Origin of the sequence: Streptomyces sp. ISL-43 (genome assembly GCF_018614195.1) — a bacterium.
GTDB lineage: Bacteria > Actinomycetota > Actinomycetes > Streptomycetales > Streptomycetaceae > Streptomyces.
On record NZ_JAGGOT010000023.1, the window covers coordinates 114,265 to 171,325 of the forward strand.

Annotated in this window: 49 protein-coding genes, 2 tRNA genes and 1 pseudogene (2 of these 52 running past the window's edge); 32 read left to right on the forward strand and 20 right to left on the reverse strand. The window is 72.7% G+C overall.

The features are described from left to right. The 3 genes from hemG to J7F03_RS13645 form a co-directional block, all read right to left on the reverse strand. Nucleotides 1-765, reverse strand: the 5' portion of a protein-coding gene (gene hemG, locus J7F03_RS13635) for a protoporphyrinogen oxidase (RefSeq protein ID WP_308379468.1). It extends 531 nt beyond the left edge of the window; 765 of the gene's 1,296 nt are visible here — the first part of the coding sequence; its start codon is at nt 763-765; its stop codon lies off the left edge, out of view. A gap of 346 nt (nt 766-1,111) precedes the next feature. Further along, nucleotides 1,112-1,963 (reverse strand): GNAT family N-acetyltransferase, encoded by an 852-nt coding sequence (locus J7F03_RS13640; RefSeq protein ID WP_214949232.1) that lies wholly within the window; start codon nt 1,961-1,963, stop codon nt 1,112-1,114. Between the two features lie 79 nt (nt 1,964-2,042). Further along, entirely contained in the window at nt 2,043-4,859 is a 2,817-nt protein-coding gene (locus J7F03_RS13645; protein WP_214949233.1) for a lysylphosphatidylglycerol synthase transmembrane domain-containing protein, read from the reverse strand. Nucleotides 4,860-4,969: 110 nt separating this feature from the next. Here J7F03_RS13645 and J7F03_RS13650 point away from each other — a divergent pair, with 110 nt between their 5' ends. The 5 genes from J7F03_RS13650 (at nt 4,970) to nudC (ending at nt 15,038) form a co-directional block, all read left to right on the forward strand. Beyond that, nucleotides 4,970-5,317, forward strand: a complete 348-nt coding sequence (locus J7F03_RS13650) for an MGMT family protein (protein WP_285440447.1) — start codon at nt 4,970-4,972, stop codon at nt 5,315-5,317. Between the two features lie 177 nt (nt 5,318-5,494). Further along, a complete protein-coding gene (locus J7F03_RS13655; protein ID WP_374104326.1) occupies nt 5,495-8,959 on the forward strand; it encodes an ATP-dependent helicase in 3,465 nt (1,154 codons plus the stop codon). 44 nt (nt 8,960-9,003) lie between these two features. Beyond that, the gene (locus tag J7F03_RS13660; RefSeq protein ID WP_308379469.1) at nt 9,004-12,564 is read left to right on the forward strand and encodes an ATP-dependent DNA helicase; all 3,561 of its coding nucleotides are present in this window, start codon (nt 9,004-9,006) and stop codon (nt 12,562-12,564) included. Nucleotides 12,565-12,574: 10 nt separating this feature from the next. Then, a complete protein-coding gene (locus tag J7F03_RS13665) occupies nt 12,575-14,002 on the forward strand; it encodes a dipeptidase (RefSeq protein ID WP_214949235.1) in 1,428 nt (475 codons plus the stop codon). Between the two features lie 100 nt (nt 14,003-14,102). Next, a complete protein-coding gene (gene nudC / locus J7F03_RS13670) occupies nt 14,103-15,038 on the forward strand; it encodes an NAD(+) diphosphatase (RefSeq protein WP_214949237.1) in 936 nt (311 codons plus the stop codon). 150 nt (nt 15,039-15,188) lie between these two features. On the opposite strand, the gene J7F03_RS13675 is transcribed toward nudC, so the two are convergent. Continuing rightward, nucleotides 15,189-15,449 (reverse strand): mycoredoxin, encoded by a 261-nt coding sequence (locus J7F03_RS13675; protein WP_214949239.1) that lies wholly within the window; start codon nt 15,447-15,449, stop codon nt 15,189-15,191. Between the two features lie 212 nt (nt 15,450-15,661). On the opposite strand from J7F03_RS13675, the gene J7F03_RS13680 reads away from it, so the two are divergent. The 5 genes from J7F03_RS13680 to J7F03_RS13700 all read left to right on the forward strand — a co-directional run bounded on the left by J7F03_RS13680 (nt 15,662) and on the right by J7F03_RS13700 (nt 19,573). Beyond that, on the forward strand, nt 15,662-17,830 hold the full coding sequence (locus J7F03_RS13680) for an ATP-dependent DNA helicase UvrD2 (RefSeq protein WP_214949241.1): 2,169 nt from the start codon (nt 15,662-15,664) through the stop codon (nt 17,828-17,830). A 168-nt stretch (nt 17,831-17,998) separates the two neighbouring features. Next, a complete protein-coding gene (locus J7F03_RS13685; RefSeq protein ID WP_374104327.1) occupies nt 17,999-18,343 on the forward strand; it encodes a hypothetical protein in 345 nt (114 codons plus the stop codon). Between the two features lie 197 nt (nt 18,344-18,540). Then, on the forward strand, nt 18,541-18,912 hold the full coding sequence (locus J7F03_RS13690; RefSeq protein ID WP_214949242.1) for a WhiB family transcriptional regulator: 372 nt from the start codon (nt 18,541-18,543) through the stop codon (nt 18,910-18,912). Further along, nucleotides 18,909-19,241, forward strand: coding sequence for a hypothetical protein (locus tag J7F03_RS13695; protein WP_214949244.1), 333 nt, complete (start codon nt 18,909-18,911; stop codon nt 19,239-19,241). The genes J7F03_RS13690 and J7F03_RS13695 overlap by 4 nt, the downstream gene beginning before the upstream one ends. Before the next feature lie 125 nt (nt 19,242-19,366). After that, on the forward strand, nt 19,367-19,573 hold the full coding sequence (locus tag J7F03_RS13700) for a hypothetical protein (protein ID WP_214949246.1): 207 nt from the start codon (nt 19,367-19,369) through the stop codon (nt 19,571-19,573). A gap of 38 nt (nt 19,574-19,611) precedes the next feature. Here J7F03_RS13700 and J7F03_RS13705 read toward each other — a convergent pair whose 3' ends face one another. Both J7F03_RS13705 and J7F03_RS13710 read right to left on the reverse strand, forming a co-directional pair. Further along, entirely contained in the window at nt 19,612-20,943 is a 1,332-nt protein-coding gene (locus tag J7F03_RS13705; protein WP_214949248.1) for an AarF/ABC1/UbiB kinase family protein, read from the reverse strand. A gap of 94 nt (nt 20,944-21,037) precedes the next feature. Beyond that, complete coding sequence (locus J7F03_RS13710; protein WP_214949250.1) at nt 21,038-22,204, reverse strand: ThiF family adenylyltransferase; 1,167 nt, start codon at nt 22,202-22,204, stop codon at nt 21,038-21,040. A gap of 190 nt (nt 22,205-22,394) precedes the next feature. Between J7F03_RS13710 and J7F03_RS13715 the strand changes: the two genes are divergently transcribed. From J7F03_RS13715 to J7F03_RS13730, 4 genes are all read left to right on the forward strand, one after another. Then, complete coding sequence (locus J7F03_RS13715) at nt 22,395-22,958, forward strand: M48 family metallopeptidase (RefSeq protein WP_214949253.1); 564 nt, start codon at nt 22,395-22,397, stop codon at nt 22,956-22,958. Between the two features lie 128 nt (nt 22,959-23,086). Beyond that, nucleotides 23,087-24,736, forward strand: coding sequence for a TerD family protein (locus J7F03_RS13720; protein ID WP_214949261.1), 1,650 nt, complete (start codon nt 23,087-23,089; stop codon nt 24,734-24,736). Between the two features lie 29 nt (nt 24,737-24,765). After that, a complete protein-coding gene (locus tag J7F03_RS13725; RefSeq protein WP_214949458.1) occupies nt 24,766-25,446 on the forward strand; it encodes an AIM24 family protein in 681 nt (226 codons plus the stop codon). A gap of 17 nt (nt 25,447-25,463) precedes the next feature. After that, nucleotides 25,464-26,219, forward strand: coding sequence for an AIM24 family protein (locus J7F03_RS13730; RefSeq protein WP_214949262.1), 756 nt, complete (start codon nt 25,464-25,466; stop codon nt 26,217-26,219). 82 nt (nt 26,220-26,301) lie between these two features. Here the strand turns inward: J7F03_RS13730 and J7F03_RS13735 are convergent, their stop codons facing one another. Both J7F03_RS13735 and J7F03_RS13740 read right to left on the reverse strand, forming a co-directional pair. After that, nucleotides 26,302-26,826, reverse strand: coding sequence for an NUDIX hydrolase (locus tag J7F03_RS13735; RefSeq protein ID WP_214949264.1), 525 nt, complete (start codon nt 26,824-26,826; stop codon nt 26,302-26,304). After that, nucleotides 26,823-28,226 carry a zinc-dependent metalloprotease gene (locus J7F03_RS13740; protein ID WP_214949265.1) on the reverse strand — a complete coding sequence of 468 codons (1,404 nt, stop codon included), beginning with the start codon at nt 28,224-28,226 and terminating at the stop codon, nt 26,823-26,825. Before J7F03_RS13740 ends, J7F03_RS13735 begins: the two co-directional genes overlap by 4 nt. Before the next feature lie 330 nt (nt 28,227-28,556). Between J7F03_RS13740 and J7F03_RS13745 the strand changes: the two genes are divergently transcribed. The 4 genes from J7F03_RS13745 (at nt 28,557) to J7F03_RS13760 (ending at nt 31,694) form a co-directional block, all read left to right on the forward strand. Next, complete coding sequence (locus J7F03_RS13745) at nt 28,557-29,612, forward strand: SDR family oxidoreductase (RefSeq protein ID WP_308379473.1); 1,056 nt, start codon at nt 28,557-28,559, stop codon at nt 29,610-29,612. A 137-nt stretch (nt 29,613-29,749) separates the two neighbouring features. Continuing rightward, a complete protein-coding gene (locus J7F03_RS13750; protein WP_214949267.1) occupies nt 29,750-30,211 on the forward strand; it encodes a molybdenum cofactor biosynthesis protein MoaE in 462 nt (153 codons plus the stop codon). 124 nt (nt 30,212-30,335) lie between these two features. Then, complete coding sequence (locus J7F03_RS13755; protein WP_214949269.1) at nt 30,336-30,539, forward strand: hypothetical protein; 204 nt, start codon at nt 30,336-30,338, stop codon at nt 30,537-30,539. A gap of 66 nt (nt 30,540-30,605) precedes the next feature. Beyond that, nucleotides 30,606-31,694 (forward strand): PDZ domain-containing protein, encoded by a 1,089-nt coding sequence (locus J7F03_RS13760; RefSeq protein WP_214949271.1) that lies wholly within the window; start codon nt 30,606-30,608, stop codon nt 31,692-31,694. Between the two features lie 31 nt (nt 31,695-31,725). On the opposite strand, the gene J7F03_RS13765 is transcribed toward J7F03_RS13760, so the two are convergent. Next, entirely contained in the window at nt 31,726-32,298 is a 573-nt protein-coding gene (locus tag J7F03_RS13765) for a PPA1309 family protein (RefSeq protein WP_251071859.1), read from the reverse strand. A gap of 148 nt (nt 32,299-32,446) precedes the next feature. Here J7F03_RS13765 and J7F03_RS13770 point away from each other — a divergent pair, with 148 nt between their 5' ends. The 4 genes from J7F03_RS13770 (at nt 32,447) to J7F03_RS13785 (ending at nt 37,977) form a co-directional block, all read left to right on the forward strand. After that, nucleotides 32,447-35,329 (forward strand): UPF0182 family protein, encoded by a 2,883-nt coding sequence (locus J7F03_RS13770; RefSeq protein ID WP_251071899.1) that lies wholly within the window; start codon nt 32,447-32,449, stop codon nt 35,327-35,329. Nucleotides 35,330-35,373: 44 nt separating this feature from the next. After that, a tRNA-Met gene (locus J7F03_RS13775) sits at nt 35,374-35,447 on the forward strand. 216 nt (nt 35,448-35,663) lie between these two features. Beyond that, on the forward strand, nt 35,664-37,610 hold the full coding sequence (locus J7F03_RS13780; RefSeq protein WP_214949274.1) for a tetratricopeptide repeat protein: 1,947 nt from the start codon (nt 35,664-35,666) through the stop codon (nt 37,608-37,610). Nucleotides 37,611-37,903: 293 nt separating this feature from the next. Continuing rightward, nucleotides 37,904-37,977 (forward strand) — tRNA-Met (locus J7F03_RS13785). A gap of 150 nt (nt 37,978-38,127) precedes the next feature. Here the strand turns inward: J7F03_RS13785 and J7F03_RS13790 are convergent. Next, on the reverse strand, nt 38,128-38,544 hold the full coding sequence (locus J7F03_RS13790) for a Fur family transcriptional regulator (RefSeq protein ID WP_214949275.1): 417 nt from the start codon (nt 38,542-38,544) through the stop codon (nt 38,128-38,130). A 130-nt stretch (nt 38,545-38,674) separates the two neighbouring features. Between J7F03_RS13790 and J7F03_RS13795 the strand changes: the two genes are divergently transcribed. Then, nucleotides 38,675-40,147, forward strand: a complete 1,473-nt coding sequence (locus J7F03_RS13795) for a catalase (RefSeq protein WP_214949277.1) — start codon at nt 38,675-38,677, stop codon at nt 40,145-40,147. Nucleotides 40,148-40,223: 76 nt separating this feature from the next. On the opposite strand, the gene J7F03_RS13800 is transcribed toward J7F03_RS13795, so the two are convergent. Together J7F03_RS13800 and hisN are read right to left on the reverse strand one after the other, a co-directional pair. Then, nucleotides 40,224-40,619, reverse strand: coding sequence for a cyclic nucleotide-binding/CBS domain-containing protein (locus tag J7F03_RS13800; RefSeq protein WP_214949285.1), 396 nt, complete (start codon nt 40,617-40,619; stop codon nt 40,224-40,226). A 197-nt stretch (nt 40,620-40,816) separates the two neighbouring features. After that, complete coding sequence (gene hisN / locus J7F03_RS13805; RefSeq protein ID WP_214949287.1) at nt 40,817-41,629, reverse strand: histidinol-phosphatase; 813 nt, start codon at nt 41,627-41,629, stop codon at nt 40,817-40,819. A 119-nt stretch (nt 41,630-41,748) separates the two neighbouring features. On the opposite strand from hisN, the gene J7F03_RS13810 reads away from it, so the two are divergent. Beyond that, on the forward strand, nt 41,749-42,333 hold the full coding sequence (locus J7F03_RS13810) for a TetR/AcrR family transcriptional regulator (protein ID WP_214949289.1): 585 nt from the start codon (nt 41,749-41,751) through the stop codon (nt 42,331-42,333). Here the strand turns inward: J7F03_RS13810 and J7F03_RS13815 are convergent. The 4 genes from J7F03_RS13815 to J7F03_RS13830 form a co-directional block, all read right to left on the reverse strand. Then, entirely contained in the window at nt 42,299-42,622 is a 324-nt protein-coding gene (locus J7F03_RS13815) for a multidrug efflux SMR transporter (protein ID WP_214949460.1), read from the reverse strand. The genes J7F03_RS13810 and J7F03_RS13815 overlap by 35 nt on opposite strands. A gap of 118 nt (nt 42,623-42,740) precedes the next feature. Next, nucleotides 42,741-43,751 (reverse strand): ribosome small subunit-dependent GTPase A, encoded by a 1,011-nt coding sequence (gene rsgA, locus J7F03_RS13820; protein WP_214949291.1) that lies wholly within the window; start codon nt 43,749-43,751, stop codon nt 42,741-42,743. An 8-nt stretch (nt 43,752-43,759) separates the two neighbouring features. Beyond that, on the reverse strand, nt 43,760-45,115 hold the full coding sequence (gene aroA, locus J7F03_RS13825) for a 3-phosphoshikimate 1-carboxyvinyltransferase (RefSeq protein ID WP_214949293.1): 1,356 nt from the start codon (nt 45,113-45,115) through the stop codon (nt 43,760-43,762). Nucleotides 45,116-45,271: 156 nt separating this feature from the next. Next, nucleotides 45,272-45,985 carry a M50 family metallopeptidase gene (locus J7F03_RS13830; RefSeq protein ID WP_214949295.1) on the reverse strand — a complete coding sequence of 238 codons (714 nt, stop codon included), beginning with the start codon at nt 45,983-45,985 and terminating at the stop codon, nt 45,272-45,274. 53 nt (nt 45,986-46,038) lie between these two features. Here J7F03_RS13830 and J7F03_RS13835 point away from each other — a divergent pair, with 53 nt between their 5' ends. The 8 genes from J7F03_RS13835 (at nt 46,039) to def (ending at nt 53,840) form a co-directional block, all read left to right on the forward strand. Further along, nucleotides 46,039-46,854 (forward strand): SOS response-associated peptidase, encoded by an 816-nt coding sequence (locus tag J7F03_RS13835; RefSeq protein WP_214949297.1) that lies wholly within the window; start codon nt 46,039-46,041, stop codon nt 46,852-46,854. Between the two features lie 27 nt (nt 46,855-46,881). Continuing rightward, complete coding sequence (locus J7F03_RS13840; protein WP_214949300.1) at nt 46,882-47,541, forward strand: alpha/beta family hydrolase; 660 nt, start codon at nt 46,882-46,884, stop codon at nt 47,539-47,541. Between the two features lie 269 nt (nt 47,542-47,810). After that, nucleotides 47,811-48,455: a sigma-70 family RNA polymerase sigma factor gene (locus tag J7F03_RS13845; RefSeq protein WP_008741505.1), complete on the forward strand. Its 645-nt coding sequence runs from the start codon at nt 47,811-47,813 to the stop codon at nt 48,453-48,455. After that, the gene (rsrA, locus tag J7F03_RS13850) at nt 48,452-48,781 is read left to right on the forward strand and encodes a mycothiol system anti-sigma-R factor (RefSeq protein ID WP_214949302.1); all 330 of its coding nucleotides are present in this window, start codon (nt 48,452-48,454) and stop codon (nt 48,779-48,781) included. Before J7F03_RS13845 ends, rsrA begins: the two co-directional genes overlap by 4 nt. A gap of 220 nt (nt 48,782-49,001) precedes the next feature. Beyond that, nucleotides 49,002-50,615: an HD-GYP domain-containing protein gene (locus J7F03_RS13855; protein WP_214949303.1), complete on the forward strand. Its 1,614-nt coding sequence runs from the start codon at nt 49,002-49,004 to the stop codon at nt 50,613-50,615. After that, a complete protein-coding gene (locus J7F03_RS13860) occupies nt 50,612-51,871 on the forward strand; it encodes an HD domain-containing protein (RefSeq protein WP_308379478.1) in 1,260 nt (419 codons plus the stop codon). The genes J7F03_RS13855 and J7F03_RS13860 overlap by 4 nt, the downstream gene beginning before the upstream one ends. Nucleotides 51,872-52,011: 140 nt before the next feature. Beyond that, entirely contained in the window at nt 52,012-53,007 is a 996-nt protein-coding gene (locus tag J7F03_RS13865; RefSeq protein ID WP_214949305.1) for a hypothetical protein, read from the forward strand. 197 nt (nt 53,008-53,204) lie between these two features. Continuing rightward, nucleotides 53,205-53,840, forward strand: a complete 636-nt coding sequence (gene def / locus J7F03_RS13870; RefSeq protein WP_214949306.1) for a peptide deformylase — start codon at nt 53,205-53,207, stop codon at nt 53,838-53,840. A 44-nt stretch (nt 53,841-53,884) separates the two neighbouring features. Here the strand turns inward: def and J7F03_RS13875 are convergent, their stop codons facing one another. From J7F03_RS13875 to J7F03_RS13890, 4 genes and pseudogenes are all read right to left on the reverse strand, one after another. Continuing rightward, on the reverse strand, nt 53,885-54,865 hold the full coding sequence (locus J7F03_RS13875; RefSeq protein WP_214949307.1) for a helix-turn-helix domain-containing protein: 981 nt from the start codon (nt 54,863-54,865) through the stop codon (nt 53,885-53,887). Between the two features lie 129 nt (nt 54,866-54,994). Further along, complete coding sequence (locus tag J7F03_RS13880; protein ID WP_214949308.1) at nt 54,995-55,369, reverse strand: DUF3703 domain-containing protein; 375 nt, start codon at nt 55,367-55,369, stop codon at nt 54,995-54,997. 13 nt (nt 55,370-55,382) lie between these two features. After that, a pseudogene (locus tag J7F03_RS42635) lies at nt 55,383-56,030 on the reverse strand (helix-turn-helix domain-containing protein); the annotation flags it as partial. A gap of 6 nt (nt 56,031-56,036) precedes the next feature. Continuing rightward, nucleotides 56,037-57,061, reverse strand: partial view of a ribonucleotide-diphosphate reductase subunit beta gene (locus tag J7F03_RS13890; protein ID WP_214949309.1) — the 3' portion only. Its footprint extends 10 nt past the window's final position; only the last 1,025 of its 1,035 coding nucleotides appear in the window; the start codon falls outside the window, past its right edge; its stop codon occupies nt 56,037-56,039.

Here is a 57,061-nt window from a genome sequence, read left to right on the forward strand (position 1 = left end):
GCGTAGCAGCTCCGCCGCCGCGAAGGCGGGCAGGGCGAGGACGACCGCGTCCGCCTCCATCGTCAGCGCGCCGTCGCCGGTCATCGCCTGGACGCGCCAGCGGTCGCCGGCGACCCGCTGCAGCGAGCGGGCCGTCGTACCGGTGAGGATGCGGGCTCCGCAGGCTTCCGCGACCGCGGCCGGGAAACGGCCGGTGCCGCCGACGACGCCCTGGACGGCCACGGCCGCCGAGCGCGGGGCGCCCGCCGCGCGCATCCGGCGCAGGGCCGGCAGGAGCGGGGTGCCCTGTTCGGCGAGGGCCGCGATCCGGGGCATGGCCGCGCGCAGCGAGAGCCGGTCGGCGAGGCCGGCGTAGACGCCGCCCAGCACGGGTTCGACGAGGCGGTCGACGGCCTCCTGGCCGAAGCGGGCCGACAGGTACGCGGCGACCGAGCAGTCCTCGGTCAGCGGGGTGGCCGGGAGGGTCTCCTCCGCGGCGACGCGCCTGACGCCCTCGGGGGAGAGCAGGCCGGTGCCGATCAGCGCGGAGGGGTCGGTGGGGACGCCCATCACGTGGCCCGCGGGCAGCGCGCGCAGGCCGCGGCTGGTCCAGATGGCGGTGGGGGCCTTCGCCGGGTCGCACAGGGCCTCGCCCAGTCCGACGGCGGCGGCCAGTTCCACGGCCTCCGGGCGCAGGGCCATGAGGGATTCCGCGCCCTCGTCGACGGTGATCCCGGCGATGGTGCCGGTACGGCCCGAGGAGACGTCCATCGGTGCGCGCCGCACCGCCCGCCGCTCCCCGTCGAAGAGCCCGAGCTCGCGGGCACGGGCCGACAGGCGCTCGTGCCGTGGCCGCCCGCCGCCGCCTGCCTGCTGTACTTCGCCGGCACGGTCCCGTACGTGAAGACGATGATCCGGGAGCGCGACTCCCGTACGTACTACCGCGGTTCGGTGGCCCACCACGCGGTGGCCGCCGCCCTGGCGGCCCTCCTCTCCCCGTGGCCGGCGATCCCCTTCGCCGCCTACCTGGCCAGGGCGATCGCCCTCCCGGGGCGCGGGGTGGGGGTCCCGCTGGTCGGAGCAGGGGCCGAGGGGCCGAAGGGCCGCGCGGCGCGGGCGGCCCGGACCGCTCTCAGAGCTCGATCGAGCGGAACTCGTTCAGCACGGCGAAACCGGTGCTGTCGTACAGGCTCATCGCGACGTCGTTGCCGCCGAAGACGTTGAACATCATCGCCTCGTCCCCGCCCTGCCGGGTGGCCCACTCGCCCAGGGCCATCGCGGCCCGGCCGTAGCCCTTGCCGCGGTGCTCCTCGTACACCTCCAGCGAGAAGCCGAAGGTCACGCCCGGCAGGAACCCGTGGTTGACCCAGCCGGTGCCGACCACCTGCCCGCCGGCCTCCATCGCGTAGAAGGCGTGCCCCGGGGTCAGGTAGCCCTGCGGCAGGTAGCAGGCGAAGTCCTCGTCGGACTTCGCCTTGGCCTGCTCCGCGGTCAGGACTCCCGCCCGGACGATGTCCGCTATGTAGCCGGCCTCCTCACCGGCGTACCAGCCGGGGTACTCCGCCTCGGTCAGCCGCCGGACGGTCAAGCCCGCCGGCAGCTCGGGCCGCTCGGCCGCCGCACGCATCCGGATCTGTCCCCGCACGGGGTAGTCGGCGAACTCCCCCGCTCCGCCGGTGACCCGGACCTCCACCCGCTGCGCGCCCTGCTCGGCGCACCACCGCTCGGCCCACACGCGTCCCGCCGCCGCCGTCAGGTCGTGGATCTTGCCCACGGTCGCCCCGTTGTCCCGCGTCACCCCGACCGCGATCCACCCGGTGCCGTCCGTGGCCACCGTCCAGTCGTCGATTCCCTCGACCGCCTGTTCCAGCAGGGCCCGGGCCAGCGGCTCCGAGCACCCGGCGGCCCGGTACCCGGCCAGTACCCGTTCCTCGAATCCGCCCCGCCACTCGCCCTGGTCGCCCACGATCTCCATACCGTTCATCCGCCCACCCTAGGCAGGGGCACCGGCGGAGTCGTCGGCTTTTTTCGGAGCTCTCGGAGCCGCTCGCGCGGCGCGTCCCTCAGATCGCCTCTTTGCGCGTCAGGAAGTTGAACGAGATCCACCCCGGCAGCACCGGCAGCCAGAACGTCATCAGCCGGAACAGCAGCACCGCCGAGATCGCCACCTGGTTCTCCAGCCCCGCCGCGATCAGCCCCAGCGTCAGCGTGGTCTCCACCGCGCCGATGCCGCCCGGCGTCGGCGCCGCCGAGCCCAGGGCGTTGCCCGCCAGGAAGACGACCGCGATGCTCGCGTAGCTGATGGCCTCGCCGCCGCCGAACGCGCGGATCGAGGCGTCCAGGCACATCACGAAGCAGCCGGTGAGCAGCAGCATCCCGCCGATGCCCGTCAGCAGTTTCTGCGGCCGCTGGAGCACGTCCAGCATGCGCGGCACCACACCCGCGAACAGCGCCCGCACCCGGGTCGCCACGAACTTGCGCATGAACGGCACCGCCGTCACGACCAGCACCAGTACCGCCACCGTGAGCAGACCCGCGATGACCGTCCTGGACGGGGTCATCTCGGGGGTCTTCTCGGTCCCCGTCAGGTAGCCGAAGGACAGCAGCAGCAGGATGTGGCTGGCCAGCCCGAAGAGCTGCGAGGCACCGACACTGGCCACCGCCAGCCCCGGCCGGATGCCCGCCCGCTGCAGGAAGCGGGTGTTCAGCGCGACACCGCCGACCGCCGCCGGCGCCACGAGCTTCACGAAGGATCCGGCGACCTGCGCCAGTACCGTCCGCAGGAAGGGGACCCGCTCGGGTACGAAGCCCAGCAGGCTCATCGCCGCCGCGAAGTAGGTGAGCGCGGAGAAGGCCAGCGCCGCCCCGACCCAGCCCCAGCGTGCCTCGGCGACGATCGTCGCGAAGTTCACGTGCGCGAGCTGCGTCAGCAGGAAGTACGCGCCGAAGGCACCCGCGATGAACGACACCAGCGTGCGCGGCCGGATCCGCTCCAGCCGGGCCGGCTCCACCGGCGCCTGCGGGCGGATCAGCAGCACCTGCTGGCGGATCTGGCTGAGCAGATCCTCCTCGCGGGCCCCGTCGAGCGCGTCGTCCAGCGCCTTCTTCTCGGCCTTGCGGTCGGCGGCCGAACGCGGCGTGGGCGAGGCGGAGTCGGCCTCGCGGGCCGCCTTCGCCGCCCGCGAGGACTCCAGTACCGCTTCCCGCTCCCGGTCCGCCCGCTCGCGGGCGAGCCTGCGCAGCGTCGCCCGCGTGGAGCGGCTCAGCGCGATCGGCTGGAGCAGCGGCAGGCAGTCCGCCACCGCGTCCGGGCCGAGCACCGACACAGCCGAGGCGACCGAGCGCTCGGCGCCGACCCGCAGGCCGAGGGTGGTGAGCAGCTGGGCGATGTCCATGCGGAGCACGAGGTCGCCGGCCGCGATCTCACCGCCGCGCAGGTCGGTCAGGGTGATGCTGCCGGAACGATCCACCACGAGGGCGTCCCCGGTCAGCCGCCGGTGCGCGATCCGCCGCGACTGCAGGGCGCGTACCTGCTGCCACGCGTTGCGGCTCAGGCCGTCGGTGATCTCCTCGTCGGCCAGCTGGTCCAGGCTCCGGCCGCCCAGGTGCTCGTAGACGAGCATCACGGCGTCCGGGCCCAGTTCGGAGGTGGCGATGAGCTTGGGCGCGTTGGCTCCGGCGGCGATGGCCGCGTACGCGAGCAGCGCCTCCTGCTCCAGGGCCTGGCGCAGCGACTGCAGGCTGCGCCGGGTGGTGATGCCGCGCAGCGTGAGGCGGCGCCAGACCCGGTAGTAGAAGCCCTGGGCCTGCTGCTCCCGGTCCACGACGGTGACATCGAGCGGCGGGCCGTCCTCCAGGGTGACGTGGTAGCGCCGGCCGCGGTCGCTGACCTCCGTGCTGTCCGGCCCGTCCGGGGACTCGGCGCGCATCGCGCTGACCGGCTGGAAGCCGACCCGGCGCAGTCCGGCGAGGAGGTTCTGCCCGGTGGGCCGGACGTTCGGCGAGCCGACCGCGTACAGCGTTCCGTACGCGACGCTCCAGCCGATCAGCACGGTCAGGATGATCGAGAAGGGAGTGGTGTAGCCGCTGACCAGCATCGCGAAGGCGTCCAGCAGCAGGACCACCCACAGTGCGACGCGCCAGCGCGGCCGGCGCGTCATCCCGACGGCCGTCATGTACGCGATCACGGGCGCGAGGTAGCCGTGCACCGGGTCGGTGAGGGCCCCGCTGACCCCGGTGGGGCGGGTCAGGGCGTCCTGGATGGTCTCGGAGGCCGCTTGGGAGACCCACAGGTCCGTGGCGAGGGTGACGCCGTGCGCGAGGACGGCGGCGAGCACGCCGTCGGCGATGCGCAGCCCGTCGCGTTTGATCAGTCGCTCGATGGCGAAGGCCACGGGCACGAGGAGCACGGCGATGCTGGACACCAGTCCGGCGACCTTGATCAGCACGTCCGGCGCCTGGCCGGTGCCGTTGCTGATGTCCTGCTCCAGGCCCGCCGTGGTCCGCTGGGCGAAGGCGGCGATGCCGAGGACCAGGGCGATGCCGAGGATGCCGACGAGGAGCCGTACGAGGTCGGACGGGCGGTGCACGCGGGCGGCCAGCAGAGGTTCGTCGACCTCGACCTGGTCGACGGCCGCCGGGGTGTGGGCGTGCGGGACCTCGGCCTCCGCGGAGCCGGTGGAGACCTCGGCCGCGGAGTCCTCGGCCGGGGAGTCCTTGCCCGCGGAGTCCTTGCCCGTGGAGACCTCGGCCGTGGAGTCCTTCGCGTCCTTGGCGTCTTGGGCGCCCCCGGAGTCCCCGGCGTCTCTGGAGTCTCCGTCCGGAGGACTCACACCCTGCTCCCTTCCCGTCACTACCGTCTCTTCTTGATCACGTATCACGCGTCACCGCCCGGAAGATGGTGGCACGGACTGGCGGCAGAGCGGGGCAGCAGGGTGCGAGCCGGTGCGGAACCCGAGCTTCCACGTCGTCGTCGTTCCAGTGCGGCACCATGGGCCGAATGAGCGAAGAGCTGCCGGCGTACGCGGAACGGGTGCTGGAGGCGGCCGAGCGGATTCCGCCCGGCCGGGTGATGACGTACGGCGACGTCGCGGAGTGGCTCGGCGAGGGGGGACCCCGTCAGGTCGGCCGTGTCATGGCGCTGTACGGGGGAGCCGTGCCCTGGTGGCGCGTGGTGCGGGCGGACGGCCGCCCGCTGCCCGGCAGCGAGCCGCGCGCGCTGGAGCGCTACCGCGCCGAGTCCACCCCGCTGCGCCTGACCGGCGACGGCGAACCGCGGCTGGACATGCGGCGGGCGCGCTGGGACGGGGACGCCGGGCGGGACGAAGGTCACATGTGACAGCTTCGGCCATGTGCGGCCCGAACGGGCGGTCGAAGGGACGTACGAAGCCCCGTACGAGGGATGCGGGGGACCGGATGGCACTGCGCGGGGCGCGCGGGTTGCCGTAGCGTTGCCTCTTCGGCTCCGGCCGGCACCACCGCGACGCCCGCAGACCCACCAGGACCGGCACCCCACGTGAACACCTCTTCCTCCGACGGCCACCGCTCCGAGCGGCGGCGTATGCGGACCCCCGACGCGTACCGCCTGGTGCGCACCGGGCCGCAGCGGGTGGATCCCCCTGTGCTGGACGCAGCGCAGCGTGCGGTGGTTGACCACACCGGCGGACCCTTGCTGGTCCTTGCCGGACCGGGCTCCGGCAAGACGACCACGCTGGTCGAGGCCGTCGCCGCCCGCGTCGAGGCCGGCGCCGACCCCGCCCGTGTCCTGATCCTCACCTTCAGCCGCAAAGCCGCGGTGGAACTGCGCGACCGTACCGCCCTGCGGCTCGGCGGCGCCCGCGCCCCGCAGGCCACCACCTTCCACTCCTTCTGCTACGGACTGGTCCGCGCCCACCAGGACACCGACCTGTTCGCGGACCCGCTGCGGCTGCTGTCCGGCCCGGAGCAGGACGTCATGGTCCGCACCCTGCTGGAGGGCCAGCGCCGGCTCCGCTCCATCCGCTGGCCGGACGACCTGCGGGCCGCGCTGACCACGCGCGGCTTCGCCGATGAGGTCCGCGCCGTACTGGCCCGCGCGCGCGAGCTGGGGCTGGGGCCCTCGGCCCTCTCCGACTTCGCCTCCCGCCTCGGCCGGCCCGACTGGAAGGCGGCCGCGGCCTTCCTCTCCGAGTACCTGGACGTCCTGGACCTCCAGGGGACCCTGGACTACGCCGAACTCCTCCACCGCGCGGTGCTGCTGGCCGAGCGCACGCCCGCGGTGTCGTCCCTGTACGACGCGATCTACGTCGACGAGTACCAGGACACGGACGCCTCGCAGCTGCGCCTGCTGCGCGCGCTGGCCGGCCCGGCGGGCAGGCTGACCGCCTTCGGCGACCCCGACCAGTCGATCTACGCTTTCCGCGGCGCGGACATCAACAACATCCTCGACTTCGAGACCTCCTTCCCGGGCGCGGCCGTCCGGGCCCTGACCGTCTCGCGCCGCTCCTCGTCCGTGCTCCTGGCCGCCACCCGGCAGCTGACCGCGCGCATGCCGATGCCGCGCCTGCCCACGGCGGCCGTACGGGCCCACCGCGCGCTCGCCGCGACCCGCGAGGGCGGCCGGGTCGAGGTGTTCACGTACCCGACGGCCGGCGCGGAACTCGACAACATCGCGGACGTCCTGCGCCGGGCGCACCTGGAGGAGGGCGTGCCCTGGCAGGACATGGCCGTCCTGGTCCGCGCGGGCGGCCGCACGCTGCCGCAGATGCGCCGCGCCCTGATCGCGGCGGGAGTCCCGGCCGAAACGGACGGCACGGACACCCCGCTGCGCCACGAACCCGCGATATCCCCCCTCCTGACGGCCCTGCGCACCCTCGCCCTGACGGGCCTCGACGCGGCCCCGGGCACGGACGCGGCCCCGGGCACGGACGCGGCCCCGGGCGCGGCCCCGGCTCCCGCCGCCGAGGCGCCCCCGGCCGCCGACGGCGACACCCCGCCTCCCCGGCCCGGCTCCGCCGAGGCCGCCGGTGGCCTGCCCGGCTTCGCCGAGCCCGCCGAGCCCGCCGAGCCCGCCGGGTCCGCCGAGCCCGCCGGGTCCGCCGACGGCCAGGGCACCGGGTGGATCGGGGTCGAGGCCGCGCTCGTGCTGCTCGCCTCGCCGCTCGGCGGGATGGACTCCGCCGATCTGCGCCGCCTCGGCCGCGCACTGCGCGACGAGGAGCGGGCCGCCGGGATCAAGACCCCCGCGCCGTCCGACGTCCTGCTCGCCCGCGCCCTCGCCGAGCCCGAGCGGCTCGTCGCCCACGACCCCGCCTACGCCCGCGGCGCGCAACGCCTCGGCCTGCTGCTGCGCAAGGCCCGCGAACTCCTCGCAGGCGGCGGCACCGCCGAAGAGGTCCTGTGGACCCTCTGGGACGGCACCCCGTGGCCCCAGCGCCTGGAGCGCGGCGCCCGCCGGGGCGGCCCCGCCGGCCGCAACGCCGACCGCGACCTCGACGCCGTCTGCGCGCTCTTCGACACCGCCGCCCGCGCCGAGGAGCGCACCGGCGGGGCGGGCGTGCTCAACTTCCTCGAACAGCTCGAAGCCGAGGACATCGCCGGCGACACCCTCACCCCCCGCGCCACCCGCCGCGAAGCCGTCCGCCTGATGACCGCGCACCGCTCCAAGGGCCTGGAGTGGTCCCTCGTCGTCGTCGCCGGCGTGCAGGAAGGGCTCTGGCCGGACCTGCGCCGCCGCGGCTCTCTCCTCGAAGCCGACCGCATCGGACGCGACGGCCTCGCCGAGCCCCTCACCCCCGGCGCGCTCCTCGCCGAGGAGCGCCGCCTCTTCTACGTCGCCGCCACCCGCGCCCGCGACCGCCTCGTCGTCACCGCCGTCAAGGCCCCCGCCGACGACGGCGACCAGCCCTCCCGCTTCCTCACCGAGCTCGGCGTACCGGTCAAGGACGTCACCGGACGCCCCCGCCGCCCCCTCGCCGTCCCCGCGCTCGTCGCCGAACTCCGCGCCACCACCGTCGACCCCGCCGCCTCGCCCGCCCTCCGCGAAGCCGCCGCCCGGCGCCTGGCCCGCCTCGCCGTGCTCACCGACGACGAGGACCGCCCGCTCGTCCCCGCGGCGCACCCGCAGCGCTGGTGGGGGCTGTACGAGCCCACCCGCAGCAGCGTTCCGCTCCGCGACCGGGACCGCCCCGTCGCCCTGTCCGGCTCCGCCCTGGACCAGCTCGCCAACACCTGTTCCCTCCAGTGGTTCCTGGGCCGCGAGGTCAAGGCCGACGCCCCCTCCACCGCCGCCCAGGGCTTCGGCAACGTCGTCCACGTCCTCGCCGACGAGGTCGCCTCCGGCCGCACCCCCGCCGACCTCGCCGTCCTGATGGAACGCCTCGACACCGTCTGGGACTCGCTCGCCTTCGACGCCCCCTGGAAGTCCCGCCAGGAGAAGGACAACGCCCGCGCCGCCCTGGAGCGCTTCCTGCGCTGGCACACCACCGACCGCGGCGGCAGGGCGGCCGTGGCCACGGAGCACGACTTCGACGTCACGCTCGAAGCCGGCGAGTACGCCGTCCGGGTCCGGGGCTCCATGGACCGGGTCGAGGCGGACCCGCAGGGGCGCGCGTACGTGGTCGACTTCAAGACCGGCAAGTCCGCGCCGACGAAGGACGAGGTGGCCCGCCACCCGCAGCTCGCCGTCTACCAGCTCGCCGTGCGCGAGGGCGCCGTCGACGAGGTCTTCGAGGGCCTGCGCCCCGAACCGGGCGGCGCCGAGCTCGTGCAGCTGCGCCAGGGCGCCGCCCAGCGCGAGGGCGGCGACACGGTCCCCAGGATCCAGGCGCAGCAGGCCCTGGAAGGCGGCGCCTCCGGCGAATGGGTCGGCGACCTCCTCGCCACCGCCGCCGGCCGGGTCCTCGACGAGCGCTTCGCGCCCGCCACCGGCAAGCACTGCGACCACTGCTCCTTCCGGAACTCGTGCAGCGCCCGCCCGGAAGGCCGCCAGACGGTGGAGTAGCGCGGGCGGCGAGGACTGTCAGCGGGGGCGGCTAGCCTTTTTACGTGTCCGCGCGTCCGTCCGCCTCCCCGGTACTCACCGATCCCGAGCAGCTCAAGGAGCTCCTGGGGATCCCCTTCACGCCCGAACAGATGGCCTGCGTCACCGCCCCGGCCGCCCCGCAGGTCATCGTGGCCGGCGCCGGCTCCGGCAAGACCACCGTCATGGCCGCCCGCGTGGTGTGGCTGGTCGGCACCGGCGCGGTCGCGCCCGAGCAGGTCCTCGGCCTGACCTTCACCAACAAGGCCGCCGGCGAGCTCGCCGAGCGTGTACGGGGGGCCCTCGCGCGGGCCGGCATCAGCGATCCGGACCCCTCCCCGGCCGAGGCCGACGCGGTGGGCGGCGAGCCGCGCATCTCGACGTACCACGCCTTCGCCGGACAGCTCCTCAAGGACCACGGCCTGCGCATCGGGCTGGAGCCCAGCGCCCGGCTGCTCGCCGACGCCACCCGCTTCCAGCTCGCCGCCCGCGTGCTCCGCGAGGCCCCGGGGCCCTATCCGGCGCTCACCAAATCCCTTCCCGACCTGGTCAGCGACCTGCTCGCGCTCGACGGGGAGCTCTCCGAGCACCTCGTACCGCCGGAGCGGCTGCGCGCGTACGACACGGAGCTGCTGTCCGTCCTCGCCGGCACCAAGCTGAGCAACGACGACCTGCGCAAGGTTCCCGAGGCCGTGCGCGGCCGCCTCGAACTGCTGGAGCTGACCGAGCGCTACCGCGCCGCCAAACGCTCCCGCGACCTCCTCGACTTCAGCGACCAGATAGCCCTCTCCGCGCAGCTCGCCACCACCCGGCCCGAGGTCGGGGCGCTGCTGCGCGAGGAGTTCCGCGTGGTGCTGCTCGACGAGTACCAGGACACCTCCGTCGCCCAGCGGCTGCTGCTGTCCGGGCTGTTCGGCGGGGGCACCGGGCACGCGGTGACCGCCGTGGGCGACCCCTGCCAGGCCATCTACGGCTGGCGCGGCGCCTCCGTGGCCAACCTCGACGACTTCCCGGAGCACTTCCCCCACGCCGACGGGAACCCCGCCACGCGCTTCTCCCTCAGCGAGAACCGGCGCAGCGGCGGCCGCCTCCTCGAACTGGCCAACGAGCTCGCCGCCCCGCTCCGCGCGATGCACGAGGGCGTCGAGGCCCTGCGCCCCGCGCCGGGCGCCGAGTACGACGGCACGGTGCGCTGCGCGCTGCTGGAGACCCACGCGCAGGAGCTCGACTGGCTCGGGGACTCCGTCGCCCACCTGGTTCGCACGGGTACGGAGCCGCGCGAGATCGCCGTACTGTGCCGCTCGGCCGGGGACTTCGCGCGCATCCAGGCGGTGCTCGTCGAGCGCGACGTCCCCGTCGAAGTGGTCGGGCTCGCCGGTCTCCTGCACCTTCCGGAGGTCGCGGACCTCATCGCCGTCTGCGAGGTCCTCCAGGACCCGGGCGCCAACGCTTCCCTGGTCCGGCTGCTCATCGGGCCGCGGTGGCGGATCGGCGCGCGGGACCTGGCGCTGCTGGGCCGCCGGGCGCGCACGCTGATCGCTCGCGCTCCGGGCGGCGGCGACGGCGACGACGACCGCCTGGCGGCGGCGGTGGAGGGCGTCGACCCGGCGGAGATCGTCTCGCTGGCGGACGCGCTCGAAACGTTCCTCGACGGCTCGGGCGCGGGCGGCCGCGGCTCGGGCTCCGGCCATGGCTCCGCCCCCGACGGGCTGCCGTTCTCCGCCGCCGCCCGGGTCCGGTTCGCGCACCTGGCGCAGGAGCTGCGCGACCTGCGGCGTTCGCTCGCCGACCCGCTGATGGACGTACTGCACCGGGTGCTGTCGACGACCGGCCTCGATGTGGAACTGGCAGCGTCCCCGCACGCGCTGGCCGCCCGCCGCCGGGAGACCCTGTCGAGCTTCATGGACGTGGCGGCCGGCTTCGCCTCCCTCGACGGCGAGGCGTCCCTCCTGGCCTTCCTGGCCTTCCTGCGCACGGCCGCCCAGTACGAGAAGGGCCTGGACCACGCGCTGCCGGGCGGGGAGAACACGGTCAAGGTGCTCACGGCCCACAAGTCCAAGGGCCTGGAGTGGGACGTGGTGGTGGTCCCCGACCTGTGCGCGGGCTCGTTCCCGAAGGAGAAGGCCCCGGAGGCCTGGACCTCGTACGCGAAGGTCCTGCCGTACGCGCTGCGCGGCGACGCGCCGACCCTCCCGGCCGCCCCGGAGTGGACCTCGCAGGGCCTTCGCGCGTTCAAGTCCGCCCTCAAGTCCCACAAGGCCGTCGAGGAGCTCCGCCTCGGCTACGTCACCTTCACCCGGCCCCGCTCGCTCCTCCTGGCGTCCGGCCACTGGTGGGGCCCGACGCAGAAGAAGCCGCGCGGCCCGTCCGCCTTCCTCTCCGCGCTGTACGACCACTGCGTGTCGGGCCACGGCGAGATCGAAGCCTGGGCCGACACCCCCGAGCCGGACGCCGCGAACCCGGCCCTGGCCACGGAGTCCACCCCGGACCACTCCTGGCCCCTCCCGCTGGACCCCGAGTCCCTCGCCCTGCGCCGGGCGGCGGCGGCCCTGGTCGAATCCCACCTGACCCCCGCCTCCTCCCCGCCCCCACCCCCGGAGGACACCTACCTCTGGCCCCCCGACTGCGAGGACCCCTCGTACGAGGAAGAGCCCGCCCCGGACGACCTCTGGCCGCAGGACGGCGCCGAGGACTGGGCCGCGGACGGGCCGCGCCCCGCCGAGGAGGACCTGTGGCACGGGGACGGGACCAGGGCCGTGGCCGGGCCGCGCCCCGCCGTGCCCGGGGACGACGACCTGTGGCCCGAGGACGGGGACCGGGCCCGAACCGAGGCCGGGCCGCGCATCGCGGCCGACGGGCTCACCCCCGAGGACGCCCGCGCCATCGCCTCCTGGGACCGTGACCTCGACGCCCTGGAGGGCGAGCTCCGCCGGGCCAGGGCGGCCGTCCGCGACGTCGAGCTCCCCGCCGCGCTCTCCGCCAGCCAGCTGCTGCGCCTCGCCGCCGACGAGCAGGGCTTCGTACGCGACCTGGCCCGCCCCATGCCCAAGCCCCCGCAGCCCGCCGCGCGCCAGGGCACCCGCTTCCACGCCTGGGTGGAGTCCCGCTTCGACGGGCTCCCCCTCCCGCTCCTCGACGTGCTCGACCCCGGGACCGAGCTGCCGGGCGCCGGCTCCGGCCAGGACATCGCCGACGAGGCTGATCTGGACTCCCTCAAGGCGGCCTTCGAGCGGAGCGAGTACGCCGACCGCACCCCGTACCGCATGGAGGTCCCGGTCCAGCTGACCCTTGCCGGCCGGGTGATCCGCGGCCGGATCGACGCCGTGTACCAGGGCCCGGACGGCACGTACGAGATCGTCGACTGGAAGACCGGCCGGACCGCCGAGGCGGACCCCCTCCAGCTCGCGGTCTACCGCCTGGCCTGGGCGGAGGCCGCGAACACCCCCCTCGCCGAGGTCACCGCGGCCTTCCTGCACGTCCGCAGCGGACGCGTCGTCCGCCCCCGCAACCTTCCCGGCCGCGCCCGCCTTGAGCAGATCCTCCAAGGCAAATCGGACACGGAAAGCACCCATCGAACAGAAGGTTAGGCTCGTGTCCATGAGCGACACCCCGGCGGACAGCGTCGTCCGCGCGTACATCGACAGGCACCGCGCCGCCTTCCTCGACGACCTCGCCGACTGGCTGCGCATCCCCTCCGTCTCGGCCCAGCCCGAGCACGCGGACGACGTACGGCGCAGCGCCGACTGGCTGGCGGCGAAGCTGGCGGAGACCGGTTTCCCGGTCACCGAGGTCTGGCCGACGGGGACCGCAGAGGCCCCCGGCGCGCCCGCCGTCTTCGCGCACTGGCCGAGCGAGGACCCCGCCGCCCCCACCGTCCTCGTCTACGGGCACCACGACGTGCAGCCCGCCGCCCTCGCCGACGGCTGGCACACCGACCCGTTCGAGCCGGTCGTCAAGGACGGCCGGATGTACGGGCGGGGCGCCGCCGACGACAAGGGCCAGGTGTTCTTCCACACCCTCGGCGTCCGGGCGCACCTCGCCGCGACCGGCGCGTCCGCCCCCGCCGTCAACCTCAAGCTGATCGTCGAGGGCGAGGAGGAGTCGGGCTCCCCGCACTTCCGTGACCTGGTCGAGCGCGAGGCGCGGCGCCTCGCCGCCGACATCGTGATCGTCTCCGACACCGGAATGTGGTCCGAGACCACCCCCACCGTCTGCACCGGCATGCGCGGCGTGGCCGACTGCGAGATCGACCTGCACGGCCCCGACCAGGACATCCACTCGGGTGCCTTCGGCGGCGCCGTGCCCAATCCCGCCACCGTCGCGGCCCGCCTCGTCGCGGCCCTGCACGACGCGGACGAACGGGTCACGATCCCCGGCTTCTACGACAACATCGCCGAGCTCACGGACGCCGAGCGCGAGCTGATCGCCGAGCTCCCCTTCGACGAGAGCGAGTGGCTCCGTACGGCCAAGTCGTACGCGGCCGCGGGCGAGGCGGGCTACTCCACGCTGGAGCGCGTCTGGGCCCGCCCGACCGCCGAGGTCAACGGCATCGGCGGCGGCTACCAGGGCCCCGGCGGCAAGACCATCGTGCCCGCCTCCGCGCACCTGAAGCTGTCGTTCCGCCTGGTCTCCGGGCAGGACCCGTACGAGGTCGAGGCCGCCGTCAAGGACTGGGTCGCGGAGCGCGTCCCGGCCGGGATCCGACACTCCATCACCTTCGGCGCCCCCACCCGGCCGTGCCTGACCCCGCTGGACCACCCGGCGCTGCAGTCGGTCGTCCGGGCCATGGGCCGGGCCTTCGGCCAGAAGATCCGGTTCACCCGCGAGGGCGGTTCGGGGCCGGCGGCGGACCTCCAGGACGTGCTGGACGCCCCTGTCCTCTTCCTCGGGATCTCCGTACCCTCCGACGGCTGGCACTCGCCGAACGAGAAGGTGGAGCTCGACCTGCTCGCCAAGGGAGTCGAGACGACGGCGTACCTCTGGGGCGACCTGGCCGCCCACTGGAAGCCGGCCGGACCCGCCTGAGCCGCCGGCCCGCCTGAGCCACCCGCCGCCGTCACCGCCCGCCGCACACCGTCCTGCTGAGCCTGCCTGTGTCCCACCACCGGGGGAGTTGGAAGTACCTGTGAGCACCCATACCGAGTCAAAGCGCCCGATCTCGCTCGCCGCGCCCAGCAGAATAGACCGCGCCGCGCACCACCGCCTCGACGAGGCGTGGCTCGCCGCCGCCTGGAGCCACCCGAGCACCCGCGTCTTCGTCGTCTCGGGCGGCCAGGTCCTGATCGACGACACCCCCGACGGCGGCACCGGCATCGTGACGACCCCGGCCTTCGAGGCCCCGGTCACCGAGACCCACCGGTACTTCCTGGGCACCGACGAGGACGGAGTACGGTACTTCGCGCTCCAGAAGGACTCGCTGCCCGGCCGGATGGACCAGTCGGCCCGCCCGGCGGGTCTGCGCGAGGCCGGGATGCTGCTCTCCCCGCGGGACGCCGGGCTGGTGGTGCACGCGGTGGCGCTGGAGAACTGGCAGCGCATGCACCGCTTCTGCTCCCGCTGCGGCGAGCGCACCGTGGTCGCGGCGGCCGGGCACATCCGCCGCTGCCCGGGCTGCGGCGCCGAGCACTACCCGCGCACCGACCCGGCCGTGATCATGCTGGTCACGGACGAGCAGGACCGGGCGCTGCTGGGCCGCCAGGTGCACTGGCCGGAGGGGCGCTTCTCGACGCTGGCCGGGTTCGTGGAGCCGGGCGAGTCGATCGAGCAGTCCGTGATCCGCGAGGTGTGGGAGGAGGCGGGCGTCCGGGTCGGCGAGGTCGACTACGTCGCCAGCCAGCCCTGGCCGTTCCCGTACAGCCTGATGCTGGGCTTCACGGCCCGCGCCACCACCTCCGAGATCACGGTCGACGGCGAGGAGATCCAGGAGGCCCGCTGGTTCTCCCGCGCGGACCTGCGCGCGGCGATCGAGTCCGGCGAGGTGCTCCCGCCGGCGGGCATCTCCATCGCGGCCCGACTGGTCGAGCTCTGGTACGGCGAGCCGCTGCCGAAGCCGAAGGCATAGCCGGGATCAGCAGAAGGCCCCCGCCGGGGCGGGGGCCTTTCTGGCGGGGGCCTTCTGGCGGGGGCCCTTCTCTAGTTACGCGCGTGACGTGTGTGACGAGCGTGACATCCAGGACGTGTGTGACGTGCGCGATGCCGGGTCGGGCGCGGGTCAGACGGCGAGGGCCTGCTTGACCTGGGCCAGCGACGGGTTGGTCATGACCGACTCGCTGCCGACAGAGGACTTCACGAGCACGGTGGGAACCGTCTGGTTGCCGCCGTTCGCCTTCTCCACGAACGCCGCGGACTCCGGGTCGAGCTCGATGTTGATCTCGGTGTAGGCGATGCCCTCGCGGTCGAGCTGGCTCTTCAGCCGGCGGCAGTAGCCGCACCAGGTCGTGCTGTACATCGTGACCGTGCCCGTGTCCTGCATGCTGCGCTCTCCATTCGTGGGGTGCTCGTTGGTCCGAGTAGTCGAACGTACGGGACCGCGCGGCCATTCCCGCCCGCAGGATCCGGCTCCGGCGCGGGCTCCGGCACGCACGACGGACCCTTCTCCGGTACGACGATGTTCCGGTAGGACGAAAGCGCGCGGCCTGTGGACGGATTTCCCGCCCTCCTCACGAGACCTGGCAGCATGGCGGGGTGACACCAGCAACGCACTCCTCATCCTCCACGGCCGGCGCCGACTCGGCCGACGCGGTGCTCCTGGGCCTGGACCCGGAGCAGCGCGAGGTCGCGACGACCCTGCGCGGGCCGGTGTGCGTGCTGGCGGGCGCGGGCACCGGCAAGACCCGGGCGATCACCCACCGCATCGCCTACGGGGTCCGCTCCGGGCAGCTGATGCCGGCGAGCGTGCTGGCCGTCACCTTCACCAACCGGGCCGCCGGCGAGATGCGCGGCCGTCTGCGCGAGCTCGGCGCCGGCGGGGTGCAGGCGCGCACGTTCCACTCCGCCGCGCTGCGCCAGCTCCAGTACTTCTGGCCCAAGGCGGTCGGCGGCGACGTGCCGCGGCTGCTGGAGCGCAAGATCCAGTTCGTCGCGGAAGCGGGCGCGCGCTGCCGGATCCGCCTCGACCGGGGCGAGCTGCGCGATGTCACGGGCGAGATCGAGTGGGCGAAGGTCACCCAGACCGTGCCCGCCGACTATCCCGCGGCCGCTCTCAAGTCCGGCCGGGAGGCCCCCCGGGACCTGGCCGAGATCGCCCAGATCTACGGGACGTACGAGCAGCTCAAGCGCGACCGAGGCATGATCGACTTCGAGGACGTGCTGCTCCTCACCGTCGGCATCCTGCAGGACCGCCACGACATCGCCGAGCAGATCCGCACCCAGTACCAGCACTTCGTGGTCGACGAGTACCAGGACGTCAGCCCGCTCCAGCAGCGGCTGCTGGACCTCTGGCTCGGCGAGCGCGACAGCCTCTGCGTCGTCGGCGACGCCAGCCAGACGATCTACTCGTTCACCGGCGCCACCCCCGACCACCTGCTGAACTTCCGCACCAAGTACCCGCAGGCCACCGTGGTCAAGCTGGTCCGCGACTACCGCTCCACCCCCCAGGTGGTCCACCTCGCCAACGGCCTGCTCAACCAGGCCAAGGGCCGGGCCGCCGAGCACCGCCTGGAGCTGATCTCCCAGCGCGAGCCCGGCCCCGATCCGGTCTACGCCGAGTACCCCGACGAGCCCGCCGAGGCCGAGGGCGTCGCCCGCAGGATCCGGGACCTCATCGCCGCCGGCGTCCCGGCGGGTGAGATCGCCGTGCTCTACCGCATCAACGCCCAGTCCGAGGTCTACGAGCAGGCCCTCGCCGACGCCTCGGTGCCGTACCAGCTGCGCGGAGCCGAGCGCTTCTTCGAGCGGGGCGAAGTGCAGAAGGCGATCCTCGCGCTGCGCGGAGCGGCCCGCTCCGGCGGCAACGACCCGCTGCTCGACGACGTCGTGGAGCTCGGCTCCCAGGTCCGGGCCGTGCTCAGCTCCACCGGCTGGACCAGCGAGCCGCCCGCAGGCTCCGGCGCCGTGCGCGACCAGTGGGAATCGCTGGCCGCGCTGGTCCGTCTCGCCGAGGACTTCGCCCGCGCCCGGCCGGCCGCCACCCTGTCCGACCTGACCGTCGAGCTGGACGAGCGCAAGGCCGCCCAGCACGCCCCGACCGTCCAGGGCGTCACCCTCGCCTCGCTGCACGCGGCCAAGGGCCTGGAGTGGGACGCGGTGTTCCTCGCCGGCCTGACCGACGGCATGATGCCGATCACCTACGCCAAGACCGACGAGCAGGTCGAGGAGGAGCGCCGGCTGCTCTACGTCGGCGTCACCCGGGCCCGGCACCACCTGACGCTCTCCTGGGCCCTCTCCCGGGCTCCGGGCGGCCGGAGCTCCCGACGCCCCAGCCGCTTCCTGAACGGCCTGCGGCCGGGCTCCGTGGCCCCGGGAACCAAGGCGGGCGGCGCGGCCGAGGCCCTCGGCGTCCGCAAGCGCGGCCGCCGAGGCCCGGTCCTGTGCCGGGTCTGCGGCAAGACGCTGACCGAGGCCGGCGAGCTGAAGCTGATGCGCTGCGAGGACTGCCCCTCGGACATGGACGAAGGACTCTACGAGCGGCTCCGCGACTGGCGCGCCGTCCAGGCGAAGGAGCAGGGCATGCCCGCCTACTGCGTCTTCACGGACAAGACGCTGATGGCGATCGCGGAGGCCACGCCCGCCGAGCCGGGAGAGCTCTCGATGATCTCCGGCGTGGGCGGTCGCAAGCTCGAGCGGTACGGGGCCGACGTGCTCGCCATCTGCGCAGGTGAGGAGCCCGAGGGGGCAGATTCTGACGACGCGTAGAAACTCGTCGGAAAAATAGTTTGCACATGCCCAGCGAATCCCCATAGGTTCTTAGCAACGGAAACGGTGGCTTCTCCGAAGCCCGGGATCCGTGCTGTACTTACCCGAATACGCATGGGACGAGGCCTCCGGGCCGAGTCCCCGAGACGCCGAGAGGAGGCGAGACCAGTGACCAGCTCCATGACGACCACCAAAATGACCGATCGCTCGGTTGCCGCTTCCTGCACGCTCGGCTCCTCCTCGCTCCTTCCGCTCACGGGTACCGGTCTGTCCGCGATTTGCATCGCCGACAGCCCTGTCCTGGCCGCCGCGCCCGCCGCGCTGCTGGTCAGTGAGCGCAATGAGCGACCGACCCAGGCGCCGGTGGCAGTACTGGCAGCAGAAGCCCAGGCGCATGGCGCCTATGGGTTCGCGGCCGCAGCCGGTGCCGGATCCCAGACGAAGCAGACGAAGCAGCAGCACCACCTGATGTGGGCCTTCCGTGGGCTCGAACCCTGGAGTGATCCAGTCTGATCGCATGATCAGGCCGGCGCCTCCAGGGCCGCGGAACCCCACCAGGGATCCGCGGCCCTTCTGTTTGTCCCCGAACAGGGGACGACGAAGCGAAGGGGCCGCGGGACTGGCAGGACCAGTCGGTGTGACGACGTAACCCAGCCGCCCCGGCCGACCGGCCGGAACGACTAGACGACCAAGACGAGGAAGAAAACACCGTGCAACTCGAAGCGCACGCCCCGTCCGTACCGAAGACCCAGACCCTCTCCCCGCCCGCAGTCCCGGAGGACTCCACCTTGACTCCCCTCACCGCGCTGACCGCGCTCGACGACGCCATCGAGAACCTCGGCGTACCCGTCGCCTGCCGTACCTACGACCCCGAGGTCTTCTTCGCCGAGTCCCCGGCGGACGTCGAGTACGCGAAGTCCCTCTGCGGCACCTGCCCGCTGGTCGAGGCCTGCCTCGCCGGTGCGCTCGAGCGCCGCGAGCCCTGGGGTGTCTGGGGTGGCGAGCTCTTCGTCCAGGGCGTCGTCGTAGCCCGGAAGCGCCCCCGTGGCCGTCCGCGCAAGAACCCGGTTGTCGCGGCATGACCGCCAACGGAACCATCGACCGCCCCCTCACGCGCGACCCCCTGAAGCAGGCCCTCATGTCCCCCCACGCCACCACGAGCGAGCAGCCGCACGGCTCCGCCACCGCAGACTTCATCACTTCCGGCGCGATCACCTCGCGTCAGAACAGGACCCGCGAAATGCAACTCATCCCAGAAGCCCTGGCTCGTGCCCATATGGCCGACCGTATGCGTGAGGTCGACGTCGAGCGTCGCGCCCTGCGCGTGGTCGCCGCGCGGCGCATGCAGAGGCGAGCCGAGCGCGTCTCGCTGCGCGCCCGCCGCGCGCTGGCCATGGCCGTCATGCACTGAGAGCGCCACAGGCGGCGAGGAGCTTCGGCTCCCGCCGCGAAGCCCGGGGGGACCGGTCCGAACGGACCGGTCCCCCCGGTGCGTTGCGGAAGCCCTGCACCCCCTCGCGGCGATATCGTCTGGAGGTGGACCAGCCGAAGCCCCGCCCGGCCCCGCCGGGAACCGAGGCCCCGCCCGTCGTCTGCGCGCGCTGCGGCGCCCAGTCCCCGGCCGGCGCCCCGCCCACCTGGACCTGCTCCGTGGAGAACGGGACCAGACAGTACTTCTGCGTCGACTGCGCGCGCGCCAACCTCCGCGCCATCGAGGGCCGTCTCGACTCCGCCTGGTGGTGAGCGCCGGCCGCACCCCGAGGGGGACGCGGCCGGCCGGCTCAGCCCTCGTCGGGCAGGAACCCGGGGAGCCAGGACTCCAGTTCGTCGCGGAGGCGGACCGTCGCACCCAGCTGGCACAGCACGCCGATCGTGCTCAGCGTCACCCGGTGGATCAGCAGGTACGAAGGCGGCAGATTTATCTGGCGCCCCAACTGGTGAGCGGGGGAGCGGGGATCGGCGATCCGCGCCGCCTGGCCGCGCAGCCACGGCCGGGTGAAGGTGAACTCATCGGCCTCGGCGGGCTCGAGCATCGGCTTCAGGTAGTCGAGCACCGCGTCGGGATCCAGCTCGATGGACTCGCGCACGAACCCCTCGCCGCGCAGATGCCCGTAAACCCCCTCGGAGTCACCGGCCAGCGTCAGCCGCAGTGAGCGGCCTATGGGCTTGGGCCAGCCGCCCGGCAGCCGGTCGACCGTCCCGAAGTCCAGTACGCCCAGCCGCGTCCGGCCGTCCGCCCCCGACACCAGCCGGAAGTTGCCCGGGTGCGGATCGGCGTGCAGCAGACCGGTGCGGGCGGGGCCGGAGAAGAGGAACCGGGCCAGCAGCTGCCCGGCGCGGTCGCGCTCCTCCTGGGTGCCGTCGGCTATCACCTCCGACAGCGGAGTCCCCTCCATCCACTCGGTCACCAGCACCTGGTCGCCCTGGTGCACGACGTCCGGTACGAACACGTCCTCGTCGCCGTCGAAGGCGTCCGCGTGCGTGCGCTGCGCCTCGGCCTCGAGCTCGTAGTCCAGCTCCTCCGAGACCCGGTCGCGCAACTCCTTGATGAGCGGCTTGATGTCCATGCCCGGGATCAGCGGTCCCAGCAGTCCCGCGAACCGGCCCAGCTGCTTCAGGTCCGACAGCAGCGCCTCGCCGGCCCCCGGGTACTGGACCTTGACCGCCACCTGTCGGCCGTCGTGCCACACCGCCCGGTGCACCTGCCCGATCGAGGCCGCCGCGGACGGCTTGTCCTCGAACTCCTCGAACAGGTCCCGCCAGTCCGCGCCGAGCCGCTCCGCCAGCACCTGGTGAACGGTCGCCGCGGGCAGCGGCGGGGCCGCCTCCTGAAGCTTCGTCAGCGCCGCCCGATAGGGACTGGCGACCTCCTCGGGCAGGGCCGACTCGAAGACCGAGAGCGCCTGCCCGAACTTCATGGCGCCCCCCTTCAGCTCGCCCAGCACGCGGAACAGCTGCTCGGCGGTGCGCTGCTGGAGCTCGCGGGCCACGATCTCCGCCGACTTGCCCCCGATGCGCTTGCCGAGACCCCACGTCGCCCGGCCCGCGATGCCCAGTGGCAGCGCGGCCAGCTTGACGGTACGGGTGACCGCCTTCCGGGGAAGATCAGACATACGCCCCTCCAGTTCCCAGACAGCTGAGCCGCAAGCGGCGCTTCGGGAGAGCCCCGACGGCCTTCGGACGGCACCTCGGCCACGGGCAATCCTGTCATGGCCCTCTCCGCGTCCCGGAGCCCGATCCCGCTGCCGTTCCAAGCGGGGGTCCCGCGGTCGATCCCACCGCGACAGGCTCGGGCCGTCCACTCGAGCCGCACGGGCAGTCGGGGTGGAGGAGGACCGGGGTCGGCTGCCAGTGAAGGCCGGGGAGGGAGGCCTCCCAACGGGTGGCGGTGGAGGCGGGCAGTTCCCCGTCGAGGAAGGACAGCGCGTGGGCCGCGGCCAGGCCGGCCACCGCCGTGGACAGGCCCAGATCGCAGGCCCCGACGCTCCGGCGGCGATGGGCCGAGCGCCACTGGACCAGCATCCGCGGCCAGGCAGGATCCCGGTCCACCCGGTCGCGCTCCATGCACCCGGCGCAGGCCGTGGCTCCGGGGAGCACCAGCGGCCCCACCAGCCCGGTCCCCTCCAGCACCCCCGCGTACAGATGAGGGGTGCCGGTGGCGACCCAGTCGGCCGCGCTCTGCGGATCCGGGGCCCAGGACTGCAGTCCGTCCCGGGGCGCGACCACCACCAGCGACAGCCCCGGCTCCGGCCCGCCGCTCTCCCCGGTCCGCGGCCCACGGCCGGGGGCCGCCTCCCGGACCGCCGTTCGCGCGGCCTCGGCGCGCAGCCTGCCCACGCTGCCGGGGCCCAGCCCGCCCGGTGCCACGTCCGCGGGCTGGGCGCGGCCCCCGTCGAGCACGTCGACCCGGCCGATGCCCGCTCCCGCCAGGACCGAGGCGATGACCCCGCCCACCCGGCCGCTCCCGCGCACCTGGACCCGTATCCCCCGACGGGCGGCCACACCCCGTAAGTCCCCGCCCGGCCGGGGGTGGACCAGGGACAGCGAGCCCAGGTCCGGGCCCAGCCGGTCCAGGGTCTGCGGCCGGTCCCGCACGGCCTGGGCGCGCGGGCCGCCCGCGGTGGCGTCGTCGAGCAGCCCGGCCGCCGCCAGGCGCCGCACCACCTCGTCGACCCGCCCGTCCGGAAGCCCCATCCCCTTGCCCTGCGTGCGCAGCAGCTCCATGCCCCGGGTCCCGTCGATCAGGTCGAGGAGCGTGCCCGTGGCCGTGTCCACCGGGCCGAGGACGACCGCGTGAGCGGGCGTCACCCCGAACTGCACCGTCTGCGTGTCCCGCCATGCCCGGGCCAATGCGGGCTTCACCTTCGGATACATCGCGGTCCTCCCCGATTCACGCGCCGCGTCGTCCCGCGCCGCTTTCCGCAAGACTGCCCGGCCCTCGAAAGGCGCGTGAAAGTTTGTCCACAGGCAAGGGGTATTCGGCATATGAGAGGGATGATTGGGGTTCTCGCTGGGGCGGCCGCGAATCGATCACGTTCGAGCCCCGAGGGGCGGGACTTCCGCCATGGCGAGCGGGTACCGTCGTGGCGTGTCCGCCGATCCACCGCAGCGCGCCGTCGAAGTCCGCCGGAGCGCACGCCGCCGCAGGACCGTATCCGCCTACCGCGAGGGTGATCGTACGGTCGTCCTCATCCCTGCCCGGATGTCCGAGGCCGAGGAGCAGCGCTGGGTGGGCGTCATGCTCGACAAACTCGCGGCGCAGGAGAGCAAGCGCACCCTGGGGGACGCGGAACTCACCGAGCGGGCCGAGCGTTTGTCCGAGCAGTACTTCGGCGCCCGCGCCCGCCCCCGAACGGTCCGCTGGGTCACCAACCAGAACACCCGCTGGGGCTCCTGCACCCCGGCCGAGGGCAGTATCCGGCTCTCGCACCGCCTCCAGGGGATGCCGGAGTACGTCGTCGACTACGTGCTGCTGCACGAGCTGGCCCACCTCCTCGTGCCCGGTCACGGCCCCGGCTTCTGGGCCTTGCTCGAGGCGTACCCGCGCACCGAGCGGGCCCGCGGCTACCTCGAAGGCGTCGTCGCCGCCGAGCGCCTTCCGAAGGTCCCGTCCGCTCAGGATGAATGATCCGCAATTGCCGGTGATGTCACACCCCGTGATATGTACCGGGTCGGTACCGACTTGGCCGGATGTCCGCGGTTGCCGTTAGCCTGAGCGGCACGCATTCACAGTCGGGATGGGGGACGGTCTTACGTATGGCCAGGGAATTCCAACGCGGTCACAAGGCCAAAATCAGCGATCTGACGGCGGGCACGGACCTCTACGTGGGTGTCCAGATCGCCGGGCCCGGACTTGCCATCGACATCAGCTGTTTCGGCCTCGACGCGAACGAGCAGCTCTCGGACGACCGGTACTTCGTCTTCTTCAACCAGCCGAAGTCGCCGGAGGAGTCCATCCAGCAGCTCGGCGCCCAAGCCGGTGACGCGGAATCCTTCCGGGTGACCCTGGACCGCATTCCGGCGAACATCCACAAGCTCTCCTTCGCCGCCTCGATCGACGGCGCCGGCCAGATGTCGCAGATCGGCCCGGGCTACATCCGGATCGTGGCCGGCGGCGAGGAGGTCGTCCGGTACACCTTCACAGGCTCGGAGTTCACCACCGAGCGCGCGCTGATGATCGGCGACTTCTACCTCAAGGACGTGTGGCGCTTCGCCGCCGTCGGCCAGGGCTTCGACGGCGGTCTCGGCGCGCTGCTCCAGAACTTCGGCGGCGAGGTCGCCGAGGAGGAGCAGCCCGCGCCGCAGGCGCAGGCCCCTGCCGGCGCGCCCGGCTTCGCCCCGCCGCCGCAGGCCGCCGCGCCCGCGCCCGGCTTCGGAGCGCCCGCACAAGGCCGGCACCCGGCCCCCGCCCCGGCCTTCGGAGCCCCGGCCGGCGCGCCGCCTCAGACCCCGGTCCCCGCCCCGGCGCAGTACCAGCAGCCCGTCCACGCGGCGCCCACCATGGCCGCGCCGATGGGCGCCCCCCTGGCCCCGCCGGCCCCCGCGCCCTACGGCCAGCCGCCGCAGCCCGCGTACGGCCAGGTCCCGCCGCCCGCCCCGGCCCCCGCGCCGTACGGGCAGCAGCCGCAGCCCTCGTACGGCCAGGTCCCCGGAGCGCCTCCCGGCCAGTTCCCCGGCCAGCAGCAGCCCCCGTACGGCCAGCAGCCCGGCTACGGCCAGCCCGCGCAGGCGGTGCCCGCCGCCGGCGCCGGTCTCGCCGCCGCGCTCCAGCCGTACAAGGAAGCCCCGACGGGCGTCCGCTGGACCCCGCAGAACCAGCAGCTCATGCGGGTCGACCTGTCGATGGGCGGGCAGGCCGTCCTCGCCCGCCAGGGCAGCATGGTCCTCTACCAGGGCAAGGTCGACTTCAGCTACAAGGGCGCGGGCTTCGCCGGCCGCGTCGTCGGCAACGCCACCGGCCAGGAGATGCAGCTGATGCGCTGCACCGGCCGCGGCCAGGTCTTCCTCGCGGAGGGCGGCGCCCACCTGCACGCCATCGAGCTCCAGGGCGACGGCATCTGCGTCTCCGCCGAGAGCGTTCTCGCCTTCGACGAGTCGCTCCAGCACGAGGTCCGCCGCATCGAGGGCCACGGCATCCCCGGCGGCGCGCTGTTCACCATGCAGTTCCAGGGCACCGGCACGGTGATCGTCAAGACGCACGGCGTGCCCGTCGTCCTGCCCGTCACCCCGACCACCTTCGCCGACAGCAACGCCATCGTCGCGTGGTCGTCCGCCGCCCAGGTGATCATCTCCAGCCAGGTCCGGCTGCGCCGCAACGCCTACCCCGGCCACAGCGGGGAGACCGTGAACCTCCAGTTCCGCGGAGCCCCCGGCAACTTCATCGTCGTTCAGCCGTACGAGGTCTGAGGGAGCCCCACATGAATGCCATGAACGCAATGAACCAGCAGCTCGCGGGCTACGCCCCGACTCCCGTCACGGCCCGCATGGAGAACCACGGCCGGTCCATGCTCAAGGTCGCCATGCAGAGCGGCCAGGACCTCTTCGCGCGCACCGGATCGATGGTCGCCTACGAGGGCTTCGTGCAGTACGAGCCCAATCCGCCGGCCGTCCGCCAGATGGCCTCGCAGTGGCTCACCGGCGAGGGCGCCCCGCTGATGAAGTGCACGGGCGACGGCCTGCTCTACCTCGCCGACTACGGCGCGGACGTCGTCGTCATCAACCTCAACAACGACTCCCTGTCCGTCAACGGCACCAACCTCCTCGCCTTCGACGCCCACCTCCAGTGGGGCGTCGAGCGGGTCAAGGGCATGGCCAAGTTCGCCGGCCAGGGACTCTTCAACGTGTCGGTCGCCGGTACCGGCTGGGTCGCCATCACCTCCCGCGGTACCCCGATCGTGGTCGACTGCGGGCGCGGCGAGGACGAGACGTTCGTCGACCCCGACGCGCTCGTCGCCTGGTCCCCGAACCTCAAGGTCAAGGGGAAGAGCAGCTTCAAGGCCTCGTCGCTGATCGGCCGGGGCAGCGGGGAGGCCTACCAGATGGCCTTCTCCGGCCAGGGCATCGTCGTCGTACAGCCCAGCGAGGACAGCACCGACCGGCTCCGGGCCCGGGGCTGAGGGGGAGAAGGCACATCATGCAGAGCTCACTTTTCGCCCACGCCGAGGCGCAGTCCCAGGAGCGGTACGCCGTCCAGAACCCGCAGCTGCTGCGGGTCTCGCTGAGCGGCTCCGACGACGTGCTCGCCCGCAAGGGCGCCATGGTCGCCTACCAGGGGATCATCGACTTCGACGGCGAGTACCAGAGCGCCACCCAGCGAAACGCCCGCCGCCGCACCGGCGAGGGCCTGGACCTGATGCGCTGCTCCGGCCAGGGCACGGTCTACCTGGCCAACCTGGCGCAGTACGTGCACGTCCTGGACGTGGACCAGGAGGGCCTCACCGTCGACAGCAGCTACGTACTGGCCCTCGACTCGAGCCTGCACACCGAGGTCATCGCGGTGGACAGCCAGTACGGGATCTCCGGCTCCGGCAAGTACCAGCTCAACATCACCGGACGCGGCAAGGTCGCGCTGATGACCTCCGGGCAGCCGCTGATGATGCAGGTCACGCCTGACAAGTACGTCAACGCCGACGCGGACGCCATCGTCGCCTGGTCCACCTCGCTGCGCGTGCAGATGCAGGCCCAGACGCACTCCACCGGAGTCTGGCGGCGGCGCGGCAACACCGGCGAGGGCTGGGAGCTCAGCTTCCTCGGCACCGGCTTCGCGCTGGTCCAGCCCAGCGAGGTGCTCCCGCCGCAGAACGCCCAGATCGGCCAGGGCGCGGCCGCGCAGTTCGGCGTGGGCCAGCAGGGCGCCCACGCCCAGAACCAGAACAACGCCTGGAACTGATCCGGCACAGGCGCACGGAAACGGAAGAGGGGCGGCTCCGCATCGGCGGAGCCGCCCCTCTTCCGCATGTCCCGTGCCGGGGTCAGAGCCGCGCCCGGGTCGCCTCCAGAAGCCGCACGACCGAGGTGTCGGCCACCGCCGCCACCTCCTCGTACGGGAACCAGCGCAGGTCCAGCGACTCGTCGCTGATCGCTTCGACCGCCTCGGCGGGCGCCAGCGCCGCGTACTGCACGTCCAGGTGCCAGTTGCACGGCGCCGGGATCGGATGCCGGTCGAGGCGCACCGGACCGCCGGGCAGCAGCGTCAGCCCGTCGGCGATGCCCGACTCCTCGACGGCCTCGCGCAGGGCGGCCCCGGCGAGCGTGGTGTCACCGGGCTCGCAGTGCCCGCCCATCTGCAGCCACATGCCGAGCTTCTTGTGCAGGGTCAGCAGTACGCGGCCCCGCGCCGGGTCGATCACCAGCGCGCTGCCCGTGATGTGACCGGCACGGCAGGGCTTGTAGACCCCGTCCGGGTGCGCGGCCAGGTGTTCCAGATACAGGTCGCGCAGCTCGGGCTGGTCCTCGTACGCCTTCAGGACCGCCGCCGCGTCGTCGTGCAGGCTCACTTCTCGTCTTCGCCGTCCTGCTCGCGCTTCTGGGCGGCCTCGCCGAGCATCTTGTCGATCTCGGAGAAGTCCAGCTGCTCGCGGTGCACGAACCCGTCCGGGTCGTCCAGGTCGGAGGCGGTCGGCAGCATGTCCGGGTGCTCCCACAGCCCGTCGCGCCCGTCCACGCCGCGCGCGTCGGTGAGCGAGGCCCACAGCCGCGAGGCGTCGCGCAGCCGGCGCGGCCGCAGCTCCAGCCCGATCAGCGTCGCGAAGGTCTGCTCGGCCGGGCCGCCGGAGGCACGCCGCCGGCGCATGGTCTCGCGCATGGCGTCCGCCGAGGTCAGCCGGGGCTTGGCCGCCTCGTGCACGACCGCGTCGACCCAGCCCTCGACCAGCGCGAGCGCCGTCTCCAGGCGGGCCAGCGCGGCCTTCTGCTCGGGGGTGTCCTGCGGCTGGAACATGCCGCCCTGGAGGGCTTCCTGCAGCTGCTCCGGATTCGACGGGTCGAGCTGGCCGACCACGTCCTCCAGCTTGGAGGTGTCGACCTTGATGCCCCGCGCGTACCCCTCGACCGCGCCGAAGAGGTGCGAGCGCAGCCACGGCACGTGCGCGAAGAGACGCGCGTGGGCGGCCTCGCGCAGCGCCAGGTACAGCCGGACCTCGTCCGAGGAGACGCTCAGGTCCTTGCCGAAGCTCTCGATGTTCAGCGGCAGCAGGGCGGCCTTGCCGGCCGGTCCCAGCGGCAGGCCGATGTCGGTCGAGCCGACGACCTCGCCCGCGAGGGTGCCCACGGCCTGGCCGATCTGCTGGCCGAACATGGCCCCGCCCATGGAGCGCATCATGCCGAGCAGCGGGCCCGCCATGGCCTGCATCTCCTCGGGCAGGACGCCGCCCATGGCCGCGCCGACGCGCTCGGCGACCGGGTCCACGAGCTCCTTCCACACCGGGAGGGTCGCCTCGACCCATTCGGCGCGGCTCCACGCGACGGCCGTCGCGGCGCCCGACGGCAGCGAGGTGACGTCGTCCAGCCAGTGGTCGGCGAGGCGCATGGCCTCCTCGACCGCGGACTTCTCGGCGATGCCGACGCTGGCGTCCTTGACCCCGTCCGAGGTGCCCTGCGCCACGGTCTGGCGGGCGATGTCCTTGGCCATGTCCCAGTTGACCGGGCCGCCCTCGTAGCTCAGCATCTGGCCGAGCTGCTGGAAGGCCGCGCCCAGGTCGTTCGGGTTCATCGAGCCGAACATCGCCGCGAACGGGTTGTCGGCGCCGCCCGGGCCGCCGGCGCCGCCGGGCAGGCCCGCGCCGAAACCGAGCGGATTCGGGCCGCCCTGACCTCCCTGATTGCCCTTCTTCTTGCCTTCGTCGCCGTTGTCCGGCTCCTCAGGCGGAAGGCCGAATCCGAATGGGGTGTCGCTCACGGGTTTCCTCGGCTCGTAGGGCCGCCGGCGGGGGCCGGCGGGCAATGGTCGGACGACACCACCCAGCGTAGACACCAGACCCGCTTCCGGGCTCGGTGCTCCGTCGACTCCCGGGCTGCGGCAGGATGGACATCACCTGGTAGGTACGCGTCACGGCGCGTCCCTACTGAAGACAACCGCTGGAGACGCCTGGTGAGTTCCCCAGATCCGCACGCTTTGGACAATCACGGCTCGGACGAGCACGGCCGAGAGCCGCACGAGGCCGAAAGCCGCGCTGAGCACGGTGACGGCGCCCAGGGCGTTCGCCAGCCGCGAAACCCGGACGGTTCCGTGCGGCGCAGCCCCGTGATCGCCGTGACCGGCGCCGCGTCGGGTGTCGGCGCCGCGCTGGTGAGCAGGCTGGCCGCGTCCGACGAGGTCAAGCAGGTCGTCGCGATCGACGAGCGGCGCGGGGACTGCGCGGCCGCGCAGTGGCACCTCCTGGACGTACGGGACCCCGCGATCGCCGAGAAACTGCGCGGCGCGGACGTCGTCGTGCACCTGGCGCTCGACCTCGACCTGGAGACGGACCCGGCGGCCCGTACGGCGTACAACGTGCGGGGGACCCAGACCGTGCTCACCGCCGCCGCGGCGGCCGGCGTGCACCGGGTCGTGCTCTGCACCTCGGCGATGGTCTACGGGGCCCTGCCGGACAACGACATCCCGCTCTCCGAGGACGCCGAGCTGCGGGCCACCGCCGAGGCGACCGGCGTCGGCGACCTGCTGGAGATCGAGCGCCTGGGCCGCCGGGCGCCGCGCGCCCACCCCGGCCTGAACGTCACCGTGGTCCGCCCGGCCGTGCTGGTCGGCGGCACGGACACCGCGCTGACCCGGTACTTCGAGTCCCCGCGCCTGCTGGTGGTGGCCGGGTCCCGCCCGACCTGGCAGTTCTGCCACGTGGAGGACCTGGTCAGCGCGCTGGAGTACGCGGCGCTGGAGAAGGTCGAGGGCGAGCTGGCGGTGGGCTGCGAGGGCTGGCTGGAGCAGGAGGAGGTCGAGGAGCTGAGCGGGATCCGCCGCATGGAGCTCCCGTCCGCCGTCGCCCTGGGCGCGGCGGCCCGGCTGCACCGGATCGGCCTGACCCCGTCCCCGGCCGGGGACCTGGCGTACACGATGCATCCGTGGGTGGTCAGCGTCAGCGGGCTGCACGCGGCGGGCTGGCGGCCGCGCTGGACCAACGAGGAGGTGCTGGCGGAGCTCCTCCAGGAGGTCGCGGGCCGGCACACGGTCGCGGGTCGCAGGCTGGGGCGCAAGGACGCCACCGCGGCGGGTGCGGCGGGTGCGACGGTCGCGCTGCTGGGCGCCGCCGCCGTGGTCCGCGCGGCCCGCAGGCGCCGGGGGATCTGACGGGTCCCGGGGCTCCGCCCCGGACCCGCGCCCCGAAGCCGGCGGGGCCGGATTGGTAGGAGGCTCCCAAGGGCGGGGGTGTGGCCCTGGCGAATCGGCTATTCCGCCGCGTCAGCGGCTAGGGCACGATGGAAGGTATGGCACCGCACTTCGACCACCCCGGCGAGCAGGCCGCTTCGGACCCGATCCGGCTGCTCGAAATCCGTGACACCCCGCTCTCGATCGACGAGGTCTTCCAGGCCGTCGGCGACGACGCGACGGGTGGTACGACGCTCTTCGTCGGCACGGTGCGCAACCACGACAGCGGAGCGGACGTCGACCAGCTCGGCTACTCCTGCCATCCGTCGGCCGAGGCCGAGATGCGCCGCGTCGCCGAGCGCGTCGTGGCGAAGTACCCGGTCCGGGCCCTCGCCGCCGTCCACCGTGTCGGCGATCTCGCCGTCGGCGACCTCGCGGTCGTCGTGGCCGTCTCCTGCCCGCACCGGGGCGAGGCCTTCGAGGCCTGCCGGATGCTGATCGACGACCTCAAGCACGAGGTTCCGATCTGGAAGCACCAGACGTTCGCGGACGGTACGGAGGAGTGGGTCGGCGCCTGCTGACCCTGCCAGACCGCTCGTTTTGCCCCATTCGGACGCGCAACACGCCCTCGATTTGCGTAACCCCCTCCCGGGTACCAGCGTTGAAGCCACCAACAACACGTACTTCGGGGTAGGAGGCACGCCCATGGCGTCACTGGCGTGGTTGCTGATTCCGCTGTTCGCCGCGGTCGGAGCGGCGATATGGGGCAGCTGGGCGGCACGCGACCGTACATCCGGTGACATATCCGAGCTCGCGGGATACGCGAGATTCCGGGAAGCGATGGGCAAGGCCGAACAGACCCGGGCGAAGGCGGACGCGCACTCCGGCTCCGGCTCCGACGCCGTCTGAGGCGCCCGGCCCCTTACGGACCGGCCCCGCAGGCCGCCCGTCAGGGCCGTCCCGTACTGTCGATCCATGCCACGCCGCACTGCGACGATGCTCGCTTCCACCCTCATGCTCTTCGCCCTGCTCTGCGCAGGGGTGTTCATGAAGGTCCCGTACTCCGAGATGAGTCCGGGCCCGACCGTGAACACGCTCGGGGACTCGCACGGCGAGCCGGTCCTGAACATCTCGGGGCGCAAGACGTACCCGACCACCGGGCATCTGAACATGACGACGGTCCGCGTCACCGGCGCGGACTACGACATGAACCTGCTGGAAGCGGTGTACGGCTGGGCGGCCGGCGACAACATCGTCGTACCGCACGAGAACCTGTACCCGAACGGCAAGACGGACCGGGAGTCCACGCAGGAGAACGCCGAGGAGTTCAGCCAGTCGCAGGAGAGCGCCAAGGTGGCCGCCCTCAAGCAGCTCGGCATCCCGGTCTCCGCCCGAGTGATCGTCGCCACCGTGGTCAAGGGCAGCCCCTCCGAGGGCAAGCTGCACGCCGGCGACGTGATCAAGGCCGTGGACGGCACCCCCGTCAACGCCCCCGGGGACGTGGCCAAGCTCGTCACCAAGCACAAGCCCGGCGAGCCGGTCGAATTCACCATCGTGCCCGCCGCCGAGGCCGCCGAGGCCGAGAAGGCGAACCGCGAGCCCACCGCCACGACGAAGGTCACGATCACCGCGGGCAAGGCGGAGGACGACGGTCACGCCATCGTCGGCATCCGGGCCGACACCGACCACACCCTCCCGTTCACGATCGACATCAAGCTCGCCGACGTCGGCGGCCCCAGCGCCGGCCTGATGTTCGCGCTCGGCATCGTCGACAAGCTCACCCCGGAGGACCTGACCGGCGGCAAGTTCATCGCAGGCACCGGCACCATCGACGACGCCGGCAAGGTCGGCCCGATCGGCGGCATCCAGATGAAGACCATCGGTGCCCGCCAGGCCGGCGCCCAGTACTTCCTGACGCCCGCCGAGAACTGCGCCTCCGCCGCGACGAACGTGCCCGACGGGCTGACGCTGGTGAAGGTCTCCACCATCGACGACGCGGTGAAGGCACTGGAGAAGATCGGCAAGGGGGACACGGCCGGACTGACGCAGTGCGCCACGTCCTGACCGCGTCCCCGCGCCCCGCCCGCCGGCCGGGCTAGTCGAGGAAGGTGGCGGACAGCGCCTCGGCGAGCCCCGGCACCAGGGTCGCGCCGGTCAGCACCTCGCTCGCCGAGTCCTTCTCCCGCAGCCGTACGGCCGACTCCCGAGATCCGTCGCGCAGGACGCCCACGGTCAGCCGCACCTCCTGCCGGTCCGGGTGGGCGGCGACCCACTTGGCCAGCTGCTTGTCATTGAGCCCCTCCGGTACGGAGGACTCCGCGGACGGCGGCAGCATCAGGCGCTCCACGGTCAGCGCGCAGCCGAGGATCGACGGGGGCCAGGCGATCGTTCCCAGGAACTTGTCCAGCGGGGTCCCGGCCGGCACCTCGTCCTGCTCGATCGGGGTGAGCTGGTTCTTGCCCGTGTCGTCCTGGTCGAGGCCGAGCTGGCGGGCGACTCCCGGCGCCTCCTTGCGCAGCTTGGCCGTGTCGACCAGGGCGAAGAGACGGGCGGGCTTGTCCCAGCCGAGGGTGGAGGCGTACTCGTCGATTTCGAGGACGGCACGGGTCAGCGGGCTTGCCGCCATAGGGGTGCCGGGGGACGGCGAAAGGTTGGACATGGACAACATCCTGCCCCCTTTCCCCCGGATACCGGGAACTGACTAAAGCCTCAGTAAGTTGCATGAGTGGGCTCTACGATCGGGGGCCCATGCTTTGAAGAAATCTCAGCATCACTTCCACACAGCGACTTTCGAGGTGCGCACCTTGGCTTTCCAGATGCCGGACCGCGGCGGAGGCCCCTCCGGGCCACGGATGAGAGTCGGCCGCCCGTCCCGGCGCGCCCGGACTCTTCTGATGACCTTGGGCGTCCTGGCCGTCCTGGCCATGGCGTTCATCATGTTCGCCGGCTTCTGGACGGACTGGCTCTGGTTCCGCTCCGTCAAGTACTCCACCGTCTTCACCACCACCCTGTGGACCAAGGTCGGCCTCTTCGCCGTCTTCGGCCTGCTGATGGCCGGTGCCGTCGGGCTGAACATCTGGCTGGCCCACCGGCTCCGGCCGCCGCTCAGCGCGATGTCGATGGAGCAGCAGAGCCTCGACCGCTACCGGATGAGCGTGGCGCCGTACCGCACGTGGCTGCTCCTGGGCGTCTCCGCGCTGGTCGGCCTGATCGCGGGCGCCTCGGCGGCGGGCCAGTGGAAGACCTGGCTGATGTATGTGAACGGGGTGCCCTTCGGGCAGAAGGACCCCCAGTTCAACCTGGACGTGTCGTTCTACACCTTCGACCTGCCCTGGTACCGCTTCCTGCTCGGCTTCGGCTTCGCCGCCGCCGTGCTCTCGGTGATCGCCGCCGCCGTCGTGCACTACCTCTACGGTGGACTGCGCGTCACGAGCCCGGGTGCGCGGGCGACCGCCGCGGCGACCGGCCACCTGTCGGTGCTGCTCGGTCTCTTCGTCACGCTCAAGGCGGTCGCGTACTGGCTCGACCGGTACGGCCTCGCCGTGAAGTCCAGCGACTTCAAGGCCGCGGACAACTGGACCGGCCTGCGGTACGTCGACGCCAACGCCTACCTGCCGGCCAAGACGATCCTCGTGGCCATCGCGGCGATCTGCGCGGTGCTGTTCTTCGCGACGCTGTGGCGGCGCACCTGGCAGCTCCCGGTCATCGGCTTCGGCCTGATGGTCCTCTCGGCGATCCTGATCGGCGGGCTGTATCCGGCGATCGTGCAGAAGTTCCAGGTCCAGCCGAACGAGCAGGCCAAGGAATCCCCGTACGTCGAGAAGAACATCAAGGCGACGCGCGACGCCTACGGGGTCGCCGGCACGGACGTGACGGACTACGCGGGCGTCCCGGCCGAGGGGACCGACAAGGCCAAGCTGCGCAAGGCGGCCGACACGACCGCCAGCATCCGCCTCCTCGACCCGAACATCGTCTCCCCGGCCTTCCAGCAGCTCCAGCAGGTCAAGGGCTACTACGCCTTCCCCTCGACGCTCGCCGTCGACCGGTACAGCGGCCAGGACACGGTCATCGGTCTGCGCGAGCTGAACATCGGCGGCATCCCGAAGAACAACTGGATCAACGACCACTTCAAGTACACCCACGGCTACGGCGTGGTCGCGGCCAAGGGCACCACCGTCGGAGACCAGGGAGCCCCGGACTTCACCCAGTCCGACCTCCCCTCCAAGGGGATGTTCGGCACGGACTTCGAGCAGCGGGTCTACTACGGCGAGCAGACGAAGCAGTACTCGATCGTCGGCGGACCGCAGAAGGAGCTCGACTACTCGGACGACAAGGGCGAGAAGGAGACGAGCTACAAGGGCGACTCCGGCGTCAACCTCGACAACCCGGTCAACCGCGCCGCGTACGCGCTCGCCTTCAGCGAACCGCAGATCCTGTACTCCGGCGCCATCGGCGAGGGCTCGCGGATCCTGTACAACCGCACGCCCAAGGAGCGCGTCGAGGCCGTCGCCCCCTGGCTGACCATCGACGGCGCCCCGTACCCGGCGGTCATCGACGGCCGGATCAAGTGGATCGTCGACGCCTACACGACGACCAACGGCTACCCCTACGCCTCGCGCACCACGCTGGGCGAGAGCACCCACGACTCGCTGACGAACAACCAGCGCGCGGTGGTGGCCCAGGAGAACCAGGTCAACTACATCCGCAACTCGGTGAAGGCCACCGTCGACGCGTACGACGGCACGGTCGACCTGTACCAGTGGGACACCGAGGACCCGATCCTCAAGACGTGGATGAAGGCGTTCCCGGGCACGGTCAAGGCCAAGGGCGAGATCTCCAAGACGCTCATGGACCACATCCGCTACCCGCAGGACCTCTTCAAGGTCCAGCGCGAGCTGCTGACCCGGTACCACGTCACCGACCCGCAGACCTTCCTCAGCGGCAGTGAGGCCTGGGCCGTCCCGGACGACCCGACGACCAAGGCCGGCACGGCGGTCCCGCCGTACTACCAGTCGATGAAGATGCCGGGCCAGAAGGAGAAGGACCAGGTCTTCTCGCTCACCACGACGTTCACGCCGAACGAGCGCGACAACCTGAGCGCCTTCATGGCGGTCAACGCCGATCCGGGCACCCCGGACTACGGCAAGATCAGAATCCTGAAGCTGCCGACCAGCAAGCCGGTCGACGGCCCCAAGCAGGTGCAGAGCAAGTTCCAGTCCGAGCCGAAGATCGCCGAATCCATCCGCCTGCTGCGCGGTGGCGACTCCGAGGTCGAGTACGGAAACCTGCTGTCGGTGCCGCTCGACGGCGGAATGCTCTACGTCGAGCCGGTGTACGTGCGCAGTTCCGGGCTGAAGTACCCGCTGCTGCGCAAGGTGCTCGTGACCTACGGCGGCCAGACCGCCTTCGAGGACACCCTCGAGAAGGCGCTGAACGTGGTGTTCGGGGCCGAGGCGCCGACCACGCCGGTCAACCCGCCGACCCCGCCGGGCGACGGCACCACCCCGCCGCCGACCAGCCAGGACCCGACGGTCAAGGCGGCCCTCGCCGACGCGCAGAAGGCCGTCGAGGATGCCGACAAGGCGCTGAAGGCCGGCGACTGGGCGGCGTACGGCAAGGCCCAGGGTGACCTGCAGGCCGCGCTGAAGCGGGCGATCGAAGCCGAGGCGAAGCTGACCACGCCCAAGCCGGCCGGATAGCGGTAATGGCCCCACCCCGCGTCGTGATACTGTGGTTTTACCGACGCGGGGTGGAGCAGCTCGGTAGCTCGCTGGGCTCATAACCCAGAGGTCGCAGGTTCAAATCCTGTCCCCGCTACTGAAAACGAAGGCCCGGATCCGATGGATCCGGGCCTTCGTCATGCCCGGTGCGACCGTGTTTTTCACCGACGCGGGGTCGCTTGGGTCGCTGGGGTGGGTGAGTTGGGGTGCGAGCGTGTTTGACTTGTCTCTCTGTGGGCATGTCGACAAAACGCTGTAGTGACCTCACTGGCTGCGACATACCAGGTGTACGCGGGTAGCAGGTGATGCGACGATGGGATTTATGGGGGACAGGTCAACTCTGCTGGAGACAGGGCGGTTTGTGAGGGCGGAGGCCGAGTCGGGTACGGAGACCGATGGGGCGGCTCAGACTGTTGACGTGCGGACCGCGATGACCACGCGGCCGGCATGGGACACGGCGGCCGCGGCCTCTGTGCGGGCTGTTCCGGCCACGCAGGCCGCGCAGTCGGCCCAGGCAGCCCAGGACGACGCGGTGTTCGACGACGAGGCGTTCACGCTGGCCGACGCGGCCAGCGACGCCGAGTTGGAGGCCCGCCACCGGGTCGCCGCCGACAAGGGGGACCCGGGCGCCATGAGCGTGCTCGGGGCGCTCCTGCTGCGCCGCGGCGACCTCGCCGGAGCCGAGCCGTACCTGCGCGGGGCGACGGGGGAGGGCGACCGCGCCGCCGCCAACAACCTCGGCGTGCTCCTGCACCAGCGCGGCTACCCCGAGGAGGCTGCCGGCTGGTGGCGCGTCGCCGCCGTGGCCGGATCGGCTCCGGCCGCGCACGCCCTGGGCCGCCACTACCGCGAGCGGGGCGACGAGCCCGCCGCCGAGTACTGGATGCGCCAGGCGGCGGAATCCGGCCACGCGCTGGGTGCGTACGGGCTCGCGGACCTGCTGGAGCACCGCGGGGACAAGGGTGTCGAGCGCTGGTTCCGGGCCGCAGCCGAACAGGGGCACCGCGAAGCCGCGTACCGGCTGGCGCGGCACCTGCGCAAGGGCGACCCGGCCGAGGCCGAGCAGTGGTACCGGCAGGCCGCCGCGCGCGGGCACCGGCGCGCCGCGCTGCACCTGGGCACGCTGCTGGAGGCGCGCGGCGAACTGAAGGAGGCCGGGCGCTGGTACCTGACCTCCGCCAAGCAGGGCGAGCCGCGGGCGGCGTGCGCGCTCGGCTTCCTGCTGCGCGACGCCGGTGACGAGGAGAACGCGGCCACGTGGTGGCTGCGGGCCGCGCAGGACGGCGACGGCAACGCGGCGAACGCGCTGGGCGCGCTCCACGCCGCGCGGGGCGAGACCCAGACCGCGGAGAAGTGGTACCGGGCCGCGATGGACGCCGGCGACCAGAACGGGGCGTACAACCTCGCGCTGCTGTGCGCCGCACAGGAGCGGACCGCGCAGGCCGAGCAGTGGTACCGGCGCGCCGCGTACGCGGGGCACCGCGAGGCGGCCAACGCGCTGGCCATCATGCTGCTCCAGGTCGGGGACGCGGCGGGCGCCGAGCCGTGGTTCTCCAAGGCGGCGGAGGCGGGCAGCGTGGACGCCGCGTTCAACCTCGGGATCCTCTTCGCCAGCCGCGACGAGGACCGCACCGCGCTGAAGTGGTACGAGCGGGCCGCGTCGGCGGGGCACACCGACGCGGCGCTGCAGGTGGGCATCGCGCTGGTCCGGGACGGCGAGGAGCGGGCCGCGGAACGGCACTTGCGGTGCGCGGCGGGCGGCGGCAGCGCAGAGGCCGCCTTCCGGCTGGCCTCGCTGCTGGAGTCGCTGGCCCCGCCGCCGGAGCCGGTGGCGCTGGGCGAGCCGGTGGGCGGCGCGGCGAAGACCGAGGGCGAGGAGTGGTACGAGCGGGCCGCCGAGCTGGGGCACCGGCGGGCGCAGGTCCGCATCGGCATGCTGGCCGCCGCGCGGGGCGAGCTGGCGGTCGCCGCGCGGTGGTACCGGGAGGCGGCGGAAGCCGGCTCGCGCAACGGGGCGTTCAACCTGGGGCTGCTGCTCGCGCGCGAGGGGAACGAGCCGGAGGCGGCGCTGTGGTGGACGCGGGCGGCGGTGGCCGGACACGGCCGCGCGGCGCTGCGGCTGGGGCTGCTCGCCGCCCGCCAGGGGGACCTGGCGGAGGGGCAGAAGTGGTGCGTGCGTGCGATGGAGCTGGGACCGGCGGAGGTCTCGGAGCGCGCGGCCCGGCTGCGCGAGGCCCTGGCCGAGGAACTCTCGGTCTGACCGGTCTGACCGGTCTGACCGGCCCCGCGAGCCCCGGCCCCCTGGCTCGGGCTGCCGCCGTGGAGGTCGGTTCGTACGGCCAGGACGTCGCGCGAACGAGCCCACCGGGCCCGCCGTGTCCCGGGCCGGCGCGGTCCCGTCGGTGTCGTACGCCTCGTACACGGTGACCTCCGCGCCCGTGCGCCGGCCTCGCTGCTCCTGCACGGTCTGCGGGGTTCCCAGGGCGGCCGGGACCCGGCCGGTTAACCGATTTGCATCTGCTCGCCGGGCTCGCGTAAAGTCAGGTTTACCGACGCGGGGTGGAGCAGCTCGGTAGCTCGCTGGGCTCATAACCCAGAGGTCGCAGGTTCAAATCCTGTCCCCGCTACTGAAGGCTCGAAGGCCCGGATCCTCTGGATCCGGGCCTTCAGTCGTTTCCGGACGCCAAGACCGCAAAAGGCGGGACGGCGTCGTGAAGACGGAAAAGAGGGGGTGGGGGCTCATCGAGCCCCCACCCCCTCGCGGTCTTTCCGGCCGGTTACGCGCCGGCGCAGTTCGGGCACACCCCGCGGTACGTCACCTCGACCGCCGACACCGTGAAGCCGAAGCGCTCCGTGTCCGGCAGGTCGGCCAGCGGATTGCCCGCCGGGTGGACGTCGCGGATCGCGCCGCACTGGGCGCACACCAGGTGCTGGTGGGGCCGGTGGGCGTTCGGGTCGTACCGCTTGGCGCGCCGGTCCGTGGAGACTTCCAGGACCTCGCCGAGGGTGACGAGTTCGCCCAGGGTGTTGTAGACGGTCGCGCGGGAGATCTCCGGCAGCTTGGCCACGGCGCGCGCGTGCACCTCGTCGGCCGTCAGGTGAACGTGGTCACCGTCGAGCACCTCGGCCACGACACGCCGCTGTGCGGTCATGCGCCATCCGCGTCCGCGAAGTCGTTCCAGCAGGTCACTCATGGGCGTCAGCCTAACAGCGAGGGGATTCGGTGTAACTCCCGAACCGGTGCGGACTTGGATGTTTACTTGACTTAGACAAAGTCCATTGTAGGATCGGAAACGGCACAGGCCAAGGACAGGACACGCAGGAATGACGCAGGAGGCGCACGTGACGCAGCAGGGACCGCTCACCACGGAGGCCGGGGCTCCGGTCGCCGACAACCAGAACAGCGAGACCGCTGGCGTCGGCGGGCCCGTTCTCGTCCAGGACCAGCTGCTCCTGGAGAAGCTCGCCCACTTCAACCGCGAGCGCATCCCGGAGCGCGTGGTGCACGCCCGCGGCGCCGGCGCGTACGGCACCTTCACGCTCACGCGTGACGTCTCGCAGTGGACCCGGGCGAAGTTCCTGTCCGAGGTCGGCAAGGAGACCGAGACCTTCCTGCGCTTCTCCACCGTCGCGGGCAACCTCGGCAGCGCCGACGCGGTGCGCGACCCCCGCGGCTGGGCGCTGAAGTTCTACACCGAAGAGGGCAACTACGACCTCGTCGGCAACAACACCCCGGTGTTCTTCATCAAGGACGCCATCAAGTTCCCGGACTTCATCCACACCCAGAAGCGCGACCCGTACACGGGCTCGCAGGAGGCGGACAACGTCTGGGACTTCTGGGGTCTGTCGCCCGAGTCCACCCACCAGGTGACCTGGCTGTTCGGTGACCGCGGCATCCCGGCGTCCTACCGCCACATGAACGGCTACGGCTCGCACACGTTCCAGTGGAACAACGAGGCCGGCGAGGTCTTCTGGGTCAAGTACCACTTCAAGACCGACCAGGGCATCAAGAACCTCACCCAGGCCGAGGCCAACCAGCTCGCCGGTGAGGACCCCGACTCGCACCAGCGCGACCTGCGCGAGTCGATCGAGCGCGGCGACTTCCCGTCCTGGACCGTGCAGGTCCAGATCATGCCGGCGGCCGAGGCGGCCGAGTACCGCTTCAACCCGTTCGACCTCACCAAGGTGTGGCCGCACGAGGACTACCCGCCGATCGAGATCGGCAAGCTGGAGCTCAACCGCAACCCGGAGAACGTCTTCGCCGAGGTCGAGCAGTCGATCTTCTCCCCGGCGCACTTCGTCCCCGGTATCGGTCCGTCCCCGGACAAGATGCTCCAGGGCCGTCTCTTCGGCTACGGCGACGCCCACCGCTACCGCGTCGGCATCAACGCCGACCACCTGCCGGTGAACCGTCCGCACGCCACCGAGGCGCGCACCAACTCCCGTGACGGCTACCTGTACGACGGCCGCCACAAGGGTGCGAAGAACTACGAGCCGAACAGCTTCGGCGGCCCGCACCAGACGGACCGTCCGCTGTGGGTCTCCAACGCGGTGACCGGCGGCACGGGCAACCACCCCGCCGCGGTGCACAGCGAGGACACCGACTTCGTCCAGGCGGGCAACCTCTACCGCCTGTACTCGGAGGACGAGAAGGCCCGTCTGATCGAGAACCTGTCCGGCTTCATCGCCAAGGTCTCGCGTGACGACATCGTCGAGCGCGCGATCGACAACTTCCGCCAGGCGGACGGCGACTTCGGCAAGCGCCTGGAGGCCGCGGTCCAGGCCCTTCGCGGCTGATCCGGCGCCTTGTCGTAGCAGGCCGACGGGCCGGTGTCCCCGAGAGGGGCGCCGGCCCGTCGGCCGTTTCCGGCTCCTACGCGGGAACGCGGCTGCGCCGGAGCGGAGCCCAGCAGCGGATGACGTCGCGGACGGAGACGATGCCGACGGGGCCGCCGTCCTCCAGCACGATCAGGTGCCGGAAACCGCCGTGGGCCATCGCCTCGGCGGCTTCCTGCACGGTGGCGTCCGGGGTGCAGAAGACCACGTTGTTGGTGGTGTGCGCGCCCACGGACTCGCGGTCGGGGTCGTGTCCGGCCCCGAGCGAGTTGAGGATGTCGCGCTCGGTCAGAATGCCGATGCCGCTGTGCTCGGGATCGAGGACGACGGCCGCGCCGACGCGCCGGCCGGACATCAGGCAGGCCGCCTGACGCAGGGTGTGAGTGGGTCCGAGGGTGAGGATCACGGTGCTCATGGCGTCACGGACGAGCATGAAGAGAGCCACCTCCTGTGAGTCCCTCCGCTCGGGTGGGGTGCGCCGTGCGGGCCCGCACTTAGAGAAAGCCTTCACAAGCGCACAAGCGGAGGAGTCCCAGATTCCCACGGACACGGAGTGTCAGCAAGGAGGCGCGCAAGGGGGCGCGTTCGGCGGCGGTGGGCGAGGTCAGGCGCAGACGTGAGGGGCAGACGTCAGGCGCGCGGGCGCAGGAGCTCCAGCATGCGTTCGTGCAGCAGCCCGTTCGAGGCCGCCGCGTTCCCGCCGTGTACGCCGTCCTGCCCGTCCAGGGCGGTGAAACGGCCCCCGGCCTCCTCGACCACGACCGCCAGGGCCGCCATGTCCCACAGGTTGAGCTCCGGCTCGGCGCACAGGTCGAGCGAGCCCTCGGCGACCATCATGTACGGCCAGAAGTCCCCGTAGCCCCGCGTACGCCAGCACGCGCGGGTCAGGTCCAGGAAGCCGGGCAGCCGCCCCTGCTCCTCCCAGCCGCTCAGCGAGGAGTAGGCGAAGGAGGCGTCGGCGAGGTCGGCGACCTTGGAGACACCGAGCGCGGTGGTCTCGCCGAGCGCGCCTCCCGCGTACGCTCCGCGGCCGCGCGCCGCCCACCAGCGGCGGCCCAGCGCCGGGGCGGACACCACGCCGACGACGGGCCGGAAGGCCCCGGCCGGGTCCTCGGGGTCCACCTCCATCAGGGAGATCAGCGTCGCCCAGACCGGCACGCCGCGCACGTAGTTCTTCGTACCGTCGATCGGGTCCACGACCCAGCGGCGCGGGCCGTCGCCCTTGAGGCCGTACTCCTCGCCCAGGATCGCGTCGTCGGGCCGCGCGGCCGAGATCCCGGCCCGGATGATCTCCTCGGTGGCGGTGTCGGCCTCGCTCACCGGGGTCATGTCGGGCTTCGTCTCGACTCTCAGGTCGAGGGCGCGGAACCGCTCCATCGTGGCGGCGTCCGCCGCGTCGGCGAGTTCGAGGGCAAGGCGCAGGTCATCGTCATACTCGGGCATGGCCGAACAGTACCGAGACCGCCGGGGCCCCGTGCGCGGCGTCCACGGTGCGGCACGCACCCTTGACAGGACCTGTCGGCCCGTCAACTCTGACGGAGACGTCAAAGGGGGAGGCGACGGTGCCCACGGCCCGGGAGTCCTTGCTGGAAGCGGCGGGAGCGGCGCTCGCGGCGCGCCCTTGGCCGGCCGTGCGGATGGTCGACGTGGCGGCCTCCGCCGGGGTGTCGCGCCAGACCCTCTACAACGAGTTCGCCGGCAAGGCGGGCCTGGGCCACGCCCTGGTCCGGCGCGACGCCGCCTGGTACCTCGACGGGGTGGACCGGGTGCTGGGCTCCCCGGGCGGCTCCGCCGAACGGCTCGCGGCGGTCGCGGAGTGGACCGTGCGCGCGGCCGAGGCGCGTCCCCTCGTACGGGCCCTGCTGACGGGGTGCTGGAACGGGAACTTACCTGTGCCGGCCGGCCGGGGAGTGCGGCCGGGACTGCCCGCCCTCGGCCCCGCCGAGCTGGTCCGCGCCGTGCGCGAGCGGGCCGGCGCGGCCATCGCCCCGGGCGAGGCCGCGCACCGGTGCGAGCTGGCCGTACGGCTCGCGGTGTCCTACCTGATCGCCCCGGCCGGCCCGCCCGGGCCCGGCTCCGGCGAACTGCTGCGGCTGTTGGACGCGCCGGGCCTCACTGCGCCGAGCCCGACAGCTGGAGTCCGATGACGCCGAGGATGACCAGCGAGATCGATACGAGCTTGAGGGTGGAGACCAGGTCGCCGAGGAAGATCATCCCGTAGATGGCGGTCCCGGCGGCGCCGATGCCCGTCCACACCGCGTAGGCCGGGCCCACGTCCAGCTTCTTCAGGGCCAGCGTCAGCAGACCGAAACTGCCGAGCGCGAAGCACGCGAAGGCGACGGTCGGCCACAGCCGGGTGAAGCCGTGCGACAGCTTGAGGCAGACCGCGAAGCCCGTTTCCAGGATTCCGGCGACCACGACCAACAGCCACGCCATGGCGTATGCCTCCCGCGTCACGTGGTGCGCTCTTGGCCCGGCCGGCGCACCACTTGGTGCGATTATGCATTTACCAGACATCGCATACGGCAAACCCCGCCGGAGGGTCGACCGTCGATCAGTCGCCCTCGCGCCGCTCCCGTGTCTGGAGCAGCCGCCGCAGCGAGTACAGCCGCGCGGGATCCGCGTGGCCGTCCTCCACCCACTTGTCGAGCGCGCAGTCCTGCTCGTCGTGGCTGCACGCGCGCGGGCACCCCTCCGTCCCCGGCACCAGCTCCGGGAAGGCCAGGATCACCCGGGACGGGTCCACGTGGTGCAGGCCGAAGGAGCGCACGCCCGGGGTGTCGATGACCCAGCCGTCCCCGCCCGGCAGCGGCAGCGCGAGCGCCGAGGTGGTGGTGTGCCGGCCGCGGCCGGTCACCGCGTTGACCACTCCGGTGGCGCGCTGGCGGCCCTCGGCGACCAGCGAGTTCACCAGCGTGGTCTTGCCGACGCCCGAGTGGCCGACGAAGGCGGTGATCCGGCCGTTGAGGTGCTCGCGCACCCGGTCGGCCGCGTCGCCCGCCGCCAGCTCCTCGCGGTTGGTGACCACATAGTTCAGCCCGAAGGTCGAGTAGATCTCCAGGATCTTGTCCGCGGAGGTCAGGTCGGACTTCGTGAGCACCAGCAGCGGCTCCAGCCCGGCGTCGTACGCCGCCACCAGGCAGCGGTCGATCATCCGGGGCCGCGGCTCCGGATCGGCCAGCGCCGTGACGATCGCCAACTGGTCGGCGTTGGCGACGACCACGCGCTCGTACGGGTCGTCGTCGTCGGCCGTGCGCCGCAGCACGGACTTGCGCTCCTCGATGCGCACGATGCGGGCGAGGGTGTCCTTCTTGCCGGACAGGTCACCGACGATCCAGACCCGGTCGCCGACCACCGCCGCCTTGCGGCCCAGCTCGCGGGCCTTCATGGCGTGCACCGCGCGGTCCTCGACGAGGCAGGTGAGCCGGCCCCGGTCCACGGTCAGGACGAATCCCTCGGCCGCGTCCTCGTGTTTGGGGCGGATGGTCGTCCGAGGCCGGTTGCCCTTGGGGTTGGGCCGCTGGCGGATGTCGTCCTCGTCGGTGTGCTTGCCGTACCTGCGCATGACGGGCCCTACGCTCCCACGCCTGCCGCCGCCGGTTTGCCGAGCATGTCCGTCCACATCTTCGGGAAGTCCGGCAGGGTCTTCGCGGTCGTCGCCACGTTCTCGACGAGCACGCCCTCCACCGCCAGGCCGATCACCGCGCCGGCCGTGGCCATCCGGTGGTCGTCGTACGTGTGGAACGTGCCGCCGTGCAGCGGGCGCGGCCGGATCCGCAGGCCGTCCTCGGTCTCCGTGACGTCACCGCCCAGAGCGTTGATCTCCTTGGTCAGCGCCGCCAGGCGGTCCGTCTCGTGCAGCCGCAGGTGCTGGACGCCGCGCAGCACGGACTCCGAGTCGGCCAGTGCCGCGACCGCCGCGATGCCCGGGGTGAGCTCGCCGACCTCGCCCAGGTCCACGTCGATGCCGTGGATCTTGCCGGTGCCGGTGAAGACCAGGCCCGCGTCGGTCAGCTCGCAGGAGCCGCCCATCTCCGTGAAGATCCGGCGCAGCGCGTCACCGGGCTGCGTGGTGCGCCGCGGCCAGTCCGGGATGGTGACCGTGCCACCCGTGATCATGGCCGCCGCCAGGAAGGGCTGCGCGTTGGAGAGGTCCGGCTCCACGACCAGGTCGCGGCCGAGCAGGGCGCCGGGGGCGACCCGCCAGACGTTCTTCTCGCCGCCCGCCTCCGGGGTGTCGACCTGGGCGCCCGCCGCGCGCAGCATCTCCACCGTCATCCGGATGTGCGGCATGGACGGCAGGTTGGTGCCCACGTGCCGGACCTCGACGCCCTGGTTGAAGCGCGGGGCGGAGAGCAGCAGCGCGGAGACGAACTGCGAGGAGTTGGTCGCGTCGATCTCGACGGTGCCGCCCTCCAGGGCGCCGCCGCCCTGGACGGTCAGCGGCAGCGCGCCGCGGCCGTCGTCGTCGATGCGGGCGCCGAGGGTGCGCAGCGCGGTGATGACCTGGCCGAGGGGGCGCTCGTAGGAGCGCGGGTCGCCGTCGAAGCGGATGTCCCCGGCGGCGAGGGTGGCGACGGGCGGCAGGAAGCGCATGACCGTGCCCGCGTTGCCGACGTCGACGGTGGCCGGGCCGTGCAGCGCGGCCGGGATGATCCGCCAGGCCTCGCCGCTGTCGCCCGCCCCGGCGGAACTGGAGGAGACGGTCTCCTCGATGCCGACGCCCAGCGCGCGCAGCGCGTCGGACATCAGCTGGGAGTCGCGCGAGCGCAGCGGGCGCCGCACCCAGCCCGGCTCGGAGGCGAGCGCGGCGAGCACGAGGGCGCGGTTGGTGACCGACTTGGACCCCGGCACGGTGACGGTGGCCTGGACGGCGGCATCGGCGAGCGGGGCGGGCCAGAGGGCGGGGGGAGCGGGGGTCGCGGTCATGGCCACCACTTTAGTGGCTTCCCGTGGCCACAGATCTTGATCGCGGAGGCGTCTCGGCGTGCGGACGGACCCCGGTGCGCGGCCCGGTGCGGGCCTCGGCGCCGTACCCGTCGCGGATCACGCGCGCGGACCACGCCGCCGACCTCGGCGGATCGCTCAGAGCACCAGCAGCCAGCGGCCGCCGCCGACGAGCGAGCACAGCGCGACCACGTGGAAGAGCAGCAGCCACACCACCGGGTGCACATGGGTGAGCCGCCCGAGCTGGTCCGCGTCGGAGTCGGGCGCTCCGCCGTGCCGGCGCTTGGCCCCCAGCTCGAAGACCGGCCGGACCCCGCCCAGCAGCAGGAACCACACCACGGCGTAGGCGAAGACCGCCTGGACGTCGGCCGTGGCCAGCCAGGAGACCAGGACGAAGGTGGTGCCCGTCAGCACCACCGTCAGCAGCCCGTACGCGTTCCGGATCATCACCAGCATCGCCACCAGCAGCGCGGTCGCGGCCCACAGCAGCAGCGTGATCCGGTGCGCGGAGAGCAGCGCGGCCCCGCCGAGGCCGAGCAGCGAGGGCGCCGTGTACCCGGCGGCGGCGGTGAGGATCATCCCGGGGCCGGTCGCCTTGCCGCGGCTGACGGTGACCCCGCTGGTGTCCGAGTGCAGCCGTATCCCGTCCAGGCGCCGGCCGGTCAGCAGGGCCAGCAGCCCGTGCCCGCCCTCGTGCGCGATGGTGATCGCGTTGCGCGACAGCCGCCACAGCGGGCGCGGGCCCACGGCGGCCAGCGCTGCCAGGCCCGTCGCGATCACCAGCCACCGGTCGGGGGCCGTCTGTATGCCGGTGAGCCGGTCCCACAGGCCGGCCGTGGTGCTGCTGTCCATGAGGTGGCGGACTCCTTGCGGTGGGGGTCGGGTGCCATGACAGTGTGGCCGCCATGTGCGGAAGGTATGCAGCGAGTCGCAGTCCCGAGGACCTGGTGGAGGTCTTCGGCGTGGAGCGGTGGGAGCCCGAGGAGTCCTTGGACCCCGACTGGAACGTGGCCCCGACGAAAGAGGTCCACGTCATCCTCGACCGTCCACTGAAAGACGCTGCGAGTCCGCGTCCGGTTCGCCAGCTCAGGGTCCTGAAATGGGGGCTCGTCCCGTCCTGGGCGCAGAATCCCGACGGCGCCGCCCGGATGATCAACGCCCGGTCCGAGACCATCGCCGAGAAGCCGTCCTTCCGCCGCCCCTTCGCGCAGCGCCGCTGCGTCATCCCGGCCGACGGCTACTACGAGTGGGTCACCGCCCACGACGAGCGGCAGCTGGAGGTCGAGGGGAAGAAGAAGCGGGCCCGCAAGCAGCCCTACTTCGTCCTCCCCCGCGACGGCTCCGTCTTCGCCATGGCCGGGATATACGAGTTCTGGCGCGACCGGACCCTGCCCGACGCGCACCCGCTCGCCTGGTGGGCCACCTGTTCGGTGATCACCGCGGAGGCCGAGACCGGACCGCTGGGCGTCGCCCCGGCCGACGGCCCGCGCTCGCTCTCCGACATCCACCCCCGGATGCCGCTGATGCTCACCCCGGACCGGTGGGACGCCTGGCTGGACCCGGCGCGGACCGACCCCGACGAGCTCCAGGCCCTCCTCGCCCCGCCGCCGGGCGGGCTGATGCGCGCCTACCCGGTGCCCACGGCCGTGAGCAACGTCCGCAACAACGGGCCCGAGCTGCTGGAGGAACTGGCCGCGCCGGAGGAGAGCACGCTCTTCTGACCGCCTCCGAACCGGCATGATCGGCGCATGAGCACGCGTACCGAGAGCGCCCCGACCCCGGCGGGCGAGGCCCGCATCACCTGGCACCCGGCCCCGGCACGAAAGGCCCGTCTCGTGCTCGCCCTCGGCCACGGCGCCGGCGGCGGGATCGAGGCCCGGGACCTCCAGGCCCTGGCCGCCGCCCTGCCCGCCCACGGGGTCACCGTCGCGCTGGTCGAACAGCCGTGGCGGGTCGCGGGGAAAAAGGTGGCCGCCGCGCCCAAGGTGCTGGACGAGGGCTGGCGCGCCCTGTGGCCCGCGCTGGCGGCGCCCGGACGGCCGGTCGTCGCGGGCGGGCGCAGCGCCGGGGCCCGGGTGGCCTGCCGGACCGCCGCCGAGCTGGGCGCGGCCGGGGTGCTGGCGCTGGCGTTCCCGCTGCACCCGCCGGGCCGGCCCGAGAAGTCCCGGGCCGATGAACTGCTGGGCGCCGGGCGGCCGACGCTGGTGGTCCAGGGCGGCCGCGACCCCTTCGGGCGGCCCGCGGAGTTCCCGGCGCCGGGCGGGGGCGAAGACCCGTACGAGCTGGTGGAGGTGGCCTTCGGCGACCACGGCTTCGCCGTGCCGAAGAAGGCGGACCTGACACAGGAAGAGGCCCTGGCGGTGATCACAGGGGCGGTGGCCGGTTGGCTCGGCCGGCTTCCCGTGTGAGCCCGGGCCCGCGAGACCCGCGCCGCCGGGGAATGCGCCGCCCCGCCCTTCTGTTGTCCCGGATGTCGGTACGTACGGGAACATGTCGTGAGGAGAGCGAGCGCATGACGCAGGTCATCAGCCAGAACCGTCCGCAGGCCGCTGACCTGGACTGGACAGTGCTGCCCGCTCCCCAGCGCGGCAAGCTTCGGGCGGCGGCCGACCGGGATGGTCGACTATTCTCCGATTCGAGCGGGTCCGCTTTCGGAGTCGCCACGCAGTCGGAGGAGGTGGGTCCTGTCGCTGGGACCGACGAAGGCCACGCGGAGGAGACGACCCCGGAGCGCAACGCGCGCTTCGAGAGGGACGCCCTCGGCTACCTCGACCAGATGTACTCGGCCGCCCTGCGCATGACGCGCAATCCGGCCGACGCCGAGGACCTGGTCCAGGAGACGTACGCGAAGGCGTACGCGTCGTTCCACCAGTTCCGCGAGGGCACCAACCTCAAGGCATGGCTGTACCGCATTCTGACCAATACCTTCATCAACTCCTACCGCAAGAAGCAGCGCGAGCCCCAGCGCAGTGCGGCGGAGGAGATCGAGGACTGGCAGCTGGCGCGCGCCGAGTCGCACATGTCGACGGGGCTGCGTTCCGCCGAGTCGCAGGCGCTCGACCACCTGCCCGATTCGGATGTGAAGGAAGCGCTTCAGGCCATTCCGGAGGAGTTCCGCATCGCGGTCTATCTTGCCGACGTAGAGGGCTTTGCGTACAAGGAGATCGCGGACATCATGGGTACACCCATCGGTACGGTCATGTCGCGACTGCACCGTGGCCGCCGTCAACTCCGCGGAATGCTGGAGGACTATGCCCGTGAGCGCGGGCTCGTCCCGGCCGGCGCGGGAGAGTCGAACGACCTGAAAGGCTCGGGCTCATGAGCTGCGGAGATGCGCACGAGACGGAGTGCTCCGAGGTCCTGGACCACCTATACGAGTTCCTGGACCAGGAGATGCCCGAAGGCGACTGCACGAAGTTCGAGGCGCACTTCGGCGAGTGCAATCCCTGTCTTGAGAAGTACGGCCTGGAGCAGGCCGTGAAGAAGCTGGTCAAGCGCTGCTGCGGATCGGACGACGTACCGACCGACCTGCGGTCGAAGGTGATGGGACGGATCGAACTCATCCGTTCGGGTCAGGCCGTGCCGGACCATGACATCACCGCCGCGCCGGCCGTCGCCGAACCGCTGCCGGGATCAGCGAAGGGCTGAATTCGGCCGCGTGTGCCGATGAAGTAGTACCCGATTGAACGATCTTGAACGGCCGCCCCCGGAAGGGCACTTCCTTCACCCGAAGGTGGTAATCCGGGGGCGGCCGCATGGTGCAATGCGAAAATGTGGCCCAGCTCGCTCCCGGCCCCACTTATCCTCCCCATTCGGTACTGGTTTGATTCGGTACCTGGCTTGCACGGCTCAGGGGGAGGAGAGCGCCATGCGGGTACTTCCGTCGGCGCGTGCCTACATCCTGTGCGCCGTCCTCGCCGCCTGCGCCTGCCTCGCCCCGGCCCTCGTCGATCCCGCCACTTCGTGGCCCTCCGTCGGCCTGCTCTCCCTGCTCTACCTCGGCTGCGAACTCGTCAAGGTCTGCCCGCTCATGGGCCGCCGGGTGCCCGAGGGACTCGGCTCCTTCTTCCCCGTGGTGCTGGCCGCCGTGTTCCTGCTGCCACCGCCCGCCGCCGCGCTCGTCGCGCTGCCCGGCGCGTTCGCCGGGACCGTGGTGCAGCGGCCGGCCCGGGTACGGCGCACCTGGCACGCGGCCCAACAGGCGATAGCCGCCTGGACCGCCGGGCACGTCTACGGGCTGCTGGGCGGGCCCGCGGCGCTGGGCGCGGGATCCTTCGGCGATACCGGCCCACCCGGTGCGCCGGGCGCCCCCGGTCCCGCGGGCTGGGTCGCCGACTTCCCCTACGTGATGCTCCCCGCCGCCGCCGCGGCCGTCGCCTTCTGCCTGGTGCTCACCGCCCTCGACGGCGGCATCCTGGCCACCGCCGAACGCCGGCCCGCCGCCACCGCCTGGCGCGGACTGCTGACCCGGTCCCTCGCCCCGCACTGCGTGCACGGCCTCGCCGGGCTGATGATGGCCGTCATGTGGCGCAGCCCGTACGGACTCCCGGCCGCACTGCTCGTCCTGCTGCCGATGTACATCTCCTGCTGGGTCTTCGCCCAGTACCACCGCGAGCGCGCCGCCCACCAGGCCACCATCCGGGCCCTGGTCCAGGCGGTCGACATCAAGGACCGCTACACGCGCGGCCACAGCGAGCGGGTCGGCGAGGCCTCCGCGATGATCGCCCGTGAGCTGGGCATGGGCGAGGACCGCCTCGAGGTCGTCCGCATCGCCGGGATCCTGCACGACGTCGGCAAACTGGGCGTCCCCACGCGACTGCTGCGCAAGGACGGACCGCTGACCCCCGAGGAACGCCGGATCATCGAACTGCACCCCGAGTACGGGCACGAGATGGTGCGGGGCATCGGCTTCCTGGGCGAGGCCCGGGCCGCGATCCTGCACCACCACGAGCGGGTGGACGGCTCCGGCTACCCGTACGGGCTGACCGGTGAACAGATCCCCGTGCTGGCCCGGGTGGTGGCGGTGGCCGACGCCTTCGACGCGATGACCTCGACCAGGTCCTACAGCCGGGCCCGGCCGGTGCCGGTGGCCCTGGCCGAGCTCGAACGGTGCGCGGGGGCGCAGTTCGACCCGGAGATGGTGCGGGCCCTGGTGGAGGCGATCGGCCGCCATGGCTGGCACCCGAAGGTGACCTCGGACGAAGACCTCCAGGTGATCCCCTCGGGCGCCCCGGCCGGCGCGGGCGCCCCCGGCCCGGCGGCGGACACGGACCGGACGGTGCCCACCGGTGTCGGAGCCCGCGCCCCGGGGACCGACGCGGAGCAGAGCGCCCCGGTGCTCGCCGGACTTCCCGCGCAGGCCGGCCGGCCCCCGGAGGCCGGTGCCGCCGCGCCCCAGGCCGGCCCGGCCGGATCCGCGGCCGGGCCCGCGGGGGCCGGCCGTGACGGGGACGGCGCCGGCCCGGCGGGAGCGGGCACGTGAGGGCATGGGCCGCCGGGGGCCTGCGCGGAGCCGCCGGGCTGCTGACGCTGGCCGCGCTCGGGCACACCTTGTGGAACGGGCTCGTCGAGCCGGGGGTCGCCCTGGCCTTCGGCACCCTGATCGCCATCGGCGAGCTGGCCCGCCGCGACCGCGGCGACGCCGCCCGCCGCCAGCCCGCGCCGCTCGGCTCCGCCGGAGCGCTCGCGTACGCCCTCCTCGGACAGAACGCCGGGCAGCCCACCCGCCACGGGGTCCTGCAGATCGTCGCCGTCGTCGTCGCGGCCGCCCTCGTCGGGATCGTCCCGCACATCGCCCGGGGCCGCGGCCCCGCCCTCGACCACCTGGCCCGCCGGGTCCTCACCGTCACCTTCGCCGCCGTCTGCTTCCAGCCGCTCTACAACTCCGGCCGGCTGGAGGACTGGGTCGGCCAGGGCTCGTACCTGGTGCTCTTCCTGCTCTTCCTGCTCGGGCTGACGGCACTGTGCGACGCCGTCCTCGCCGCCGTCCTCGCCCGGGCCCGCACCGGCTGGCCCTTCGCCCCGCTGCTCCGCGACGAGATGCGCGCCCAGCTCGGCATCGGCTCCGCGATCTGCGCCACGGGCGTGGTGATGGCCCTGGGGGTCGCCGTCGCCGGCCTGTGGGCGGTACCCGTCTTCAGCGTGCCGCTGCTGCTGACCCAGATGTCCTTCCACCGGATCACCGCCATCCGCACCACCTACCGCCAGACCATCACCTCGCTGGCCCGCGCCACCGAGATCGCCGGCTACACCCGGCCCGGCCACTCCCGCCGCGTCGCCGCCCTCAGCTGCGCCGTGGGCCGGGAGCTGGGCCTCTCGGAGCGGGAGCTCACGGTGCTGGAGTACGCCGCCCTCATGCACGACATCGGGCAGCTCTCCCTCGTCGACCCGGTCCCGGCGGGGGCCACGGCCGAGCTGCCCGCCGCCGAAGCCCGCCGGATCGCCGGGCTGGGCGGGGAGGTGGCCCGGCAGACCGGGGTCCCCGCCGAGGTCGCGGTCGTGGTGGAGCTGCAGGCGGACCCGTACCGGGAGCAGCCCGTCGCCGCCCGCATCGTGCGCACGGTCAACGCGTACGACGACCTCGTGGGCGGGGCCCGTCACCCGGGCGGCTCACTGGAGGCCCTGGAGCGGCTCCGGCTGGGCACCGGGCACGACTTTCAGCCGGAGGTGGTGGAGTGTCTGGCCAGGGTGCTCGCCCGGGGCGGACCTGCCAGAGTCGTACCCGTCCCGCCTGGGTAACCCATGAGTAATGAGCGGCCGTCCGAGTGGGCATGATTGGATGCCAGTAAGAGTGTCCCCGGGCGAGAATGTCCGGTAAGAGTGTCCGGAAGAGTCCGCAAGGCTGCACCGTTGCATCGTCGGACCGGCAGGCGGGAATCGTGAGGATCTTCGGGAAGGTACGGCACAGGCCCTCCGCCTCGTGGCGGCAGGCCACCGACCGCGCGTTCACGCTGATCGGCGACGGTCGGTACGAGGACGCGGGCGCGCTCCTGACCAGAGCCGCGGACCTGGAACCCTGGCTCTCCGAGTCCTGGTTCAACCTGGCGCTGCTCCACAAGTTCCGCCACGACTGGGAGCAGGCGCGGGCCGCCGGCCTGCGCGCCGTGGCCCTGCTCGACCGGGAGACCGGCGCCCCGGACTGGTGGAACGTCGGGATCGCCGCCACCGCGCTGCAGGACTGGCCGCTGGCCCGCCGCGCCTGGCAGGCGTACGGGCTGAAGGTGCCGGGAGACCCGCACGGCGCGGGCGCGGGCGCCGAGCCCGTCGGCATGGAGCTGGGCAGCGCGGCCGTAAGGCTGTCGCCCGAGGGCGAGGCCGAGGTGGTCTGGGGCCGCCGGCTGGACCCGGCCCGCATGGAGGTCCTGTCGATCCCGCTGCCCTCCTCGGGGCGGCGCTGGGGCGAGGTCGTACTGCACGACGGGGTCCCGCACGGGGAGCGCGTCACCGCCGCCGGCCCCTCCTACCCCGTCTTCGACGAGATCGAGCTGTGGGCGCCCTCCCCGGTGCCGACCTGGGTGGTGCTGCTGGAGGCGGGCACAGAGGCCGACCGCAACGCCCTGGAGCAGCTGGCCTCCGACGCCGGCTTCGCCGCCGAGGACTGGTCCTCGTCGGTGCGGCTGCTCTGCCGGACCTGCTCGGAGAGCGCGATGCCGAGCGGCGAGGGCGACGGAGAGCACCTGGACCCGCACGACCACAGCGAACCGGGGCACCCCGGCCCGCTGGGGCACCGTACGGCGGGGTCCGGATCCCTGTGGGTGCCCGAGCGGGAATGCGGGATCGCGGCGCCGGCCGGGCTCGTGCGCGGGCTGCTCGACGGATGGGTCGCGGACAGCCCGGAGTCCCGCGAGTGGCGGGATCTCGAAGAAGTCTGCTGAGCGGGGGCCGCTCGGTCATGTGACAGCACCGGACGCGGGCTTGCACCTGCATGTCCACGCCACCCTCCACGGTGGGTAGAACCCGTACCGGACACCACGTCTACCATGGGACCGCTCAGCTAATCGGAGACGCTGTACCGGCACATCTGTGATCCGGCGCTCGGCGGACTGGGACTTACGGAAGGCGTACGGCGGACATGGCGCAGCAGGAGAACGACGTTGTCGAGGTCGTGAACGACGGATACGTCGTGGACACCGAGGACGGTGAGGCGCGTGAGCTCGCCCACCGCGAGCGCGGTACGGCCCGCCCCATCACGGTGGTCGGCAACCCGGTCCTGCACCGGGAGTGCAAGGACGTCACCGAGTTCGGCGACGAGCTGGCGCGGCTGATCGACGACATGTTCGCCAGCCAGAAGGCCGCCGAGGGCGTGGGCCTGGCCGCGAACCAGATCGGCGTGGACGCCAAGGTCTTCGTCTACGACTGCCCGGACGACGACGGCAACCGCCACACGGGCGTCGTGGTCAATCCGAAGCTGATCGAGCTGCCGGCCTCCGCGCGCGTCCTGGACGACTCGAACGAGGGCTGCCTGTCGGTCCCGACCGCCTACGCCTCGCTGGCCCGCCCGGACTACGCCGAGGTCGAGGGCCAGGACGCGCAGGGCAACCCGATCAAGGTGCGCGGCACGGGCTACTTCGCACGCTGCCTGCAGCACGAGACCGACCACCTGTACGGCTACCTGTACATCGACCGGCTCTCCAAGCGGGACCGCAAGGACGCGCTGAAGCAGATGGAAGAGGGCACCCCGCGCTACGAGACCGTCCCGAACGCGTAGCCGCTAGCCGCGTAGGCGCGTAGCCGCCGCGGCCGCGTAGCCGGCTAGGCGGCGGCCGGGCCCCGGAAGGTCCGGCGGAAGGTGTTGGGGGTGGTTCCCAGCGTGCGCAGGAAGTGGTGGCGCAGGGCGGCCGCGGTACCGAAGCCGCAGCGGCCCGCGATCGCGTCGACCGTCTCGTCCGTGGACTCCAGCAGCTCCTGCGCCAGCAGGACCCGCTGGCGCAGCACCCACTGGTACGGGGTCGTCCCCGTCTCCTGCAGGAAGCGGCGGGCGAAGGTCCGCGCGGACATGTGGGCCCGCTCCGCGAGCTGCTCCACCGTGATCTCCTCCTCCAGGTGGCGGGCCATCCAGCCGATGACCTCGCCCACCGTGTCGCAGGACGTCCGGGGCAGCGGGCGCTGGATGTACTGCGCCTGCCCGCCGTCCCGGTGCGGCGGTACGACCATCCGGCGCGCGATGGTGTTGGCCACCTCCGCGCCCTGCTCCTGCCGTACGAGGTGCAGGCACGCGTCGATCCCGGAGGCGGTGCCGGCCGAGGTGATCACCGAGCCCTCGTCCACGTACAGCACGTCCGGGTCGACCTTGGCCCGCGGATAGCGGCGGGCCAGGGCCGGGGCGTGCAGCCAGTGCGTGGTGCAGCGCCGGTCGTCGAGCAGGCCCGCCGCCCCCAGCAGGAAGGCGCCGCTGCACACGCTCAGCAGGCGCGCGCCCCGGTCCGCGGCCCGGCGAAGGGCCTCCAGGAGGGGCTCCGGATAGTCGCGGGTGGGGGCCTCGCGGTCGGCGGGCAGGCAGATCAGGTCCGCCTCCTCCAGCCGCTCGGGGCCGTGGGGGAGGGTGAGGCGGTAGTGGCCGTCGCCGACGGTGAGCGGATTGTCCTCCATCGCGCAGACGGCGAAGTCGTACGTCGGCAGGCCCATCGCGCTGCGGTCGATCCCGAAGACCTCGCAGAAGATGCCCATCTCGAAGGGGGCGACCCCGTTCACCACGGCCACGGCCACGTTGTTCAGCGAGGAAGTCTTCAGCATGACCCCAGTGTGGCAGTAATTCGTTCTCTTGTGACAGTCCTGCCACTGTCGGGTTTCTGTCGTCCTGGCGAGAGTGGAGGCATGAACACCTTCCTCGACTTCCTCGTCGTCCTCGCCGTCGCCGCCCTGCTACTGGGCCCCTCCCTCTACGGAGCCGCGCGCGAGCGCCGCGTCGACCGGCAGATCCGCGCGGCCCAGCAGGACGCGCAGGTCCTCCGGTATCGGCATCGGCGTGAGCAGCCCCGCGCTCGTGCGCCCCGTGTTGCCGTACGGCACGCGCCCGGACAGTGAGCCGGCCCCCGCCACCAGGATCCGCACCACCTGGCCCACGGTCTCGGCCCGGTCCCGGCAGCGGACCGCGAGGCGGAACATGTGCCAGTGCGCCCGGGTGTGCGGCCAGGCCCAGGCCTGGGAAAGGATGTGCGCCCGCTCCAGCGCGGTCCACATGGCCGCGGTGTCGGGCGCGGCGCCCCGGGCGCGGCGCAGCTCGGCTTCGAAGGCCAATCCGGCGGCACACCCGGCTCAGGTGCGCCCCGTCGGCGAATCCCGCACCGTGCGCCGCGTCCGTCACGCTCTGCCCCAGCGTGGTGAGTTCGGCGGCCCGCATCAGGCGCAGCCACAGCACGTACGAGCGGAAGGGCAGCCCCGGCTCGGCCCGGAACAGGTGCGACAGCCGGCTCTCCGACAGCCGTGCCACCTCTGCCGCCTCCGCCAGCCGTACCCGCTCCCGCCCGGGCAGCCAGGCCAGCACCCGTGCCAGCCCCGGATGCGGGTCCGCCCCGGGCAGTGGGCCCTGGGGGAGTACCGAGTCCAGGGCGCAGGCCGCCGCGAAGGGGTCGGCGGGCAGCCCGGGCGGCAGGAGGCCCCGCGCGTCCCCCGCCGACTCCGCGAGCCGGCGCCCGGCGGCCGAGGCGGGGTCGTAATGCAGCAGGACCCCGCGCGGGACCCCGCGCAGCACGCTGTGGCGCACCCCGGCCGGGACCACGTACGCCCGGCAGCCGAAGGGGTCCCCCGAAGGGCCGGCCATCAGCAGCTCGTCCTCGCCGAGGGTGGCGATGAGCTGCACGGAATGGTGGGCGTGGGCGGACGCGGGGCCCACGGCCCCGCCGTACAGCAGCCCGCCCGGCCGCAGCCGCGCCCGCCCGGCCCACCCTTCCGCGGTCATCAGGACCTAGAAGTCCTCGTCCAGGTCGACCGTGCCCTCGACCGCGACCTGGTAGGCCGACGGGCGGCGCTCGAAGAAGTTCGTCAGCTCCTGGACGCCCTGCAGCTCCATGAAGGAGAACGGGTTCTGCGAGCCGTAGACGGGCGGGAAGCCGAGGCGGACCAGGCGCTGGTCCGCGACGCACTCCAGGTACTCGCGCATCGACTCGGTGTTCATGCCCGGCAGGCCGTCACCGCACAGGTCGCGGCCGAACTGGAGCTCCGCCTCGACGGCCTCCCTCAGCATGTCCGTGACCTGCTGCTGGAGCCCGTCGTCGAAGAGCTCCGGCTCCTCCTTGCGGACCGTGTCGATGACCTCGAAGGCGAAGCTCATGTGGGCGCTTTCATCCCTGAACACCCAGTTGGTGCCTGTCGCCAGGCCGTGCAGCAGGCCGCGCGAGCGGAACCAGTAGACGTACGCGAACGCCCCGTAGAAGAACAGGCCCTCGATGCACGCCGCGAAGCAGATCAGGTTCAGCAGGAAGCGGCGGCGGTCGGCCTGCGTCTCCAGCCGGTCGAGCTTCTCGACCTCGTTGATCCACTTGAAGCAGAACTGGGCCTTCTCACGGATCGAGGGGATCTCCTCGACCGCGTCGAAGGCGGCCGCCCGGTCGTCCGGGTTGGGCAGGTACGTGTCGAGCAGCGTCAGGTAGAACTGGACGTGCACGGCCTCCTCGAAGAGCTGGCGCGACAGGTACAGGCGCGCCTCCGGGGAGTTGATGTGCTTGTACAGCGTCAGCACCAGGTTGTTCGAGACGATCGAGTCGCCCGTCGCGAAGAACGCGACCAGACGGCCGATCATGTGCTGCTCGGAGGGCGTCAGCTTCGCGAGGTCGGCGACGTCCGAGTGGAGGTCGACCTCCTCGACGGTCCAGGTGTTCTTGATCGCGTCCCGGTAGCGCTCGTAGAAGTCCGGGTAGCGCATGGGGCGGAGGGTCAGTTCGAAGCCCGGGTCGAGCAGGTTTTTGGTCGGTACGGACTTCGTCGTGTCGG

What these genes read in the sequence shown, in the direction of transcription:
- J7F03_RS13650 (WP_285440447.1), top strand. Translation starts at nt 4,970, where the DNA reads ATGGGCCGAATGAGCGAAGAGCTGCCGGCGTACGCGGAACGGGTGCTG.
- J7F03_RS13855 (WP_214949303.1), top strand. Translation starts at nt 49,002, where the DNA reads ATGCGGGTACTTCCGTCGGCGCGTGCCTACATCCTGTGCGCCGTCCTC.
- J7F03_RS13795 (WP_214949277.1), top strand. Translation starts at nt 38,675, where the DNA reads ATGACGCAGGAGGCGCACGTGACGCAGCAGGGACCGCTCACCACGGAG.
- J7F03_RS13695 (WP_214949244.1), top strand. Translation starts at nt 18,909, where the DNA reads ATGACCGCCAACGGAACCATCGACCGCCCCCTCACGCGCGACCCCCTG.
- J7F03_RS13640 (WP_214949232.1), bottom strand. Translation starts at nt 1,963, where the DNA reads ATGAACGGTATGGAGATCGTGGGCGACCAGGGCGAGTGGCGGGGCGGA.
- rsrA (WP_214949302.1), top strand. Translation starts at nt 48,452, where the DNA reads ATGAGCTGCGGAGATGCGCACGAGACGGAGTGCTCCGAGGTCCTGGAC.
- J7F03_RS13665 (WP_214949235.1), top strand. Translation starts at nt 12,575, where the DNA reads ATGAGCGACACCCCGGCGGACAGCGTCGTCCGCGCGTACATCGACAGG.
- hisN (WP_214949287.1), bottom strand. Translation starts at nt 41,629, where the DNA reads ATGCCCGAGTATGACGATGACCTGCGCCTTGCCCTCGAACTCGCCGAC.
- def (WP_214949306.1), top strand. Translation starts at nt 53,205, where the DNA reads ATGGCGCAGCAGGAGAACGACGTTGTCGAGGTCGTGAACGACGGATAC.
- rsgA (WP_214949291.1), bottom strand. Translation starts at nt 43,751, where the DNA reads ATGCGCAGGTACGGCAAGCACACCGACGAGGACGACATCCGCCAGCGG.
- J7F03_RS13770 (WP_251071899.1), top strand. Translation starts at nt 32,447, where the DNA reads ATGCCGGACCGCGGCGGAGGCCCCTCCGGGCCACGGATGAGAGTCGGC.
- J7F03_RS13705 (WP_214949248.1), bottom strand. Translation starts at nt 20,943, where the DNA reads ATGTCTGATCTTCCCCGGAAGGCGGTCACCCGTACCGTCAAGCTGGCC.
- J7F03_RS13815 (WP_214949460.1), bottom strand. Translation starts at nt 42,622, where the DNA reads ATGGCGTGGCTGTTGGTCGTGGTCGCCGGAATCCTGGAAACGGGCTTC.
- aroA (WP_214949293.1), bottom strand. Translation starts at nt 45,115, where the DNA reads ATGACCGCGACCCCCGCTCCCCCCGCCCTCTGGCCCGCCCCGCTCGCC.
- J7F03_RS13720 (WP_214949261.1), top strand. Translation starts at nt 23,087, where the DNA reads ATGGCCAGGGAATTCCAACGCGGTCACAAGGCCAAAATCAGCGATCTG.
- J7F03_RS13765 (WP_251071859.1), bottom strand. Translation starts at nt 32,298, where the DNA reads ATGTTGTCCATGTCCAACCTTTCGCCGTCCCCCGGCACCCCTATGGCG.
- J7F03_RS13835 (WP_214949297.1), top strand. Translation starts at nt 46,039, where the DNA reads ATGTGCGGAAGGTATGCAGCGAGTCGCAGTCCCGAGGACCTGGTGGAG.
- J7F03_RS13790 (WP_214949275.1), bottom strand. Translation starts at nt 38,544, where the DNA reads ATGAGTGACCTGCTGGAACGACTTCGCGGACGCGGATGGCGCATGACC.
- J7F03_RS13780 (WP_214949274.1), top strand. Translation starts at nt 35,664, where the DNA reads ATGGGATTTATGGGGGACAGGTCAACTCTGCTGGAGACAGGGCGGTTT.
- J7F03_RS13730 (WP_214949262.1), top strand. Translation starts at nt 25,464, where the DNA reads ATGCAGAGCTCACTTTTCGCCCACGCCGAGGCGCAGTCCCAGGAGCGG.
- J7F03_RS13840 (WP_214949300.1), top strand. Translation starts at nt 46,882, where the DNA reads ATGAGCACGCGTACCGAGAGCGCCCCGACCCCGGCGGGCGAGGCCCGC.
- J7F03_RS13750 (WP_214949267.1), top strand. Translation starts at nt 29,750, where the DNA reads ATGGCACCGCACTTCGACCACCCCGGCGAGCAGGCCGCTTCGGACCCG.
- J7F03_RS13875 (WP_214949307.1), bottom strand. Translation starts at nt 54,865, where the DNA reads ATGCTGAAGACTTCCTCGCTGAACAACGTGGCCGTGGCCGTGGTGAAC.
- J7F03_RS13755 (WP_214949269.1), top strand. Translation starts at nt 30,336, where the DNA reads ATGGCGTCACTGGCGTGGTTGCTGATTCCGCTGTTCGCCGCGGTCGGA.
- J7F03_RS13725 (WP_214949458.1), top strand. Translation starts at nt 24,766, where the DNA reads ATGAACCAGCAGCTCGCGGGCTACGCCCCGACTCCCGTCACGGCCCGC.
- J7F03_RS13675 (WP_214949239.1), bottom strand. Translation starts at nt 15,449, where the DNA reads ATGCAGGACACGGGCACGGTCACGATGTACAGCACGACCTGGTGCGGC.
- J7F03_RS13710 (WP_214949250.1), bottom strand. Translation starts at nt 22,204, where the DNA reads ATGTATCCGAAGGTGAAGCCCGCATTGGCCCGGGCATGGCGGGACACG.
- J7F03_RS13715 (WP_214949253.1), top strand. Translation starts at nt 22,395, where the DNA reads ATGGCGAGCGGGTACCGTCGTGGCGTGTCCGCCGATCCACCGCAGCGC.
- J7F03_RS13760 (WP_214949271.1), top strand. Translation starts at nt 30,606, where the DNA reads ATGCCACGCCGCACTGCGACGATGCTCGCTTCCACCCTCATGCTCTTC.
- J7F03_RS13830 (WP_214949295.1), bottom strand. Translation starts at nt 45,985, where the DNA reads ATGGACAGCAGCACCACGGCCGGCCTGTGGGACCGGCTCACCGGCATA.
- J7F03_RS13800 (WP_214949285.1), bottom strand. Translation starts at nt 40,619, where the DNA reads ATGCTCGTCCGTGACGCCATGAGCACCGTGATCCTCACCCTCGGACCC.